The organism is Bacillus sp. B1(2022), assembly GCF_040259625.1.
In the GTDB taxonomy this organism is placed as follows: Bacteria; Bacillota; Bacilli; order Bacillales; family Bacillaceae; genus Bacillus; species Bacillus velezensis.
The window spans coordinates 1-56813 of the sequence record NZ_JANIFO010000014.1 but is presented as its reverse complement, the minus strand read 5'-3'; the positions used below and the strand labels follow the sequence as shown (position 1 = coordinate 56813).

The 56813-nt window shown below is 47.4% G+C and carries 57 protein-coding genes, 4 riboswitches and 1 other annotated feature (1 of these 62 running past the window's edge); of the genes, 39 read left to right on the top strand and 18 right to left on the bottom strand.

What is annotated here, in order from left to right:
- A protein-coding gene (locus tag NQS30_RS19320; RefSeq protein WP_007407254.1) for an APC family permease crosses the window boundary here: on the bottom strand, positions 1-1001 show its 5' portion. Its footprint begins 316 nt before the window's first position; 1001 of the gene's 1317 nt are visible here — the first part of the coding sequence; it begins with the start codon at positions 999-1001; the stop codon falls past the left edge of the window.
- A 322-nt stretch (positions 1002-1323) separates the two neighbouring features.
- Here NQS30_RS19320 and NQS30_RS19315 point away from each other — a divergent pair, with 322 nt between their 5' ends.
- The 3 genes from NQS30_RS19315 (at position 1324) to NQS30_RS19305 (ending at position 5581) form a co-directional block, all read left to right on the top strand.
- Complete coding sequence (locus tag NQS30_RS19315; RefSeq protein ID WP_218791607.1) at positions 1324-2274, top strand: ring-cleaving dioxygenase; 951 nt, start codon at positions 1324-1326, stop codon at positions 2272-2274.
- A gap of 182 nt (positions 2275-2456) precedes the next feature.
- Positions 2457-4598 carry a glycosyltransferase family 39 protein gene (locus NQS30_RS19310; protein WP_218791608.1) on the top strand — a complete coding sequence of 714 codons (2142 nt, stop codon included), beginning with the start codon at positions 2457-2459 and terminating at the stop codon, positions 4596-4598.
- Between the two features lie 11 nt (positions 4599-4609).
- Positions 4610-5581: a glycosyltransferase family 2 protein gene (locus NQS30_RS19305; RefSeq protein ID WP_007610846.1), complete on the top strand. Its 972-nt coding sequence runs from the start codon at positions 4610-4612 to the stop codon at positions 5579-5581.
- Between the two features lie 88 nt (positions 5582-5669).
- Here NQS30_RS19305 and NQS30_RS19300 read toward each other — a convergent pair whose 3' ends face one another.
- Together NQS30_RS19300 and htrA are read right to left on the bottom strand one after the other, a co-directional pair.
- Positions 5670-5846, bottom strand: coding sequence for a hypothetical protein (locus NQS30_RS19300; RefSeq protein ID WP_164463354.1), 177 nt, complete (start codon positions 5844-5846; stop codon positions 5670-5672).
- Between the two features lie 99 nt (positions 5847-5945).
- On the bottom strand, positions 5946-7295 hold the full coding sequence (gene htrA / locus NQS30_RS19295) for a serine protease HtrA (protein WP_157696431.1): 1350 nt from the start codon (positions 7293-7295) through the stop codon (positions 5946-5948).
- Between the two features lie 278 nt (positions 7296-7573).
- Here htrA and NQS30_RS19290 point away from each other — a divergent pair, with 278 nt between their 5' ends.
- From NQS30_RS19290 to NQS30_RS19245, 10 genes are all read left to right on the top strand, one after another.
- The gene (locus NQS30_RS19290) at positions 7574-9133 is read left to right on the top strand and encodes an MFS transporter (protein ID WP_218791609.1); all 1560 of its coding nucleotides are present in this window, start codon (positions 7574-7576) and stop codon (positions 9131-9133) included.
- Positions 9134-9288: 155 nt separating this feature from the next.
- A complete protein-coding gene (locus NQS30_RS19285) occupies positions 9289-10113 on the top strand; it encodes a M55 family metallopeptidase (protein WP_007407248.1) in 825 nt (274 codons plus the stop codon).
- A gap of 14 nt (positions 10114-10127) precedes the next feature.
- Positions 10128-11054 carry an ABC transporter permease gene (locus NQS30_RS19280; protein ID WP_007610853.1) on the top strand — a complete coding sequence of 309 codons (927 nt, stop codon included), beginning with the start codon at positions 10128-10130 and terminating at the stop codon, positions 11052-11054.
- A gap of 5 nt (positions 11055-11059) precedes the next feature.
- On the top strand, positions 11060-12007 hold the full coding sequence (locus NQS30_RS19275; protein ID WP_025284618.1) for an ABC transporter permease: 948 nt from the start codon (positions 11060-11062) through the stop codon (positions 12005-12007).
- Positions 12008-12012: 5 nt separating this feature from the next.
- Positions 12013-13041 (top strand): ABC transporter ATP-binding protein, encoded by a 1029-nt coding sequence (locus NQS30_RS19270; RefSeq protein WP_101669638.1) that lies wholly within the window; start codon positions 12013-12015, stop codon positions 13039-13041.
- The gene (locus NQS30_RS19265; protein ID WP_012117375.1) at positions 13038-14657 is read left to right on the top strand and encodes a peptide ABC transporter substrate-binding protein; all 1620 of its coding nucleotides are present in this window, start codon (positions 13038-13040) and stop codon (positions 14655-14657) included. Before NQS30_RS19270 ends, NQS30_RS19265 begins: the two co-directional genes overlap by 4 nt.
- 87 nt (positions 14658-14744) lie before the next feature.
- Positions 14745-15680, top strand: coding sequence for a S66 peptidase family protein (locus NQS30_RS19260; protein WP_301294486.1), 936 nt, complete (start codon positions 14745-14747; stop codon positions 15678-15680).
- Between the two features lie 36 nt (positions 15681-15716).
- On the top strand, positions 15717-16784 hold the full coding sequence (locus NQS30_RS19255) for a dipeptide epimerase (protein WP_369878817.1): 1068 nt from the start codon (positions 15717-15719) through the stop codon (positions 16782-16784).
- Positions 16781-17680, top strand: a complete 900-nt coding sequence (locus tag NQS30_RS19250; RefSeq protein ID WP_015239704.1) for a C40 family peptidase — start codon at positions 16781-16783, stop codon at positions 17678-17680. Before NQS30_RS19255 ends, NQS30_RS19250 begins: the two co-directional genes overlap by 4 nt.
- A gap of 3 nt (positions 17681-17683) precedes the next feature.
- On the top strand, positions 17684-18655 hold the full coding sequence (locus NQS30_RS19245) for an ABC transporter ATP-binding protein (protein ID WP_007610864.1): 972 nt from the start codon (positions 17684-17686) through the stop codon (positions 18653-18655).
- 27 nt (positions 18656-18682) lie between these two features.
- Here the strand turns inward: NQS30_RS19245 and NQS30_RS19240 are convergent, their stop codons facing one another.
- Together NQS30_RS19240 and NQS30_RS19235 are read right to left on the bottom strand one after the other, a co-directional pair.
- On the bottom strand, positions 18683-19732 hold the full coding sequence (locus tag NQS30_RS19240; RefSeq protein WP_025284622.1) for a lactonase family protein: 1050 nt from the start codon (positions 19730-19732) through the stop codon (positions 18683-18685).
- Positions 19733-19802: 70 nt separating this feature from the next.
- Positions 19803-20663 (bottom strand): dimethylarginine dimethylaminohydrolase family protein, encoded by an 861-nt coding sequence (locus NQS30_RS19235; protein WP_124693079.1) that lies wholly within the window; start codon positions 20661-20663, stop codon positions 19803-19805.
- Between the two features lie 189 nt (positions 20664-20852).
- Between NQS30_RS19235 and NQS30_RS19230 the strand changes: the two genes are divergently transcribed.
- The 8 genes from NQS30_RS19230 to NQS30_RS19195 all read left to right on the top strand — a co-directional run bounded on the left by NQS30_RS19230 (position 20853) and on the right by NQS30_RS19195 (position 27098).
- Positions 20853-21371 carry an acyl-CoA thioesterase gene (locus NQS30_RS19230; RefSeq protein WP_003154772.1) on the top strand — a complete coding sequence of 173 codons (519 nt, stop codon included), beginning with the start codon at positions 20853-20855 and terminating at the stop codon, positions 21369-21371.
- A gap of 99 nt (positions 21372-21470) precedes the next feature.
- Entirely contained in the window at positions 21471-22016 is a 546-nt protein-coding gene (locus NQS30_RS19225) for a GNAT family N-acetyltransferase (RefSeq protein ID WP_122503854.1), read from the top strand.
- 12 nt (positions 22017-22028) lie between these two features.
- Positions 22029-22137, top strand: a riboswitch (guanidine-I (ykkC/yxkD leader).
- A gap of 66 nt (positions 22138-22203) precedes the next feature.
- Entirely contained in the window at positions 22204-22542 is a 339-nt protein-coding gene (locus NQS30_RS19220) for a DMT family transporter (RefSeq protein WP_007407236.1), read from the top strand.
- Entirely contained in the window at positions 22542-22856 is a 315-nt protein-coding gene (locus NQS30_RS19215; protein ID WP_007407235.1) for a DMT family transporter, read from the top strand. Before NQS30_RS19220 ends, NQS30_RS19215 begins: the two co-directional genes overlap by 1 nt.
- A gap of 74 nt (positions 22857-22930) precedes the next feature.
- The gene (gene purU / locus NQS30_RS19210) at positions 22931-23833 is read left to right on the top strand and encodes a formyltetrahydrofolate deformylase (RefSeq protein ID WP_007407234.1); all 903 of its coding nucleotides are present in this window, start codon (positions 22931-22933) and stop codon (positions 23831-23833) included.
- Between the two features lie 86 nt (positions 23834-23919).
- Positions 23920-24133: a binding site (T-box leader), on the top strand.
- 69 nt (positions 24134-24202) lie between these two features.
- Complete coding sequence (gene proB, locus NQS30_RS19205; RefSeq protein ID WP_218791610.1) at positions 24203-25315, top strand: glutamate 5-kinase; 1113 nt, start codon at positions 24203-24205, stop codon at positions 25313-25315.
- On the top strand, positions 25312-26559 hold the full coding sequence (gene proA, locus NQS30_RS19200; protein ID WP_015239711.1) for a glutamate-5-semialdehyde dehydrogenase: 1248 nt from the start codon (positions 25312-25314) through the stop codon (positions 26557-26559). Before proB ends, proA begins: the two co-directional genes overlap by 4 nt.
- Positions 26560-26672: 113 nt before the next feature.
- Positions 26673-27098, top strand: coding sequence for an organic hydroperoxide resistance protein (locus NQS30_RS19195; protein WP_007407231.1), 426 nt, complete (start codon positions 26673-26675; stop codon positions 27096-27098).
- A gap of 27 nt (positions 27099-27125) precedes the next feature.
- On the opposite strand, the gene NQS30_RS19190 is transcribed toward NQS30_RS19195, so the two are convergent.
- The gene (locus NQS30_RS19190) at positions 27126-27635 is read right to left on the bottom strand and encodes a MarR family winged helix-turn-helix transcriptional regulator (RefSeq protein ID WP_012117386.1); all 510 of its coding nucleotides are present in this window, start codon (positions 27633-27635) and stop codon (positions 27126-27128) included.
- 73 nt (positions 27636-27708) lie between these two features.
- On the opposite strand from NQS30_RS19190, the gene ohrB reads away from it, so the two are divergent.
- From ohrB to NQS30_RS19170, 4 genes are all read left to right on the top strand, one after another.
- Positions 27709-28119 (top strand): organic hydroperoxide resistance protein OhrB, encoded by a 411-nt coding sequence (gene ohrB, locus NQS30_RS19185; RefSeq protein WP_003154758.1) that lies wholly within the window; start codon positions 27709-27711, stop codon positions 28117-28119.
- A gap of 140 nt (positions 28120-28259) precedes the next feature.
- Positions 28260-28844 carry an alpha-helical endospore appendage domain-containing protein gene (locus tag NQS30_RS19180; protein WP_043021252.1) on the top strand — a complete coding sequence of 195 codons (585 nt, stop codon included), beginning with the start codon at positions 28260-28262 and terminating at the stop codon, positions 28842-28844.
- A 21-nt stretch (positions 28845-28865) separates the two neighbouring features.
- A complete protein-coding gene (locus NQS30_RS19175; RefSeq protein ID WP_059367131.1) occupies positions 28866-29327 on the top strand; it encodes a hypothetical protein in 462 nt (153 codons plus the stop codon).
- 4 nt (positions 29328-29331) lie between these two features.
- Positions 29332-30459 carry a glycosyltransferase gene (locus NQS30_RS19170; protein ID WP_025284627.1) on the top strand — a complete coding sequence of 376 codons (1128 nt, stop codon included), beginning with the start codon at positions 29332-29334 and terminating at the stop codon, positions 30457-30459.
- 20 nt (positions 30460-30479) lie between these two features.
- On the opposite strand, the gene NQS30_RS19165 is transcribed toward NQS30_RS19170, so the two are convergent.
- Together NQS30_RS19165 and NQS30_RS19160 are read right to left on the bottom strand one after the other, a co-directional pair.
- Positions 30480-31505: a BclA C-terminal domain-containing protein gene (locus tag NQS30_RS19165; RefSeq protein ID WP_069007506.1), complete on the bottom strand. Its 1026-nt coding sequence runs from the start codon at positions 31503-31505 to the stop codon at positions 30480-30482.
- A 271-nt stretch (positions 31506-31776) separates the two neighbouring features.
- Positions 31777-32961, bottom strand: a complete 1185-nt coding sequence (locus tag NQS30_RS19160) for an MFS transporter (protein WP_012117391.1) — start codon at positions 32959-32961, stop codon at positions 31777-31779.
- An 81-nt stretch (positions 32962-33042) separates the two neighbouring features.
- Between NQS30_RS19160 and yeiL the strand changes: the two genes are divergently transcribed.
- A complete protein-coding gene (gene yeiL, locus NQS30_RS19155) occupies positions 33043-33714 on the top strand; it encodes a transcriptional regulator YeiL (RefSeq protein ID WP_076423997.1) in 672 nt (223 codons plus the stop codon).
- 47 nt (positions 33715-33761) lie between these two features.
- Here yeiL and metE read toward each other — a convergent pair whose 3' ends face one another.
- Both metE and NQS30_RS19145 read right to left on the bottom strand, forming a co-directional pair.
- A complete protein-coding gene (gene metE, locus NQS30_RS19150; protein ID WP_218791611.1) occupies positions 33762-36050 on the bottom strand; it encodes a 5-methyltetrahydropteroyltriglutamate--homocysteine S-methyltransferase in 2289 nt (762 codons plus the stop codon).
- An 83-nt stretch (positions 36051-36133) separates the two neighbouring features.
- A riboswitch (SAM riboswitch) is annotated at positions 36134-36288 on the bottom strand.
- A 139-nt stretch (positions 36289-36427) separates the two neighbouring features.
- Positions 36428-37387 (bottom strand): S8 family peptidase, encoded by a 960-nt coding sequence (locus NQS30_RS19145; protein ID WP_069007509.1) that lies wholly within the window; start codon positions 37385-37387, stop codon positions 36428-36430.
- A gap of 219 nt (positions 37388-37606) precedes the next feature.
- On the opposite strand from NQS30_RS19145, the gene NQS30_RS19140 reads away from it, so the two are divergent.
- Complete coding sequence (locus NQS30_RS19140) at positions 37607-38440, top strand: STAS domain-containing protein (protein WP_059367122.1); 834 nt, start codon at positions 37607-37609, stop codon at positions 38438-38440.
- A gap of 45 nt (positions 38441-38485) precedes the next feature.
- On the opposite strand, the gene NQS30_RS19135 is transcribed toward NQS30_RS19140, so the two are convergent.
- Genes NQS30_RS19135 through NQS30_RS19125 form a run of 3 tightly spaced genes read right to left on the bottom strand, consistent with a single transcriptional unit; the run spans position 38486 to position 41445 of the window.
- A complete protein-coding gene (locus NQS30_RS19135; protein ID WP_012117396.1) occupies positions 38486-39247 on the bottom strand; it encodes an energy-coupling factor transporter transmembrane component T family protein in 762 nt (253 codons plus the stop codon).
- A complete protein-coding gene (locus NQS30_RS19130) occupies positions 39222-40859 on the bottom strand; it encodes an ABC transporter ATP-binding protein (RefSeq protein ID WP_122503860.1) in 1638 nt (545 codons plus the stop codon). Before NQS30_RS19130 ends, NQS30_RS19135 begins: the two co-directional genes overlap by 26 nt.
- Positions 40846-41445 (bottom strand): ECF transporter S component, encoded by a 600-nt coding sequence (locus NQS30_RS19125; RefSeq protein WP_007407218.1) that lies wholly within the window; start codon positions 41443-41445, stop codon positions 40846-40848. The genes NQS30_RS19130 and NQS30_RS19125 overlap by 14 nt, the downstream gene beginning before the upstream one ends.
- Before the next feature lie 179 nt (positions 41446-41624).
- Positions 41625-41738, bottom strand: a riboswitch (TPP riboswitch).
- A gap of 148 nt (positions 41739-41886) precedes the next feature.
- Here NQS30_RS19125 and NQS30_RS19120 point away from each other — a divergent pair.
- The 3 genes from NQS30_RS19120 to mgtE all read left to right on the top strand — a co-directional run bounded on the left by NQS30_RS19120 (position 41887) and on the right by mgtE (position 45239).
- Positions 41887-43149, top strand: a complete 1263-nt coding sequence (locus tag NQS30_RS19120; RefSeq protein WP_015417327.1) for a glycoside hydrolase family 18 protein — start codon at positions 41887-41889, stop codon at positions 43147-43149.
- 90 nt (positions 43150-43239) lie between these two features.
- Positions 43240-43377, top strand: a complete 138-nt coding sequence (locus NQS30_RS19115) for a transcriptional regulator SplA domain-containing protein (RefSeq protein ID WP_003154740.1) — start codon at positions 43240-43242, stop codon at positions 43375-43377.
- 106 nt (positions 43378-43483) lie between these two features.
- A riboswitch (M-box (ykoK) riboswitch) is annotated at positions 43484-43649 on the top strand.
- 234 nt (positions 43650-43883) lie between these two features.
- Positions 43884-45239: a magnesium transporter gene (mgtE, locus tag NQS30_RS19110; protein WP_012117400.1), complete on the top strand. Its 1356-nt coding sequence runs from the start codon at positions 43884-43886 to the stop codon at positions 45237-45239.
- A gap of 35 nt (positions 45240-45274) precedes the next feature.
- On the opposite strand, the gene NQS30_RS19105 is transcribed toward mgtE, so the two are convergent.
- A complete protein-coding gene (locus NQS30_RS19105) occupies positions 45275-45607 on the bottom strand; it encodes a MerR family transcriptional regulator (protein WP_003154734.1) in 333 nt (110 codons plus the stop codon).
- A gap of 194 nt (positions 45608-45801) precedes the next feature.
- On the opposite strand from NQS30_RS19105, the gene NQS30_RS19100 reads away from it, so the two are divergent.
- The 4 genes from NQS30_RS19100 (at position 45802) to NQS30_RS19085 (ending at position 47571) form a co-directional block, all read left to right on the top strand.
- A complete protein-coding gene (locus NQS30_RS19100; RefSeq protein ID WP_003154733.1) occupies positions 45802-45957 on the top strand; it encodes a hypothetical protein in 156 nt (51 codons plus the stop codon).
- An 88-nt stretch (positions 45958-46045) separates the two neighbouring features.
- Complete coding sequence (fbpA, locus tag NQS30_RS19095; protein WP_003154731.1) at positions 46046-46228, top strand: Fur-regulated basic protein FbpA; 183 nt, start codon at positions 46046-46048, stop codon at positions 46226-46228.
- Positions 46229-46370: 142 nt separating this feature from the next.
- On the top strand, positions 46371-46835 hold the full coding sequence (locus NQS30_RS19090; protein ID WP_007610911.1) for a MarR family winged helix-turn-helix transcriptional regulator: 465 nt from the start codon (positions 46371-46373) through the stop codon (positions 46833-46835).
- Between the two features lie 181 nt (positions 46836-47016).
- Positions 47017-47571, top strand: a complete 555-nt coding sequence (locus NQS30_RS19085) for a YkoP family protein (protein WP_015417328.1) — start codon at positions 47017-47019, stop codon at positions 47569-47571.
- A gap of 9 nt (positions 47572-47580) precedes the next feature.
- Here NQS30_RS19085 and NQS30_RS19080 read toward each other — a convergent pair whose 3' ends face one another.
- Both NQS30_RS19080 and ku read right to left on the bottom strand, forming a co-directional pair.
- Positions 47581-49416 carry a DNA ligase D gene (locus NQS30_RS19080; RefSeq protein WP_122503861.1) on the bottom strand — a complete coding sequence of 612 codons (1836 nt, stop codon included), beginning with the start codon at positions 49414-49416 and terminating at the stop codon, positions 47581-47583.
- 2 nt (positions 49417-49418) lie between these two features.
- Complete coding sequence (gene ku / locus NQS30_RS19075) at positions 49419-50300, bottom strand: non-homologous end joining protein Ku (RefSeq protein WP_060561780.1); 882 nt, start codon at positions 50298-50300, stop codon at positions 49419-49421.
- Between the two features lie 548 nt (positions 50301-50848).
- Here ku and NQS30_RS19070 point away from each other — a divergent pair.
- From NQS30_RS19070 to NQS30_RS19055, 4 genes are all read left to right on the top strand, one after another.
- Complete coding sequence (locus NQS30_RS19070; protein ID WP_369878818.1) at positions 50849-51484, top strand: DedA family protein; 636 nt, start codon at positions 50849-50851, stop codon at positions 51482-51484.
- Between the two features lie 245 nt (positions 51485-51729).
- Entirely contained in the window at positions 51730-52512 is a 783-nt protein-coding gene (locus tag NQS30_RS19065; RefSeq protein ID WP_015239726.1) for a TerC family protein, read from the top strand.
- A 276-nt stretch (positions 52513-52788) separates the two neighbouring features.
- Complete coding sequence (gene sigI / locus NQS30_RS19060) at positions 52789-53544, top strand: RNA polymerase sigma factor SigI (RefSeq protein WP_003154719.1); 756 nt, start codon at positions 52789-52791, stop codon at positions 53542-53544.
- Entirely contained in the window at positions 53541-54710 is a 1170-nt protein-coding gene (locus tag NQS30_RS19055) for an anti-sigma factor domain-containing protein (RefSeq protein WP_007407209.1), read from the top strand. Before sigI ends, NQS30_RS19055 begins: the two co-directional genes overlap by 4 nt.
- Before the next feature lie 6 nt (positions 54711-54716).
- Here the strand turns inward: NQS30_RS19055 and NQS30_RS19050 are convergent, their stop codons facing one another.
- A complete protein-coding gene (locus NQS30_RS19050) occupies positions 54717-54911 on the bottom strand; it encodes an alpha/beta-type small acid-soluble spore protein (protein WP_003154717.1) in 195 nt (64 codons plus the stop codon).
- Positions 54912-55046: 135 nt separating this feature from the next.
- The gene (locus NQS30_RS19045) at positions 55047-55748 is read right to left on the bottom strand and encodes a DUF1836 domain-containing protein (RefSeq protein WP_007407208.1); all 702 of its coding nucleotides are present in this window, start codon (positions 55746-55748) and stop codon (positions 55047-55049) included.
- A gap of 148 nt (positions 55749-55896) precedes the next feature.
- On the opposite strand from NQS30_RS19045, the gene htpX reads away from it, so the two are divergent.
- A complete protein-coding gene (gene htpX, locus NQS30_RS19040; RefSeq protein WP_020955720.1) occupies positions 55897-56790 on the top strand; it encodes a protease HtpX in 894 nt (297 codons plus the stop codon).
- Positions 56791-56813 lie beyond the last annotated feature (23 nt).

Below are 56813 nucleotides of genomic sequence, written 5' to 3'. Positions count from 1 at the left end.
AATGACACGGCAATCCACGGGGTGCGGAACGTCGGATGCACCCGCGAAATCTGTCCGGCAAACGGCAGCTGTTTCCGTTCCGCCATCGCAAATGAGACACGCGGAAAAGCGAGAATCTTTCCGTTTAAACAGCCGAAGATGCTGACGATGATTCCGACGCTGATCAATTTTCCTCCGATGTCGCCAAACAGCATTCCGGCAGCGGTGCCGGTCGCATTTTCACCGAGTTTGACGATGTCGGTCGCAGGAAGAATGTGCAGCAGCGCAAAGTTAATGAAAAGATAAATGGCGGTGACGACCAGCAGTCCGCCCGTCATCGCTCTCGGGAGCAGCTTTTCCGGATTTTTCATTTCGCCGCCGAGTGCCGCAAGCAGAATCCAGCCGTCATAAGCAAACAAGGTGGCCAGTATGGCAGCGCCGAAATTCATGTCCGACATGCTGCTTGTAACGGCTGTGAAAATATGCTGATCGCCTTTCCAAAGGCCGAACACGATCATGCAGATAATCGGAATCAATTTGCCGACAGTCGTAATTCCCTGGACGATGCCGCCATATTTCGTTCCGATAATGTTAATGATGCTTAAAAACAAAACGGCTGAAATCCCGATCAATTTAGACCAGCCGGAATCCCAATTGAACAAGTGCGCCATCAAAGAGCCGAAATACAAGCCGATTGCTCCGATAATGGCGGGGCCGTAAATGATAATTTGAACCCATCCGCACAAAAAGCCCCAAAATTCGCCGTACACTTCTTCTAGATATGTATAAAGTCCGCCCGTTTTCGGAATCTGAGTGCCGATTTCCGCAACGGTCAAGCCGCCGGCAAGCGTCAAAATGCCTCCTAACAGCCACGCGATAAGCGCAGTTTTCGCATCACCGGAGTAGGCAAGCACGGCGCCTGGTTTCATAAATACGCCGGAACCGATGATGGTGCCGATAACAAGTGAGAGGGCGATGGTAAGGCCGATCTCTTTTTTAAGTCCGTTCTCTTCAATCTGCATATCCTATCCCTCCAGATGTAAAATCGTCATGCTGATAAAACTATTTTCCATATTGTAAACCCTAATTGCTGAAACACGAATAAAATAAATTTTCTGATTTTGTTGTTTTCCCTAAAAGATAAAGGTTTCTGCTTTTGAGAAGGAAAAAATACTGTTTTAAAAGCGAACATTAATGGTTTTTTAATATCGAAGGTTCGTTATTTGGAGAGCGACAGTCTGCAGACCGTCTGTGAAGCAGATGGGTTGACTTTGCGTTCCGGATAACATAAATTGTATATATAAAATATCTCGAAATCGAGATAATTGACTGGAGGATAACATAATGAAAGTTAAAGGAATACACCATGTATCAGCATTGACGGCTGATGCGCAGAAAAATTTAGATTTTTATCGGAACATCCTGGGATTGAAGCTTGTGAAAAAGTCCGTAAACCAGGATGAACCGACGATGTATCATTTGTTTTACGGTGATGAAACAGCCAATCCGGGATCGGAATTGACGTTTTTCGAAATTCCGCGGATTGCGCCGTTTCATGCGGGAACAAACAGTATTTCTTCAATCGGCCTGCGTGTCCCGGATGCACAAGCGCTTCAATATTGGAAAAAACGATTTGAAGAGCATCAGGTCGCTCATGGCGACATCATGACAATAGCGGGCAGAGAGACACTCGCTTTTTGGGATCATGAAGGACAGCGGCTTGTGCTGACAGCTGACGAAAAAGGAAAAGACATCGGTGAAGCGTTGAAGCAAAGCGGCATACCGGAAGAATATTCTTTCCGCGGTCTTGGTCCCGTTGAATTGACCGTCCCGTATGCAGAACCGACGCTGCGTGTGTTAACCGATGTGCTGGGCTTCACTGAAATCGGGAAAGAAACGCATGAAGACCGGGGCACGGTTACGGTGCTCGAATCCGGAAACGGAGGCGCGCGCACAGAAGTCCATCTCATTGAAAGAAACGATCTTCCGCGCGAGCGTCCGGGGAAAGGCAGCGTCCACCATGTGGCCTTCCGCGTTCAGAATGAAGAGGAGCTTGCTTTATGGCACCGCATCATTACAAAAGAAGGTTTCAGCAACTCAGGCATTGTAGAGCGTTATTATTTCAAAGCGCTGTACTTCCGGGAGCCGAACGGAATTCTGTTTGAATTGTCAACGGACGGTCCGGGATTTATGGTTGATGAAAAACCTGAAGAGCTAGGCAAAACGGTTGCGCTCCCGCCTTATCTCGAACACCGCCGTTCTGAAATAGAAGCACGGCTGAAACCGATACAGTAAATCAGAAATCATGACAGATGCCTCCCGGCTTGACGGGGGCATCTTTTTTTGCTTTTTTACCCGTTTTGTCATTCTTTTTACCTATTTGTAAACGGCAAAATAATTGTCTTTGTTTATTAATAAATTTTTCACATTTGGTTGTTACACTTGTTCAAAGTTAAACAAAAGGAGTGAAAACACAGGTGAAAATGAAAAAACGCGAGATAGACGCAGTCTTAATTGTCATTTTACTCGCTTCCGCATTCTTGAATATGTACAACATCTGGAATGACGATACGGTGAATCCTTATTACACCGCAGCGGTAACGAGTATGCTTCAAAGCTTTCATAATTTCTTTTACGCTTCATTTGACGCAGCCGGGTTTATCACGGTAGATAAACCGCCTGTTACATACCAGGTTCAAACGATCAGCGCGCTGATATTCGGTATGCACGGGTGGAGCGTCATCCTGCCTCAGGCATTGGCGGGTGTAGGTTCAGTTCTATTCATGTACTTATTAATAAAGCCGACGTTCGGAAAAACGGCGGCGCGCATCGCCTCATTTGTCATGGCGTGTACACCGATCGCAGTAGCGGTCGCGCGGACGAATAATGTCGATGCTTTACTGGTCTTTTTCCTCTTGTTCGCCACATGGCTTCTCTTTAAAGCGGTCAGAAAAGGCAGACTGATCTGGCTTTTGGCGGCATTTTTTGTCGTCGGAGCAGGCTTTAACACAAAAATGCTTCAGGCTTATATGATTTTGCCGGCCTTCTTGCTGTTCTATATGATTGCGGCAAACACAACCATTAAGAAAAAAATCATTTCATTGGTAAGCGCGTTAGCCGTTTTAGCAGCCGTTTCATTGTCATGGCCGCTCATTGTTGACAATATTCCTGCCAGCAAAAGGCCATATGTCGGAAGCAGCCAGACAAACTCCGTATTGGAATTGGCTTTCGGATATAACGGGATTCAGCGGCTGACAGGGCAAAGTTCCGGCGGCGGCCAGGGCGGGCCGGACGGAAACGCATCGAAAGAGATGTCTTCTTCCGGCGGTTCTTCACAAATGCAAGCGCCGCCCGGCCAGTCTTCAAGCAGCAGTTCAGCAAGCGGAGATAAACCACAAAACGGCAGTATGACGGCACCTCCATCTAACGGGAAAATGCCAAGCGGCGGTCAAGGAGGTCCTCCAAGCGGCGGAGATGGCGGCGGAGGAAAAAGCGGTGCAGGCACCGGCTCGAAAATGCAATCAGGTTCAGGAATGTTCGGAACGGGAACCCCTGGTCCGCTGCGCCTTTTCCAAACGGAATTATCTGATCAGATCAGCTGGCTCCTGCCGTTTGCGATTTTTGGAATGGCCGGTTTATTGATCGCCGGGGCGAGAGAAAGAAGACGATTATCAGCAGAACAGAAGGAAACGATCTTTTGGGCAGCGTGGCTTGTGCCGATTGCCGGATTCTTCAGTGTGGCGGAATTTTTCCACCATTATTATCTCATTATGCTGGCGCCTCCGATCGCGGCACTTGTCGGTGCGGGATGGGTCGCCCTCGTTCATCTGTACCGCAAGCAGGCGGGATGGAAAACTTGGCTATTGCCGGCCGCTATTCTTGTGACAACCGGATTTGAGCTGTTTATCCTCAGAAACTACAATGATCAAATCGGAGCAGGCTGGAGCATCGGAGCAGGCGTTCTCGGCGCAGTGGCAGCAATCGTCCTGTTCGTATTCAAACAGCGCCAAAAACCGCTAAGTTATTATGTTTCACTTGCAGCCCTTCTCGTCTTGATGGTCATGCCGATTTATTGGGCGAGCACACCGCTTCTGTACGGAGGCAACAGCTCATTGCCTGAAACAGGCCCTCAGCTCGCTTCAACAAGCGGAAAAGGCATGGGAATGGATAACGCATCTGTCAATACAAAACTGATCAACTATTTAGAGAAACATAACGCCGGAGCGGACTATCTATTTGCAACAACCGATTCCAACACAGCGGCGCCTTACATTATAAAAACGAAAAAAGCGGTCATGGCGATCGGCGGTTTCAGCGGGTCTGACCCGGCCATTACGCTGACTCAATTTAAAAAGCTCGTAAAAGAAGGGAAAGTAAAATACTTCTTAACATCCGGAATGGGCAAAGGCGGAAATAACGATATTGTGCAGTGGGTTGAGAAAAACGGAAAGAAAGTATCTTCAGATAAATGGAAATCAAGCACAGATCAGAAAACGAAAAATAGTGATCCAGCTGATACAAAAAGCAGCAAGGCTGCGGGTAAAAACAGACGAATGAGCGGCGGGCCGGGCGGAATGAATCAGTCAGCTTCACTATACGAACTTCAATCTGATGAATAGGAGGAAAAAACATGAGCAGACATATTCAATATTCAATAGTCGTCCCGGTTTATAACGAGGAACTCGTCATTCAGACAACCTATCAGCGCCTGAAAGAAGTCATGGATCAAACAAAAGAGCATTATGAATTGATCTTTGTCAATGATGGAAGCAAAGACCGCAGTATTGAGATTTTAAGAGAGCAAAGTCTGATTGATCCGAGAGTGAAAATTATTGATTTTTCCAGAAACTTCGGACATCAGATCGCGATCACAGCGGGTATGGATTATGCAGAGGGGAATGCAATCGCCGTCATTGACGCCGATTTGCAGGATCCTCCTGAATTAATCCTTGATATGATTGAGCAGTGGAAAGAAGGCTACGATGTAGTGTACGCCGTCAGAACGAAACGAAAGGGAGAAACCTTTTTCAAGAAACAGACGGCCTCTATGTTTTACCGGCTGCTGCGGAGCGTGACTGATATTGATATTCCGCTCGACACCGGAGATTTCCGCCTGCTGGACAGAAAAGTCTGTGATGAGATGAAAAGATTAAAAGAAAAAAATCCTTTTGTCAGAGGACTCGTCAGCTGGGTCGGCTTTAAGCAGACTGCTGTAGAATATGAACGTGATGAGCGGCTTGCGGGGGAAACGAAATACCCGCTTAAAAAAATGCTGAAGCTTTCCATGGACGGGATCACAACGTTCTCTCATAAACCGCTCAAGGCGGCAAGCTATGCGGGAATGATCATGTCCGGAGCGGGTTTTCTCTATATGTTTATCGTTTTATACATGAAGCTGTTTACGAACAGCACCATTACGGGCTGGTCCTCTCTGATTGTGATACAGCTGTTATTCAGCGGCATCGTTCTATTAATGCTTGGAATGATCGGCGAATATATCGGAAGGATTTATGACGAAGCAAAAGACCGTCCGCTCTATATCGTGCAAAAAGCGTACGGCATGAAAAACGAAAAGATTTATCGGGACCAGCATATGTCTTAACCGAAACACCCTGTCCGGCCAGCGGACAGGGTGCTTTTATGTGAAATAAAAGCCGCGGGATGACAGAATGTCCCGCGGCTTTTTTCATTCATCTGCGGCCGGTCTGCGTGTGCAGAGAGCGCATGATCAGTCCGGTTCCCGAAAGGTTCAGTAAAATGCTTGCGCCAAGCGTCATACCCCAAGCAGCGTTTTGCTGAGGAAACTGAATGCTCAGCTGCAGCAAGATCAGGCCTGTAACGACCAGCAAAAGTCCGGTTTGTTTCATGTGTAAGTATCCTCCTTTGTACACTAAGTCATACGGCTGATCCAGGCCTAAAGTTTCCGCTATACATAAAAAATCCAAGGCGGCTGCCTTGGATTTTTGTTAAGAAGATGTTTCTTCTTTTTGAGTCAGTTTCATTTTTTTCGTCATTTCCTTGCCGTTTCTGATAATCTTCACGTCAACGGTGCTGCCGACTTTCGTATTCTTGTAGAGAATATTGCGAAGTTCGCTGCCCGTGCCGGTTTCTTTCCCTTTTAAGCTGATAATGATGTCTTCTGCTTTTAATCCGGCTTTGGCAGCAGGTGAGCCCTGCGCCACTTCGCGAATATAAACGCCTTTATTCAGCTGTTTGCCGAAAAGCCCGAGTGTGCCTTCCTGATAGTTTTGCGGCACTTGTTCCAAGTCGATCATGCTCACGCCGATATAAGGGCGCTCCACCTGTCCTTTCGTGAGAAGCTCTTCGGCGATCGGTTTTACATCGTTGCTCGGGATGGCAAAGCCGATGCCTTCTACATCACTTTCGCTGATTTTCATGCTGTTGATGCCGATGATTTTGCCGTCTGTATTCAAGAGCGGTCCGCCGCTGTTTCCGGGATTGATGGCGGCATCGGTTTGGATGACGTTGATGCTCGACTCGCCGGCTGACGTAGAGATCGAGACGGTTCTGTTTAAGCCGCTCACGATGCCTTGTGTGACGGTGCGGGAAAGGTCTTTTCCGAGCGGATCACCGATGGCGATGACGGATTCACCCGTTCTGAGAGCGGATGAGCTGCCGAAGCTTGCCGTTTTTGTCACGTGTTTATCACTGATTTCTAAAACGGCCAAGTCTGTCAGAGAGTCGCTGCCGACGAGTTTAGCTGTTACATCGGTGCCGTCAAATAATGACACTTTAAGGGAAGAGGCGCCTTCGACCACGTGGTTATTCGTAATGATATACGCTTTGCCGTTTGCTTTCTTAAAAATAACGCCTGAACCCGATCCCGTTTCCGCATCATCACCCGACGAATTAGAGTTTGAATCTGAGCTTGATCCGAATCCGAATAAATCGGAACTGCTTTGCTGCTTCTGCAGATTGGTGATCCCGACGATCGCCGGTGAAATGTCTTCCACCATATTCGAAATGCTGCTTGAATTTGCCGATGAGCTGTTTGCCGATTTGCCGCTGTCTGATTCAGAAGATGTCTGCTTGGCGGTTACCGATGACGTTTCCTGAGCGGGAGCCGGATTGGAAGTATCTTGAGTCTGATGGTCTCCAAGCGGCGTAAATGTATAGATGCCGAGGGCGAGCCCTCCGCCGATCACTCCGCCGAGAAGCGGTCTGAACCAGCCGAAGCTTCGTTTTTTCTTGTCCTCGTCCGGCGCGGAATATCTGGCCGTCTGCGGGTTTTCTTTTACTAAAAGGACTTCCTGTTCTTTTTGGTCTGTCCGATTTTCATCACGATAGTTATCCATCATGTTCACTCCGTTTCTCTATTTCATCATAGCATGATTTGCCTATTATTACTGACTCCATCTTAAACAAAAAGTGTGGGATAATAATGAAAAGATTGTGGGAAATTGTGAAAAAGACGAAATCGGACGCGCGGCGCTTTATATTGACAATTTCCATCGGATTTGAAATAATAAATGAGATATTATGTTCAATCCTTCACATGAAAAATTCTGTCAAGCTAATGGGGGAGATCTGTTAGCTTTTTCACTTTGTCAAATAGTCAGAAAGGAGCTGTCACATGAAAGAAAAACATCACTGGATTATTTCTCTGCTCGCTGTATTGGCGGTCGGGCCGGGGCTGATGTCGAATACCGCTCTTTCGGCTGTCCAAAGCCTTGTCCGGCAGACGGTCGGCGGGGAAAACTTTGACTCTTTTCATCCGATTATTATCGGTAATATGGCATTTGCCTTATTCGTGCCGGCGGGGCCGTATTTAAGAAAAAGATTCGGCTCCCGGCCTGTCTATATGATTTCGATGGCCGCGGGTGTCATCGGAGCGCTCCTTGCTGCTGTGACAAATGATATTTATCCGCTCGCCGCGGGCCGTTTTTTACAGGGAGCTGCGGCGGGCACTATGCTGATGATTATGATCCCGATGCTGGTGCTTTCGTTTCCGATTGAGCGCCGGAATTACGCATTATTTGTGTTAATCGGCGGATTTTACGGGTCCGTCATTATGGGAACCGTTTTAGGCACGGCGGCGGCAAGCGCCGGCCATTGGCATTGGCTGTTCGGCATTTTTGGCCTGCTGTCTTTTTTCGGCCTCATTTTCAGTTATATGTGGCTGCGGGATGACGCTCATAAAAATGCTGAAAAATCTCCATTTGACGGTATCGGTTTTCTGTTAGCGGGTGTATCAGCCGTGCTGACTGCCTATACATTTATTCATCTGCCGAAATGGGGCTTTTCATCATGGCAGACATTGGGGGGATTTGGAGGAAGCATCGTCATTCTTCTGATCTTGCTGATCATGCAGTACAGAAACGAACATGCGCTGATTTCGATTAAACTTATGCTGATTCCAAAGCCGATTCTGGGTGTTTTCATGATCGCTGCGGGCAGTATTTCCATAGCGGTCAGTCTTTCTGCATTTCACGGGGAGCTTCAGACCGCATATCATATGTCACAAACTCAACTGATATTCCTTTATGCGAGCCTTTTGGGAGGCGTGGCCATCGCCGCTGTCATCAGTGCATTAGCATATGATAAAGTCGGTCCGGGCATGCTCGGCATAACAGGCTCTGTTATACTGGTGTTCGTGAATTTCCAATGGATGACGGCAGATCATCATATACCGCTTATTCTATTTGCGGGGCTTTTCGTGATGCTGGCGGCCGGGACAGGGCTTATTGTGGCAGCCGGACTGATGGGAGCCGCGTTGGGCGGGCCGCTTCCGGAACTGGTGAAACGCATGACGGCAGTTCAGTTTTTGAGGCTTTTCATTTATATGGGCGCACCTGTTTTAATAGGGTATTTTACGAAAAGAGATGCTTCCGGCACGCTTGGGGGCGCGCGCGGCACACAATCGCCGCATGACCTGCTGATGGGGACATACAGCGATTTGTTTCTTATTGCTTTCATCTTAAGCTTGCTTTTAGTGTGTTTATCATTTGTCATGAATGCGACCGGCATGGGACATAAGCTGGCGCATAAACCGCATGCCGTCCGTAAGCAGGCGGCTGAACAGCCTTCGCCGCAGGCTCCTGAACCGATCAGGCATCAGGTCATTCCCGATCATGAATACAGAAGTACGGTCAGACAGTTTCAGCGTCATCATATAAGCAAAAACAGTATGTAACTTTTTCTATCAGCAAACCCTTTTCCCGGTGAAAAGGGTTTGTTTTTTCCCATAATGGCAGAATGGTATATTGCATGTTTCATCCTTTTTTAATATAATTTGTTAGAATATTCATAATTCAATATCGAAATTTTAAGTAAAAAAGGAGGCATTACATGAAACTGTATCTATCTGTGGATATGGAAGGGATTTCCGGACTGCCTGATGAAACATTTGTCAATTCCCGCATGCACAATTATGAGCGCGGCAGGGTTCTGATGACCGAAGAAGCAAACTGGTGCATCGCAGAAGCGTTTAATAACGGATGCACGGAAGTGACCGTGAATGACAGCCACTCAAAGATGAATAATCTGCTCGCGGAAAAACTTCACCCTGAGGCAGAGCTGATTACGGGGGATGTCAAGCCGTTTTCCATGATGCAGGGGCTTGATGAATCGTATTCAGGTGTGATGTTTATCGGCTATCATGCGAGAGCGTCGATGCCGGGCGTCATGTCGCACAGCATGATATTCGGCGTCCGCCACTTTTACATAAATGATAAGCCGGTCGGTGAACTGGGGTTAAATGCCTATCTCGCCGGATTTTACGATGTCCCGGTCATCATGGCTGCAGGAGATGATTGCGCCGCAAAAGAAGCGGAGGAGCTGATCCCGAATGTGACGACTGCCGCCGTCAAACAAACCATTTCAAGAACCGCGGTCAAATGCCTGTCCCCTCAAAAAGCCGGACGGCTCCTGACGGAAAAAACAGCCTATGCGCTCAAAAATAAAGATAAGGTCAAACCGCTGACTCCGCCTGAAAGACCTGTATTAGGCATTGAATTTGCCAACTACGGACAGGCTGAATGGGCCCATTTAATGCCGGGCACAGAAATCATCCCGGGAACGACAATCGTTCAATTTCAGGCAAAAGACATGCCGGAAGCCTATCAGGCCATGCTCGTCATGACAGAACTCGCCATGAGAACAACATTCTGTTAAAGGGGTGAACGGCATTGCTGCGGTATTTTATCAAACGTTTTATCGCCATGATTATGACCGTCCTCGTCATCACCACTCTGACATTTGTCATGATGAAAGTGATACCCGGCTCGCCTTTTAACGAAGAGCGGGGCACAAACGAAGCGGTCCAGCGAAATCTCGAATCCTACTACCATCTGAACGAACCTCTTATCACTCAATACGCCATCTATCTAAAATCCATTCTTACCTTTGATTTCGGTCCTTCAATTAAAAAACCGTCAGACAGTGTAAACGCCATGCTTGAACGCGGGTTTCCGGTCTCATTTGAGCTTGGGATAACGGCGATCATCATCGCGGTTATTTCCGGGCTCGCGCTCGGCATAATGGCCGCTCTCAGGCGCGGCGGATTTCTCGATTACGCGGCCATGAGCCTTGCGGTGCTCGGGATTTCCATTCCGAATTTTATTATGGCTACGCTGCTGATTCAGCAATTTGCGGTTCATCTGAAATGGTTTCCGGCAGCTACCTGGACGAGTCCCGTTCACATGGTCCTGCCGACTGTTGCGCTTGCCGTCGGTCCCATGGCCATTATCGCGAGGCTGACAAGATCAAGCATGGCCGAAGTGCTGACTCAGGATTACATCCGCACGGCAAAAGCAAAGGGGCTTTCTCCCGTCAAAATTGTGATCAAACACGCATTGAAAAATGCTCTTATGCCTGTTGTGACAGTACTCGGGACGCTTGCCGCAAGTATTTTAACAGGCAGTTTCGTCATCGAGAAAATTTTTGCCATACCGGGAATGGGCAAATATTTCGTAGAAAGCATCAATCAGCGTGATTACCCGGTCATCATGGGAACGACCGTATTTTACAGTGTGATTCTGATCGTCCTGCTGTTTCTGGTTGATTTGGCATACGGCCTGTTAGACCCGCGCATAAAACTTCATAAGAAAGGGTGATCCTGATGAATCTCCCGCAAGAAACGGTAAAACACACAGAAGTGCCTGATGACTGGTTTCAGCCGGGCGCGGAAAGAAAGGGTGAAACCGAGTCGGTCAAGCGTCCGAGCCTGTCTTACAGTCAGGATGCGTGGCGGCGGCTTAAAAAGAACAAATTGGCGATGGCCGGGCTTGTGATATTATGCTGCCTGTTTCTATCGGCTGCTTTCGGTCCGCTGATATCACCGCACAGCGTGACAAGGCAGACGCTCGCCGAGCAGAATCTTCCGCCGTCTTTTTCACACTGGTTCGGAACCGATGAACTTGGCCGGGACGTGTTTACAAGAACATGGTACGGAGCGAGGATCTCTTTATTTGTCGGTGTGATGGCGGCGCTGATCGACTTTTTGATCGGCGTCATCTACGGAGGCGTCGCCGGCTACAAAGGGGGCCGGACAGACAGCGCCATGATGAGAATCATCGAGGTTCTCTACGGATTGCCGTATCTGCTCGTTGTCATTTTGTTAATGGTGCTGATGGGGCCGGGGCTCAGTTCCATTATCGTCGCTCTGACCGTGACGGGATGGGTCGGCATGGCGCGGATTGTCAGAGGGCAGGTGCTGAGGATGAAGCATGATGAACACGTATTGGCTTCGAAAACGTTTGGAGCGAAAACATTTCGGATCATTAAGAAAAATCTGCTGCCGAATACGATGGGAGCCATTATTGTCCAAATGACGCTTACGGTGCCGGCGGCGATTTTTGCGGAATCATTTTTAAGTTTTCTCGGACTCGGCATTCAGGCGCCGTTTGCAAGCTGGGGAGTCATGGCAAACGACGGGCTGCCGGCGATTTTATCAGGCCATTGGTGGCGGCTGTTTTTCCCCGCTTTTTTCATTTCCTTGACGATGTACGCGTTTAACGTACTTGGAGACGGCTTGCAGGACGCGTTAGACCCGAAACTGAGGAGGTAGGAAAAATGGCGCAGCAAGTTCTTTCCGTTCAAAATCTGCATGTTACTTTTTCAACATACGGAGGCACTGTAAAAGCCGTCAGAGGCGTCAGCTTCGATTTATATAAAGGTGAAACGTTTGCGATCGTCGGTGAATCGGGCTGCGGAAAAAGCGTGACGTCACAAGCCGTGATGGGTCTTCTTCCGAAACATTCGGCAAAGATTGAATCCGGAAGCATACAATTTAAACAGAAAGACCTTTGCCAAATGTCGGATCGGGAAATGCGGGCAATCCGGGGGCGCGATATTTCTATGATCTTTCAGGACCCGATGACGGCGCTCAATCCGACTTTGACCATAGGGAATCAGCTCTCAGAAGCGCTGTTGGAACACCGCGCCATGACAAGAAAACAAGCTGAATCCGAAGTTCTCGCCATGCTGGATCTGGTCGGTATCCCGGACTCGAAATCCCGCCTGAAGCAGTACCCCCACCAATTAAGCGGGGGCATGCGGCAGCGGATCGTGATCGCGATGGCTCTGATCTGCGAGCCGGAAATTATGATCGCCGATGAACCGACAACGGCTCTTGATGTGACGATTCAAGCACAAATCCTTGAATTATTTAAGAAGATTCAAAGAAAAACAGGCGTGTCTATTATTCTGATCACACACGATCTCGGCGTCGTCGCTCAGACCGCCGACAGAGTCGCCGTCATGTATGCGGGGAAAATCGCCGAAATCGGCACGAGGCATGATATTTTTTACCGTCCGGCTCATCCGTACACAAAGGGGCTGCTTCGTTCAGTGCCGCGGCTGGATATGGAGGATAGTGAGCTGTCGCCGATTGACGGGACGCCGCCTGATTTATTCGATCCGCCGCCGGGCTGCCCGTTTGCCGCCCGCTGCCCGGACAGGATGATCGTCTGTGAAAAGGTATACCCGGCAACAACCGTGAAATCCAAAAGCCATATCGTCAACTGCTGGCTTCAGGATCACCGTGCAGAGCGGCTGAAGCAGCAGCTGACGGCAGCAGAGGAAAAAGGGGGATTGAAATGAAAAAGAGATGGGCGATCGGTGTGATTGCTGTTGTTTCGTTTGCTCTGATGGGCTGTACAGCCAATGAACAGGCGGGGACAGAACCCGGAAAAGCAAAAGAACAGGGGGGTGAAACGGTGCTGCGGCTCAATAACGAAAATGAGCCGACCTCACTTGATCCGCCGATCGGATTTAATAATGTTTCCTGGCAGCCGCTGAATAACATCATGGAAGGATTGACGAGGCTCGGAAAAGATAATAAGCCCGAACCGGCCATGGCGGAAAGCTGGAAGGTGTCCGCTGATAAGCTGACATATACCTTCAATATCCGGGATAACGCCGAATGGACAAATGGCGATCCCGTTACGGCGGAAGACTTCGTGTACGCCTGGAAACGGATGCTCGATCCGAAAACGGGCGCATCTTCCGCTTTTCTCGGCTATATGATCAAAGGCGGGGAAGAATTTAACAGCGGAAAAGGCAAACAAGAAGACGTGAAAGTCACGGCAAAAGATAAAAAAACGCTTGTCGTCACACTGGCGGCACCGCAGGATTATTTTCTGAGCGTCGTGTCCAATCCGGCGTATTTCCCGATTAATGAGAAGGTCGCCAAGGCTGATCCGAAATGGTTCACTGAAGCAAAAACCTTTGTCGGCAACGGGCCGTTCAAACTGACGGAATGGAAGCATGACGACAGCATGACGATGGTCAAAAACGAGACGTATTGGGATAAAAAGACAGTGAAACTGGATAAAGTCACATGGGCGATGGTCAGTGACCGGAATACCGATTATCAGATGTTCCAGTCGGGGGATTTGGATACCGCCTTTGTGCCGGCAGAGCTGAGCGAGCAGCTGATGGGAGGGAAAAATGTCCGCACGTGGGATCAGGCCGGACTCTATTTCTATCGTTTTAACGTAAAAATGGAGCCGTTTCAAAATGAAAAGATCAGAAAAGCGTTCGCGGCAGCGATTGATCAGAAAGAAATCACGGATTATGTGACCAAAAACAGTGAAAAGCCGGCACATGCCTTTGTGTCCCCGGGATTTACTCAGCCTGACGGGAAAGATTTCCGCGAAGCGGGCGGCAGTTTATTAAATCCGGATGAATCAGAAGCCAAAAAACTGCTGGAAAAAGGCATGGCAGAAGAGCATTATGACAAGCTGCCCGCCGTTACATTGACATACAGCACAAAACCGGAGCATAAGAAAATAGCGGAAGCGATTCAGCAGAAGCTCAAAAGTGTGCTCGGTATAGACGTTAAGCTCGCCAATATGGAATGGAACGTCTTTTTAGAAGAGCAGAAAGGACTGAAGTTCCAGTTCTCTCAAAGCTCATTTTTACCGGATTACGCAGATCCGATCAGTTTTCTAGAGGCTTTCCAGACGGATAATTCCATGAACCGCACCGGCTGGGGCAGCGCGGCATACGACGGCTACATCAAGCAGGCAAAACAGGAAGCCGATGCCAAAAAACGTTTTGCGCTCATGCATAAAGCGGAAAAACTGCTCATGAACGAGGCTCCGATCATTCCGATTTACTTTTACAATCAGGTGCATCTGCAGAACAGCGGCGTGAAGGGCATTGTCCGGCACCCCGTCGGTTACATTGATCTGAAGTGGGCGGAAAAGTCCTGATCTTACAGCGGAAACATACGCCGCTCTTTTGCCGATAAAGGAGCGGCGTGTTTCACTTTTCAATCCGGAAAGGAGATTGAAAAAGTCATGAACCATAAACCGAAAGCACTGCAAAAAGGCGACACGGTCGGTGTGATTGCGCCCGCAAGCCCGCCTGAGAGCGGGACGCTGCAAACCGCGCTGCTGTTTTTAGAGAACGAGCTTGGCCTTCAAGTGAAACTCGGCCGGGCGCTGAAGACCCGTCACGGCTATTTGGCGGGAGAGGACCGGGCGCGCCTCGATGATCTCCATGACATGTTTAGTGATCAGAGTGTCAAAGCGGTGATATGCGCGTGCGGAGGATTCGGCACGGGCCGCATTGCCGCCGACATCGATTTCGGCTTAATCCGCCGCAATCCGAAAATTTTCTGGGGATACAGTGATATTACGTTTTTACATACCGCCATTCATCAAAATACGGGGCTCGTCACATTTCACGGCCCGATGCTGAGCACGGATGTCGGGCTTGAAGATGCTGATCCCCTGACAAAAGCGTCGTATCATCAGCTTTTTACAGAAACGGAATTCACCTATACGGAGGACATTTCTCCCTTAGAGGTGCTGACAGGCGGAAGGGCCGAGGGAGAGCTTGCGGGAGGCAACTTGTCGCTCATTACGTCCACACTCGGCACGCCGTTTGAAATTGATACAAAAGACAAATTGCTGTTTATCGAGGATATTGATGAGGAGCCGTATCAAATCGACAGAATGCTGAATCAATTAAAGATGGCCGGAAAACTGTCAGACGCAGCCGGAATCCTGGTCTGTGATTTTCACCAATGCGAACCGAAGCATAAAGAAAAGTCGCTTACTTTAGAGCAAGTGCTGAACGATTACATTGTCAAATCAGGGAAGCCCGCGCTCAAAGGCTTTAAAATCGGCCATTGTTCACCGAGCTTCGCCGTTCCGATCGGAGCCCGCGCGGTTATGGATACGGCGGCCAAAGCGGTAACGATTGAATCGGGGGTTTCCGGAAGGGAGTGATCAGGCGTGAGGATTACAGATATTCAAACGGGACGGATGTCCGTGCCGCTGAAAAAGCCGTTTAAGACCGCTTTACGCACGGTTTACAATGCTGAATCGGTCATTGTGAAGCTCACTTTTGACAACGGTCTGACCGGCTGGGGGGAGGCGCCGCCGACGGTTGTCATTACAGGCGACAGCGCGGACGGTATTGAAAGCGCCGTCCACGATGTGCTGAAGCCCGCTCTCTTGGGGCGGGGCATTTCCGGCATGGAAGCCGTTTTGTTTGATATCAGCCGGCTGTTGGAAAGAAATCAAAGCGCAAAAGCCGCGGTGGATATGGCTGTATATGACGGATGGGCGCAAATGCACGGACAGCCGCTTTACCGGCTTCTCGGCGGCTATCGGAATACACTGGAAACAGATTTTACCGTCAGCGTTAACTCTCCTGAGGAGATGGCGGGGGATGCAGACCGTTATGTGAACAAAGGATTTCATATTTTAAAAATAAAAGTCGGCATAGGTGACATATCAGACGATGTTGCCCGGATTCAGGCGATCAGATCACGTGTCGGCGCAAACGTCAAACTGAGATTGGACGCCAACCAAGGCTGGACGCCGAAAGAAGCCGTGACTGCGATCCGAAAGATGGAAGACGCCGGACTGGGCATTGAGCTGGTCGAGCAGCCTGTTCACAAAGACGATATCGCCGGGCTGAAGCAGGTCACAGATGCCGTAGACACGCCGATTATGGCGGATGAGAGCGTCTTTACCCCCCGTCAGGCCTTTCACGTGCTGCAGACGAGAAGCGCCGATTTAATTAATATTAAGCTGATGAAAGCGGGCGGCATAAAGCAGGCGGAAACAATCAATGCGATGGCGGAAACGTGCGGCGTGGAATGCATGGTCGGCAGCATGATTGAGACCAAACTCGGCATCACCGCCGCGGCCCATTTTGCCGCGGGCAAACGGAATGTGACAAGGTTTGATTTTGATGCGCCGCTTATGCTGAAAGATGATTTGATTCAAGGCGGCATCACATACAGCGGCAGTCAGATTGCGATTCCCGACGAACCGGGTCTCGGCATTACCGGTGTGTCGATACAAGAGGGGGCGAAAAGATGAGAGCAGCCGTTACAGCGGCGGCAGCCAACGTATGGACGCTGCCGTCATCTCCCCGTTCGTATGATGCGCCGATGCTTGAAAACCCGCCGCAGATCAGAAAATGGTTAGCGTCTATGGGATATGAAGAGCGGCTGCAATTATGCACAGACAACCTTGTCCAAACGCAAGCGCTTTTCGGGGAAGAAGTGATCATTCTCAAAGAGGAAGGGGAATGGACTTTTGTCGCCGTTCCCGGCCAGCCTTCAAACAAGGATGTGCGCGGATATCCGGGGTGGATGAAAAAAAGCCAGCTTTCAAAAGACGGCTTTCATACATCTTCCCCCGCCGTATGGATTACCAAACCGACAGCTTTTTTATATCACACAAATGGCGAACCGGACTTGGAAGTAAGTTTCCTAACGCGTCTTCCGGCATCAGGACGTGAGAAAGGCTTTTTCCGGGTGGTGACGCCGCTCGGAGAAAGGTTCGTAAATGAAGCTGACGCAGACGAGTGCCGGCATACGGAAGGACGGGCGGCCGATGTCATCGAAACGGGCATGATGTTTCTCGGGCTTCCGTATTTATGGGGAGGACTGAGCGGTTTCGGGTTTGACTGTTCCGGGTTTATGTATTCGATATTTAAAGCAAACGGCTATACCCTTCCCCGTGATGCAACGGACCAAGCAAAAGCCGGATGCGGCGCGGCGGTAAACGATATCCTGCCGGCTGACCTTTTGTTTTTCGCCTATGAAGAAGGAAAAGGCGCGATCCACCATGTCGGTTTGGCGCTGGGAGACGGCCGAATGCTGCACTCCCCGAAAACGGGAAAAACAATCGAAGTGCTGTCTTTGGAAGGAACCGTCTATGAAAAAGAATTATGCACCGTACGCCGCTGTATAAGCGAAAAGGGGGAATAGAAAATGACGGCATCTCCGCTCCTTGAAGTCAGCGGGCTGAAAATGCATTTTGACGCAGGAAGAAAGAAAGCCGTAAAAGCAGTCGACGGTGTCAGCTTTCACATTAAAAGAGGGGAAACATTCGGACTTGTCGGAGAATCGGGATGCGGTAAATCGACGCTCGGAAGGGTTATTCTCCGTCTGTATGACCCGACGGCCGGTTCGGTATCATATGAAGGGACGGATATACACCGTGCCGCGGCAGAACAGCGGTCGGTCTTCTTCCGCAAGCTGCAGATGATTTTCCAGGATCCTTACGCCTCGTTAAATCCGCGCCTGACCGTAAGGGAAATTATTATGGAGCCGATGGAAATCCACAATCTTTACAATACAAGGAAAGCCCGTCTGATGATGGCGGATGAACTGCTTGAAGCTGTCGGGCTCCATCCGGATTTCGGCAGCCGGTATCCCCACGAATTCAGCGGCGGACAGAGGCAGAGAATCGGGATTGCCAGAGCGCTCTCTCTGCATCCCGAATTTATCGTGGCGGATGAGCCGATTTCCGCGCTGGATGTGTCGGTACAGGCTCAGGTCGTCAACCTTTTAAAAAGGCTTCAGAAAGAGAAAGGGCTGACATTTTTATTTATCGCCCACGATTTATCAATGGTCAAGCATATCAGCGACCGGATCGGCGTGATGTATTTGGGCCGCATGATGGAAATTACAGAAAGCGCTGCGCTTTACCGGGAACCGCTTCACCCTTATACGAAGGCGCTTTTATCCTCAATCCCGATTCCTGATCCGCTTCTTGAGGACAAGCGTGAACGGATTATTCTGAAAGGGGAGCTGCCGAGCCCCCTTAACCCGCCGAGCGGCTGTGTATTCAGGACGCGGTGTCCTGAAGCGATGGAGCTCTGCGGTAAGATAACGCCAGAGCTTGAAGAAGTGAAGGCGGGGCGTTTTGTCGCCTGCCATTTATACAAAAAAGAAAGCTGACAATATAAAGTCAGCTTTCTTTTTTGATTAAACCTGATGCAGAAATGACACGCAGACCGGATACGGAACCGGAATGTCAGATTGAAGCAGAGTCAATTTGCCCGTTTCCGGATCACGTTCAAACAAAACCAGATTTCCCGTTTCTTCGTTTGACGCGACAAGGAATGTCTCGGAAGGGTCAAACGCGAAATCACGCGGCCAGTTTCCTTCTGTCGGCACCCATTCAATAAGAGACAATTCGCCGGAATATTGGTTGATCTTAAAGATGGCGATGCTGTCATGTCCGCGGTTGGCGGCATAAAGAAATCTGCCGTCTTTAGATATGCGGATCGCGCTGCCTTGCGATTTGTCCGTAAAGCCTTCAGGCAAAGCGGAAATGACCTGCAGCTCTCTGAATTCACCTAAGGTCGGGTTGTATTCAAGCGCGATGACTTCATTACTGATTTCCGTCATGACATAGGCGTATTTTTCCGCCGGATGGAAAACGATGTGGCGCGGCCCTGAACCCGGTGCGAAAGAGTGAGTTTTCACCTCTGTGAGCGAACCGTTTTTCATTTGGTAAGTATAAAGCGTATCCGTCCCTAAATCGACGGCTGCAATGTAGTTATGCTCAGGTGTATAGCCTGCGAAATGGGTATGCGGTTTCTCTTGTCTTTCATGAGGACCTGTTCCCGTATGAGCGGCTTCGGCAGCCGGCTCCCGCAGACTTCCGTCTTCATTGACGGGAAAGGCGTGCACTTTTCCGCTGTGGTAATTAGCGGTTAACACATATTCATGTTTATCATCAATGCTGACGTGGCATGGAGACGGGCCTTCAATCAGCTGGTGGTTCACAAAAGTTAATTCCCCGCTGTTCTGATGAATCTGATAGGCTGCGACGCCGCCTTTTCCGTCTGCCTTTTCAATGGAATACAGCATGCTGTTATCAGAATTCGGAGTGACGTATGTCGGGTTGCCGAGCTTTGCTGCCAGCTTCGGACGGCTGAGCCGTTTCGCTTCTGTATCAAGTTCAAAACAATAAATGCCTTCGCTTCCGCCTTTTGTATATGTTCCCGCGTATCCTATGTACTTAGCCATTCGGTTTCCCCCTTTAGAGTCTTGTCTTCTCTATATTAACGTATCTTGAAGGAAACTGCCTTGTAAATGTTTAAGATGTTCTGACAAGCGGCAAGGTGCAGCAGCGGAAGGAACCGCCTGATTTAATAATTTCGGAAAACTCGGTTTCAATGACTGTATAACCTCTTTTTCTGAGCTCGCGGTTCGTATGACGGTGCTGCGGCAGGCTGATAATTGTCTGAGTGCCGATTGACAAGATATTCGGACCGAGCGTGAATTGCTCTTCTTCAGGCACTTCTATCATCTCAAAACGTTCGGCGAGAAGATCAATTTCTTTCTGCCGCAAGCCATTTTTGCAGTATAGCGCCTCCGTTTCCGAGATCATATTAAATACACAGTCCAAATGTAAGAAATCCTCCTTGAGAGGGATCGGCACAACCGTCATCTCCGGCAGCGCCTCCTGCAGCTCCCGGACAGCCGCTTTATCCGTGCGCTCGCTCAGCCCGGCGTAAACGGTGCCGTCTGCGATCAAGATGTCGCCGCCTTCAATGTTCGCTTTTTTCAGTCGCGTATAGGGGATTTTCTTATTGTCAAGCAGGTTTTGAAACACTTTTTCTTCTCCCTGCCGGACTGAAGCCGCCATGTTTGAAATAAACGCCGTCTCCCCTAAGACAAATCCGATATCCCGGGTGAATACCTGCTCAGGCAATGCGGGATCGGCAGGCAGCAGGACGACTTCAATCTGATGAGATCTTAAAATGTCAATAAACTCACTATGCTGTTTGAGGGCAACGGGTATGTTAATATTTTCTTGTTTGAAATGTTTCTGCGTTCCGTTAATAATATCCTTGATGGCCATGTGTTCCGGCCGGCATAAGATGACTGTCTGCAAAGCATCAAACTCACTGCGGCAAGCCGGTTTCCGCGTGGATTTGGGAATGGATACGTCCATGTGATATCCTCCTATCGGTATTCAATGTGCGTTTATTATTCCCGGATGTGATGAATAATGAAACATTTATGAGAGAATATCTAACCAACTTAATATTTAAAATTTTAGACAAAACGATCAAAGTATTGTTTAATAGGGTACAGATGAATGAGTCAAAACGACCAGACACCAAAGGGGAGTTTAAATAATATGAAGTTGCCAGAATCAAGATTTTGCAAAGAAACAAGGGTTGTTAAAACAAGCAGGGTTTTTCCGCTTGATACGAATAATCACAATACGCTGTTTGGCGGAAAGCTGATGAGCTACATTGATGATATCGCTTCAATTTCCGCGGCCCGCCACTGCCGGTGTGAAACAGTCACGGCCTCAATGGATTCTGTGGATTTTTTGCGCCCCATCGGCCAACAGGATTCCGTATGCCTTGAATCTTACGTCACATGGGTCGGCACATCGTCTATGGAGGTGTTTGTTAAAGTCATTAAAGAACATCTGATGACGGGCGAACGCGAGCTTGCGGCAACGTCGTTTCTGACCTTTGTCGCGCTTGATTCAAACGGGAAATCGGTACCCGTTCCGCGGATCGTGCCGGAAACCGAGGAAGAAATCATGCTTCACAATACGGCCGTTCAGCGCGCCGGAGAACGAAAAAACCGCTTAAAACACAGCAAGGCCCTGGCCGAGGCGCTCGGAACAGATAAACCTTGGTAATCGTCAAACCGCTTTTTTAAAAAGCGGTTTTTTTATGCTGAGAAAGGACTTTTCCTGCCGGATCCATAATCTATTACAGGGAAAGGAGACGTGGCGTGCATGATGAAACATAAGTCTTCCGGCACCATCCTGACAACCGGGCGTATCCGTCTGCGGACTATGCGGGATGACGATGAAGAAAATTTGTACGGGCTGTTTACCGACAGAGAGGTCATGAAATATTATCCTTCTCTTAAAAGCAGACGGGAAACGAAGGAATGGATTGCCTGGAACAAACGATTGGCCGCAGGATACGGCGTCAGTCTTTGGATCGCAGAGGATAAAGAGACGGGCGCATTTCTCGGTCAATGCGGAATCGTTCCGCAGACGGTAAACGGAAACACTTTGATGGAAATCGGCTATATGTTTGCCAGCCGCCGCTGGGGCTGCGGCTATGCGACAGAGGCGGCGAACGCCTGTCTGGACTACGGTTTTCATACGCAGCAATATGGACGCATAGCGGCGCTGATTGATCCGGAAAACGCTGCCTCCGTCCGTGTCGCGGAAAAAATCGGTATGGTGCCCGGTGAGACCGTTACCAAATGGGAGAGGCAGCTGACGGTTTTTGACATCACATCTGACGTTGAACGTTTCGGCGAAATGTAGTATGATACGAACAGACATGTTTTCTAGGGTTCCGCATGTTCATACATGGCCTGGTCCGAGAGAAAACACATATGCGGACATATCCCGCATATGCACACGGAGGGAAAAAAGCCCGGGAGAGTCAATCTCATGTGAGACGACTATCCGGGCTTTTTTGTATTGTCCGGATACAGAAAGGGTGAAGAACATGAAATGGGGTTTAGTGGTCATAGCGGCCGTATTTGAAGTGGTATGGGTCACCGGCCTGAAACATGCTGATTCGGCACTGGCGTGGAGCGGCACGATTACGGGAATCATCATCAGTTTTTATCTATTAATCAAGGCGACAGACAGCCTGCCCGTAGGAACGGTATATGCGGTCTTTACCGGACTCGGGACAGCGGGCACCGTGCTCAGTGAAATCCTGCTTTTCAAAGAGCAGGCCGATCCGGTGAAAATCGTGCTGATCGGCGTTTTGCTGATCGGTGTCATCGGATTAAAGCTGGTCACACAGGATAAGCCTGAGACGAAGGAGGAGAAGGCGTAATGCATTGGATCAGCCTGATAGCCGCGGGTCTTTGTGAAATGCTCGGGGTCATTTTAATGAATCAATTTCAAAAAGAAAAGAAAGTCAAATGGATTCTTTTCATTATCGCCGGATTTGCGGCTTCTTTTTCCCTGCTTTCTTATGCGATGGAGACGATCGCGATGGGCACGGCCTATGCGATCTGGACCGGTATCGGCACGGCGGGCGGCGCATTAGCCGGCATTCTTTTCTACGGCGAGCAGAAGGATGCGAAGCGCATCTTTTTCATTGCGCTTATTTTATGCGCTGCCGTAGGGCTGAAAATTCTTTCGTAAATTGATTTTTATCAAATCTTCAGTATAATCTATTAGTAAGTTACGAATTATGAAGATACGAGGGATTAAAACAGATGAATTCATATATGACACAGCGGCTGAAAGAATACCGCCGCGGGAATGAGGAAAAAGGGCGCCTGCTTGTCAGCTGCCCCGACCAGCCGGGAATTGTATCGGCCGTGTCGGCGTTTTTGTTTGAACATGGCGCAAACATTATTGAATCAAATCAATACACGACTGACCCTGAAGGCGGACGGTTTTTTCTTAGGATCGAATTCGACTGCAAGGGCATTCGTGAGAAAAAAGAGGACTTACAGCAGGCGTTCGCCTCAATCGCCCAGACATTCGGCATGACATGGAGCCTGTCTCTGGCAAGTGAGCTGAAGCGGGTGGCGATCTTTGTATCGAAGGAGCTGCACTGCCTTCATGAACTGATTTGGGAATGGCAAAGCGGCAATATGATGGCCGAAATTGCGGTCGTCATCAGCAACCACGAAGAGGCCAAAGAAGTGGTCGAACCGCTGAATATTCCGTTCCATTACATGAAAGCTAACAAAGACATCCGCGCCGAAGTGGAGCGGCGCCAGCTTGAGCTGCTGGAGCGGTATAAGATTGATGTGATCGTTCTTGCCCGCTACATGCAGATTTTGACGTCTGATTTTGTATCTGCCCATCCGAATCGGATTATTAACATCCACCATTCATTTCTGCCGGCCTTTATCGGCGCTAACCCGTATAAACGGGCTTATGAGCGCGGAGTGAAATTAATCGGCGCGACCTCTCACTATGTGACGGACGATCTTGATGAAGGGCCTATTATTGAACAGGATATTGAACGCGTCGATCACAGAGATCACGCAGAGGATCTGAAGAATATCGGCAGAACGATTGAGCGGAGCGTGTTGGCAAGAGCCGTAAAATGGCATCTGGAAGACCGCGTCATCGTTCACGGAAACAAAACGATCGTATTTAATTAATGGCGGTCCGCCGGGGAGGCGGACTGTTTTTTATGGATGAAAATGTCTTGACAAGAACCTGTTTTCTTTGCATAATATAAAAAAATCATTGAGCGTTGAAGAGGATCAGTACGCAGAACTTTCTGTGACAGAGAGCAAAATGGCCCGCTGAAACATTTTGCCGCATGAAACCTGCCGAACCTGCCTTGGAGTCCTGAGGGGAAAACTCAGGCGCGATAACCTGGCGTTACAGGAAAGCGGGACGCGTGAAAAACGCGTTCAAACAAGGTGGTACCACGGAAAGCCCATTTCGTCCTTATTTTTCAGGACGGAATGGGCTTTTTTTATTGAAGAGAGCCGGTTTGGATTGATTGCCACGGAGGAGAAACGATGAAAAAACAAAGAATTGTTGTGAAAATCGGGAGCAGCTCGCTCATCAACAGTAACGGAAGTATTGATGAAGCAAAAATCAAGGAACATACGGAAGCCATTTCTTTATTAAAAGAAAACGGGCATGAAGTGATCCTCATTACCTCAGGCGCGGTGGCAGCGGGTTTTTCCGCTCTCGGCTATCCGTCGCGACCCGTTACGATAAAAGGAAAGCAGGCAGCTGCCGCAGTCGGCCAGACACTTTTAATGCAGCAATATATGGACCATTTAAAAAGATACGGTCTGACGCCGGCACAAATTTTATTAACAAGAAATGATTTCTCAAAAAGAGAGCGGTACAGAAATGCCTATGCCACTGTAATGGAACTGTTGGAGCGGGGCGTCGTGCCGATTATTAATGAAAATGATTCCACATCAGTCGAAGAGCTGACGTTCGGTGATAACGACATGCTGTCGGCGCTTGTAAGCGGTTTGATTCATGCAGACCAATTAATGATTCTCACAGACATTAACGGGCTGTACGATGCCAATCCGAATGAAAACCCGGACGCAAAGCGGTTCGACTATCTGAATGACATCACACCTGAATTGCTCGGATATGCCGGATCAGCAGGCTCAAAGGTCGGCACCGGAGGCATGAAGTCAAAACTTCTCGCCGCCCAGACCGCATTGTCGCTCGGGGTGAAGGTATTTATCGGAACCGGCTCCGGACGGGAAAAACTGATGGGAATTTTAGACGGAAAAGGCGACGGCACTTATATCGGCGATAAAGACCTGTCCTCAGTAAATAATACACGGCAATGGATCATGTTTCATTCTCCGATATCAGGGGAAATCATCATTGATGGGGGAGCGGAGCAGGCGATGATTCATAACGGGTCAAGTCTCCTCCCGGCCGGCGTCGCCGATGTCTGCGGCAGTTTTCCGAAAGGGGCCGTAGTGGAAGTCAAAGGGCCCGGCGGCATTATCGGCAAAGGGCAGACGCAGTACTCATCCGATGAAATTTTAGAAGCCAAAGGGAAGCGGAGCGACCAGCTTTCAGGAACGAAGCAGGTGGAAGTGATTCACAGAGATGATTGGGTGAATTTATTAGACGAGGGGGAACACAAATGAGTGAAGTATTGCAAAAAGCAGCCTTGGCAAAAGAAGCGGCTGCCGAAATGGTCATGAAAACGACGGCTGAAAAAAACGAAGCGCTCCAATGTATCGCAGACGGACTCAGAAACGAACGCCGGCTGATTTTAACAGAGAATCAGAAAGATATTGAAGCGGGACGGAACAGAGGACTGACACCTGACATTATTGACAGGCTGACTCTTGATGAAAAACGCCTGCTCGATATCGCGGACGCCGTGGAACTATTAATCGGTCTTGAAGATCCCGTCGGTGAATCGCTGGAGACCATTCAAAAAGAGAATGGATTATCCATTGAAAAAATCCGCGTGCCCCTTGGAGTAGTGGGCATGATCTATGAGGCCAGACCGAACGTTACCGTAGACGCGGCCACACTCTGTCTGAAAACCGGAAACGCGGTTGTGCTCAGAGGAAGTTCTTCCGCCATCCACAGCAACATAGCGCTTGTCAGTGTGATGAAACGCGCACTGGGGCTGTCAAAGCTTCCGATTGATGCCGTTCAGCTCATAGAAGATACAAGCAAAGAAACCGCCAAACAGCTCTTTACATTAAATGACGGGCTGGATGTATTGATCCCGCGCGGCGGTAAAAAATTAATTGATCTAGTGGTCAGGGAATCAACCGTACCCGTTTTAGAAACCGGAGCGGGCAATTGCCACGTGTACATAGATGAGTCAGCAGATCCTCAAATGGCAAGCGAGGTCGTCATCAATGCCAAAACACAGCGTCCTTCGGTCTGCAACGCGATTGAATCTCTTTTGATTCATGAAAAATGGGCCGAAGAACACGGACGAAAGCTGCTGAATCAGCTGACAGAAAAAGGGGTGGAGCTCCGAGGAGACCAGGTAATTTGCGGACTGGAGCCTCAAGCGAAACAAGCAGAAGAAGCCGATTGGGGAGCGGAGTACCTGGCGCCGATTCTCAGTGTGAAAACGGTGCAGGACGTACAGGAGGCGGTCCGCCACATTCAGCAGTACGGCACAAACCATTCAGAAGCCATTCTGACGGAGAACGCCGAGCATGCGGCTTACTTCCAGACCGCCGTTGACGCCGCCGCCGTGTATCATAATGCTTCAACCCGGTTTACGGACGGTTTTGAATTCGGATACGGAGCCGAAATCGGCATCAGCACGCAAAAGCTTCACGCGAGAGGGCCGATGGGGCTTCCGGCGTTAACATCTACAAAAATCATCATCAAAGGAAACGGACAAATCCGTGTATAATCTTTTAAGCTTATCCTTCAAAAAGGGTAGGCTTTTTTTATGCGGAAAGATTGACGCCCTCTATTGAATTGTGTAAAATTAAATTGTACACAATATAATAGAGGTGAATTCACATGACAAAACCATTATTTACTGCAACCGTATCAGCCGCCGGCGGACGTGAAGGGAAAGTCACGTCTTCTGACGGAGTGCTGAATCTTGATGTTGCCATGCCGGGAACGCCAAGAGCAAAACGGCTCGAACATGCCACAAACCCTGAACAGCTGTTTGCCGCAGGATATTCAGCATGCTTTGACAGCGCTCTTCAGCTCGTAGCGAGAAAAGAGCGTCTGAGTATTGAAACAGAGGTCACTGCGCATGTCAGTCTGCTGAAAGATGAAGCAGACCAAGGATATAAACTAGGCGTTACGCTTGAGGTCAAAGCATCCGGCATTGATAAACAGGAGCTTGAAGCCCTTATCCAAAAAGCGCACGGTGTCTGCCCGTATTCAAAAGCGACAGCGGGAAATATTGAAGTGAAGCTTCTGGCAGCAGAATAAAAATAAGGATGCCCATTCGGGGCATCCTTATTTTTTGCCGTGCAGCGTATTCAAAACCTCATAAAGCGACTGTTTTAACTGCTTTAATTCCTCTTTTGACCGTCCCGTCTGTTCCAGCATGGCAATGGGGATATCCGCCGCTGTCTTCTGCAAGGCCCGTCCTTCATCTGTGAGCCTGATCGTCACGGATCGCTCGTCTTCAGCCGACCGCTTTCTCATGATGATTCCGTGCTGCTCCATCCGTTTCAGCATCGGTGTCAGCGTTCCGGAATCCAGGTACAAAAGCTCACCCATCCGTTTCACATTCAGTTCTTCGTGCTCCCATAATAAAAGCAGCGCCAAATACTGGGGATAAGTTACGTTGAGCTTATCAAGCAGCGGTTTGTACCGTTTCGTCATTTCCCTTGAGCTTGCGTACAGCAAAAAACAAAGCTGATTCTCCAGTTTCATATGTTCAAAATCTTTTTCTGCCATTACTTCTTTCACCAACTCTTTGTTTGTTAACGTTACCCCTATTGTAGCCGAAAAACAGTCCATTTCCTATTCCTCATGTTTAAAAATATGAGCAGGGGCAATATATACAGTAAGTACAATGAGGAGGCTGATAATAATGGCATTATTTACTTCAAAAGCGACCGCAGTCGGCGGACGAGCAGGACATATTAAATCCGAAGACGGGGTGCTGGATTTTGACATCATCATGCCGAATGCAAAAAAAGACGGAGAAACCGGCACAAACCCTGAACAGCTCTTTGCGGCAGGATATGCTGCCTGCTTCGGGGGAGCGCTTGAGCTCGCCGCCCAAAAACAAAAAATCGACATGACCTCTGAAATTGAAGGACAGGTCAGCCTTTTAAAAGATGAGAGTGACGGAGGTTACAAAATCGGCGTAACGCTCGTCATTGATACAAAAGATCTTGACAAAGAAACGGCGGAGAAGCTTGTGCATGCCGCTCACGAGTTCTGTCCGTATTCAAAAGCAACAAGAGGAAATGTAGACGTCAAACTTGAATTAAAATAAATAACCGAACGAATATCCCGGATTTTATATCCGGGATATTTTATTAACGAAAACATCAGTAATGATCTCTTCTCTCCCGGAATAAGAATACGATATAGCACTTTTGCATAATAACACCAAGAGAAAAGAGGGAGAAATCGATGTCTCTTCCAAACATACCGAACATCACCCCCGACATTACACTCTCCAGATGTGAGACCCTGAACCTCCTTCTTTCATCCGTGGCTATGGAAGAAATCGGACTATCCCATATTCTGCAGGCGGAAGCGGAAAGGATTCAAATGTTTCTCGGCGCTTCCGGCGATCCCTCCTTGGAGGAATTGTCATCAATCAATAGAAGCACTGAACGGCTCCTGCGCACCGTCATGAAATCACAACTCCTTTTGCAGACGAAGCTTGAGGACATTATCTTCTTACAGGATTCTGAAGCCTGTATGGACCAGGACGACCCAAGCAATCCGAGTAATCCGGGCGATCCTGATGACCCGTGGAATACGGATGATCCAAGTAATCCGAGTGATCCGGGCGATCCTGATGACCCGTGGAATCCGGACGACCCGAGCAATCCGAGTGATCCGGGCGATCCTGATGACCCGTGGAATCCAGACGATCCCAGTGATCCGGAAGATCCGTGTGACGGCCTGTTTTACGGCCGCATTGGCTGCTGTGAGTGCGGGGATTGTGAGGACTGCGGTTGGAAGAAAAAAGGCGGGGAGCGTTCATAAAAAAAGAGACGGGTGAAGCATATGCCGTATCCAAGCATCTCAAAAGCGAAACAGGCATCTTTTGAAGCCATGCATTGTCTCACGATTGCGCTGTTACATATATTATCTGTGACCGTGGATAAAAGAAGGGGTTCAAATTACAAAGAAGAAATCAGGCTGTTCTCCGCATTGTGCCGCTGGCAGATGGAAACAGGCGGCCGTCTGTTTTTAATGATCAGCTTGGAAGAAGAGCAGAAGCAGATGTATGAGCGGCACTTTCTTGAAATGAAGACAGTTACGGAACGAACGAAAAAATTCATTTCTGAAAGCCCGCGCGAATTCCGGGCGCATCCGATTACGAAGCGGGCTGTCAGGCAGCTTCAGGAATGGAATACGGAAACTGCCGAACCTGCCGTCAGATGGGTGCGTCCTGTCATCATCACGATGAACGGCACTCCTGAACGGCCTTGGTTCAATCAACAACTCCAAAATCGGGAAAGGTGAGAAAATGAGCGGAAATGCTGAATGTAAACTGACTCTTTGCATGATTGTGAAAAACGAGGAGAGATACATCTCCCGTTGTTTATCAAGTGTACAAGACATCGCTGATGAGATCGTCATCGCAGACACCGGATCACAAGATAATACAAAAGATATATGCAAAAGCTTTCAGGCAAGAGTGTTTGATTTCGAATGGGAGAATGATTTCGCAAAGGCCAGAAATTACGCCCTGCAGCATGCCGAAGGAGATTGGATTTTAGTGCTTGACGCGGATGAAGAGCTCGATCAGGAGACGGGCCGTTTTTTAACTTCGCTGCTTCATGACGGATTACCGAGCCGGGGTCTTATGAAAATCATCAATTATACGGGGAAGCAGCTCGATGAAAACGAAGCGTTTGAAAGCATGCAGCCGAGACTGTTCCGCAATCATAAAGGCCTTCTGTATCAAGGCAGAATTCACGAGAATATCTCGGCTTCCAATGAGGAAGAAAACAATGCTTTTTTCACGCTCCCATGTGTGATTCATCACTACGGCTACTTGGAGCAGGAAGAAAAGATCAAGCAAAAACATAAACGGAATATCAGCATTTTAAATGAAGAGCTTTCAGAGGAAAATCCTGATCCGTGGCTTGTCTATCATTTGGCAAGTGAATGCTACAGAATCAAAGACTATGAAAAAGCATTACATCTTGTCAACGGCTCAATTTTTCAATTTTTAAGCGAAAAACGAATGCCTCCGTCTCTCCTGTATTATTTGAAATATACAATATTGCTTGAGCTCAAACGGTATGAAGAAGCCGAACAAGGGATTGAAAAAGTGCTCAAGCTATATCCTGATTACAGCAATCTTCATTATTATAAAGGCCTTGTATTATATCATTTGGAAAAGTACAGAGCGGCAATCAAAGCATTTGAAAACGGAACGCAGGTTGAAGGAGAAAACGCTGATCACTTCATTTTAAAAGGTGCCGCCGATTTCAGAGCCTTTTATTATATGGCGAAATGCCATGCTGCATTAAACCATGATATGACAGCCATCGCTTACGCCAAAAAATCCGTGAAGTTCAATCCTCAATTTAAACCCGCGAAAGAACTTCTGTCTCAATTAAAAAAGGATCAGCGGACAAACGCCTGATCCTTTTTTTGCATGTTCCATTAAGATAATCGAATAATGTTTAAAGCTGCACCGACGCTTCCTCCAAGCAATGTGGCCGCACCCAATAATCCGAACAGCTGAAGCTGGATGGTGCTGCCTGCTGGCAAAGTCACAATAAAGGAGTTATTAAAGTTTGCCAAAGACGCGACCGGGGCGATAATCGAACTTGCAGGAGGAGTGCCGTTGATTAAAATACGCGAACTTACAAGCAAGCCGGCCGTTAAATTAATATGGTAGGAAATATAGTACCGTCCCGCCGGAGCAACGGTAAATATGGTATTTGCGGCATTAGCCGTAATATCTGCCGAAAGGTTTTGTTCATTCGGTAAGGAAATGGTCGTGCCGCCGACAATAACTGCGACAACACCGCCGCCCGTATTGCTCGCATAGCCGGAAGTTGCTGTCAGACTTGTTCCGGTGCTTCCGGTCGGTCCGGTGCCGCCAGTAGCGCCAGTGATTCCCGCCGCAGCTAAAAGTGTATAGTCAGCTGAGGCTCCGGGGGTTCCCGCCGGGCTGTTTACGTTCACGACATAGGAGCTGCCGTTATACAATACAACCTGTCCGGGTGTATAAGTGGGAGCAATCAGCGGATTAAAAGCAACAATCCCTTGAAGACCCGCACCGGTGACCCCCGTAGGTCCGATCGCTCCGGTTGGCCCCGTCGCTCCGGCCGGTCCGACTGCTCCCGTAGGTCCCGTCGGCCCCGTAGCACCAGTCGGTCCCGCCAGTGTAGGGATATTTGAGATACTGTCCAATTTTGAACCGAGAAGAAGCTCCTGTTTCATTAAGCTGTCAAGCGTATCACGGACGCTCTCATTCAGGTTAAGAATATCCGCAAGACTTGACGGGGGCCCTGTTAATCCGGGAATCGTTCCGAGCGCGTATTGGATTTTTTCCCCTTCCGCATTCAGAATATGTGCCATTCCCAGCTCTTCCATAGCAATTGACGAAAGAAGAAGGTTAATGGTATCGTCTCTGGAAAGTGTAACGACAGGGGTGATATTGGGCAAATTAGGCTGTGACACAATGTCCCTCCTTATGAGTTGGCTGAAAATCATTTTATTACGAACAAAGTTCCCCGAAATGAGCGTAAGCAGTACTGTATCAGTATATTCACTGATTCTGTCCAAGTTTCTGAATGGATTCCCTTTATAAACCAATTGAGCGGGTTATACCACTGTTTTTGATTTCATCATATATGAAGGAAATACTTTAAATATAGAGAAAATACATCGCACAGCATTCGCAAATCGGTCAAAATGACAGCGGGACATGTGATCGTCTATAAAGCGATGGCTATATATCTTGTGCGTTTCCTGCAAAAACTCTCTTTTTCATTTCAAGTTTTCTGTATAAAAGGGCGAGTAGCATGGATGGGATCGTACAAACAATCATTCCGATAAAGGCATACCGGGGTTCAATTTCATATAAAAAACCTCCGAAAATAGTAAATACCGCAGTGCTCCAGCTGAGAGCAAGCGCTGAATATATGCCTTGGGCTTTCGGGATTTGCGCGGGTGAAATATTTTTAATTAAGTATTTCATAAATGCATAGTGTCCCATCGCGAATGAACAGGCATGCAGCGTCTGCGCAATACAGAAAATGATGACATGAGGAAAGGCAAATACGAGTATCCAGCGTACGGTAGCACCAAGCGCCGCCAAGGCGAGCAAAGAGCCTGCTGTAAATTGATGAAAGTATCGGTCAGCGATTGCAAAGAAGATAATCTCCGCGATAACGGCGATGTTGATAATGATTCCGATGGCATATGCGGGGGCATCGATTTCCTGCAAAAAGAGATAACCGTAATTGTAGTAAGATGCATGTGCCGCCTGCAGTAAGATAACGATTGCGAGCACCAGACCGAAATATTTGATGCGGAATAAGGCAAACATGCCCTCTTTTCTTGCGCGGTCTGTTTCCGGCCGTTTTGAAAGAACAGCAGGCGCATGCATAAAGCTGAGGCATGCGAATATCAGGGTGCCCAAAAGCAGTGCCCATAAAATCGCTTGATCTCCGAATATACCTGTAAAGACGGACAAGATGACGCCGGCTGAAACAAAACCCGCGGACCCCCACTGTCGGCTTGTCCCATAGGCCTTTAATTCGTTATGCTGTACAAGGACGCCGCAAGCGCTGTCTAAAGCAGGCATTAAAGCAGGGTAAAACACATGCAGCACTAATGTGACAAGAAGCAGGCTCTGAAAAGAATCAGCGGGAATATAACATAAAAGTGCGAGAAGCGTCCCGATTCTGGCGCCGTTTAATAAGGCTTTGCTGCTGAATTTTCCTGATAAATAAGGGAAGAATAATAATGTGGAAATCCCTCTTGCCGCCAAGCCCAGGCTCATAATGAAACTGGCTTCGGATACGGAAACCCCTTTTATATGCACCATCCATCCCGTCCAATAGGGCAGAAAAACACCCCATGTCATAAAAAAACTAAAAAAATGCAGACTCATCCAGCGATATGCTTTCATTCCCGTTCCTCCTTTAATTGGCATGTTATCATGTAAAGACATAAAGACAATATGAGATATCTCATATTTTTGGGGTGGACGATGGAAGTTTATAAAGGCGAGAAAAAGCGGCATCAGTTAGAAAAACACTCAATCGCGCATTTATTCTCTTTCCCCGCTGAAGAGTTTATGGAAGTGCGCGAATATGAGCGGGACGAATGGATTATTCAAGAGGGCAGGAGGCCTGACTTCCTGTTTTACGTGATTGAAGGAAAAGCGAAAATATATGTAACCCACCAAAACGGGAAAGTTTCTTTAATTAATTTTATCAACAAAGATGATTACATCGGAGAGATGGAACTATTACATGAAGTGTATTACACAAAAGGAATTCAAGCCTCAGCGAAGACTGTTTGTTTTGCTCTGCCTATTTACCGCTGCCGCGCGCAATTGCTGCAGGATGCGAAATTCCTGCGTGAATTGGCTAAGTTTTTAAGTGCTAAGGCAACGCTTATGGCTTCGAAATATTCACAAAGTCTGGCGTTCCCGCTTGAAAACCGGCTGGCTGATTTTATTTTGCAGACAGCTTATGAAGGGGTTTATAAAGAGAAGCACGTAACGGTCTGTGATTATTTGGGTGTATCTTACCGTCATCTCTTGCATGTGCTGACGCAATTCTGCCAAAAAGGGTATTTGCAAAAAGAAGGGCGGGGCTATCAAATTAAGCAGCATGATTCACTAAGTGAACTTGCGAAGGCGCTGAAGAATAAGTAGCACGCCCAGAAAAAACAGCCACCCGCGATTTGCGGATGGCTGTTTTTTTATACAAGCTGAGCTTGTTTTTTTCGTGCCTGTTTCGCGGCGTCGACCATATTTTTTAATGCCGCAACGGTTTCTTCCTGCTGTCTTGTTTTCAGTCCGCAGTCCGGGTTTACCCAGAAGCGGTCAGTCGGACACACTTCAAGCGCGTCATCAATAATTTGATAGATTTCTTCAGTTCCCGGCACACGCGGGCTGTGAATGTCGTATACACCGAGTCCGAGGCCTTTCACGTAAGGATGTTCTTTCAAATATTCTAAAAATCCTCCGTGGCTTCTGCTGTGTTCGATTGTAATGACATCCGCGTCAAGATCATTGATCGTATCTACGATATCTTCAAAGTTGCTGTAACACATATGCGTATGAATCTGCGTCTCATTTTGCACAGAAGACGTCGTTAACCGGAATGCTTCTGCGGCCCAAGTTAAATATTCATCCCAATCCTGCGTTTTTAACGGCAGTCCTTCGCGGAGCGCGGGTTCATCCACTTGGATAATCTGAATACCGGCATCTTCAAGCGCTTTTACTTCTTTTCTGAGGGCAAGCCCGATCTGGAAGGCGATTTCTTTTCTTGAAATATCCACACGCGGGAATGACCAGTTTAAGATGGTGACAGGTCCCGTCAGCATGCCTTTCATGTGTTTTTCCGTCAGCGATTGGGCGTAGACCGTATCTTTTACCGTCATCGGTTCGATAAATTCGACATCTCCGAAAATGACAGGCGGACGTACGCAGCGTGAACCGTAAGACTGCACCCATGCATATTTCGTAAAGGCGAATCCGGCCAGTTTTTCACCGAAGTATTCGACCATGTCCGTCCGCTCGAATTCTCCGTGAACGAGCACGTCTAAGCCGATTTCTTCCTGAATGTCAACCCAGCGCTTCGTTTCCGCATTAATAAAGGCTTGGTACTGTTCATCCGTCCAATCTTTTTTCCGCCATTTTTGCCGTGCGCTCCGCACCTCTGCAGATTGAGGGAAGCTTCCGATTGTCGTCGTCGGCAGAAGGGGAAGACCGAGTGATTCATTCTGCAGCGCCAATCGTTCTTCAAAGCTTGCCTGACGGGAGAAATCTTTTTCCGTCAGCTGATTCAGCTCTTCTTTTTGAGCTGAGTTCGCTCCTGTTGCGAATGCTTTTAAAGCCTTAAGTGCCGCTTTTGATTCTTCGATCTGCTCACTGACGGCCGCTTTGCCGGACAGAAGCCCTTCTTTTAAGACGCCGAGTTCCGCCAGTTTTTCTTTAGCGTATGACAGGCCGTTCAGCAAATCCTTTTCAAGATGCTCGTCAGGGTGTTTCGCCACCGGCACGTGCAGAAGGCTGCTTGAAGGCTGAATCCATAACTCCTCAACATCAGCGTGGCTGAGGATATCCAGAGCTGCATCAAGGCGTTCTTCAACATCGATTTTCCAAATGTTGCGGCCGTCGACCACACCGGCTGCCAGCACTTTATCTTTCGGGAAGCCGTGCTTTTTCAGCTGATCAAGGTTTCTGCCTTTATCATGCACGAAGTCAAGCCCGATTCCCTGTACGGGATAAGAAACGAGTTCTTCATATGCATCAACCGAATCGAAGTATGTCTGCAGGAGGACATTCAGCCCTGAAAGCTCTTTTGTAATAGATTCATAGAGTTCTTTTGCGGCACGGACGTCTTCAGAAGAAGCTGTCACAAGGGCCGGCTCATCGATCTGAACCCATTTTACGCCTTCAGCTTCAAGTTCTTTCAGCAGCTGAACATAAAGAGGAACAAGGCGTTTTTGAATCGCTTTCGCTTCTGATTCTTCGTATCCTTTCGCAAGTGTGACGAATGTGTACGGACCGACGATGACAGGTTTTGTTTCCGCTCCGAATTCTTCTTTGATCCGGCGGTAGTCGTCAAGCTGTTTGTTTCTCGTCAGACGGAATTCAATGCTTTCGTCATATTCAGGAACGATGTAATGGTAGTTGGTATTAAACCATTTCGTCATTTCACTGGAAACGGCGTCTTTTACACCGCGGGCAATCGCAAAGTATGTATCAACGGGATCCGTGATGCTGCGGAATCTTTTCGGAATCCAGTTAAAGCTGACGGCTGTATCAAGCACATGGTCATAATGGGTGAAATCAGAGACCGGCACGATATCGATATGTTGGTCAAGCTGTGTTTTGACAGCTGATAAGAATAAACCGTCAAGCTCTTTAAGAAACGTTTCTTTGTCAGTGTTTCCTTTCCAATAAGCCTCAAGCGCTTTTTTCCATTCTCTGTTCAAGCCGATTCTCGGAAAACCGAGGTTCGAAGTTTTGATTGTTGTCATTAAGTTTCCTCCTTTAAGTGAGATGTAACAAAAAAGCCTCTTTCTCATGAGAGAAAGAGGCTTTAACTTCAAAATGCAAGCCTCTCTTATCTCTCAGATCACGTCTGATGGAATTAGCACCGTGCCTTATGAGACAGTCGTCTCGGCGCAAAAATCACGCGCCCCATTTCACAATGGAATTACGGTCGGTTGCTGTTGGGGTCAAAAGGCCAATCCCTCGCCCAACTCTCGATAAGAGAAAATATTTCAATTTTTTTGAAAAGTTACATCATTTGTTGGTTATCTTATCAGCTTATTCAGATCACTGTCAATAGAAAATCTCACATTTTAAAAATTGGTGATATGACAAGCTGATCAATCATTATATGAGAAAAATATCAGAAAGACAGCAGCTGTGCCTGTTCGGCTCTTTCCATCAGTACTTCAGGCGCGTCTAAATACAGAAATCCGTTCCCGGCCAATGTTTTGGCGATGTCCAAAGGAAGGGTCCGCCGCACGAGCTGGGCGTAGACTTCAGCCTCAGAAAGCGTCCGCTGAAACGCGTCCTGTTCAAGCCCTTTTATTAAGGCAAGCGCTCCGCTCACATGCGGGGCGGCCATTGAAGTGCCCGTCAGTTTCCCGTATTTATGGTTGGGAAGGGTGGAGAGAATATTTTCTCCCGGAGCCACCAGGTCAATCTCTTTATTGGCGTTTGAAAATTCAGACGATTTACGGGCGATTGAGACTGATCCGACTGCGATCACTTCGTTGTAAGCGGCCGGATACGACAGTTCCTCTGTACGCTCGTCTCCGTCGCCTTCGTTTCCTGCCGCGCAAACGACCAGAACACCGCTTTTTACCGCATTTGTGACGGCTTCTTTCAATTCAGGCACATCGCTTGGCCCGCCGAGTGACATGGAAATGATATCTGCCTTTTGTTCAACGGCGTAGTTGATGCCGTTAATGATCCATTCGTATTTGCCGCTGCCGTTTTGACCGCCGAGAACTTTAACGATTAAAAGGCTTGCTTCCGGCGCAACACCCGAAATTCCGCCGTTTGAATCATTGGCGGCAATCGTTCCGGAAACGTGTGTCCCGTGTCCGTTATAATCGGAAATCACGTCTTCTTTGCCTCCGTCATCATCGGTGAAGTTTTTCCCGCCGACAATCCGGTCTTTCAAATCAGGATGATTGATGTCGCAGCCTGTGTCAAGCACCGCGATTTTAATATCCTTGCCTTTAAACCCTTTTGCCCACAACTCTGGCGCCTTAATCACTTTAATCCCCTCAGGAAGCTCGTTCACATCCATGATCTGTTCATCCGTGACATAAGGAATCAAATGCATTTCACCATTCATAAAAAAGCCCTCCTTTTTTATGCTTGCGAGTGGATACAAGGGTGTTGCTACTATTTTATGGCAGAGCATGCCGGCCGGAAAGAGTCATTTGAAGCATTTTCATAAAAAAGGCGTAATCTATCGCACTAAAAAATTTCAAATAAATGGATAGTTTAACAGCTTTTATTTTCATTCATGATCCGCTGACGGTATAATTGGAATTGGGAAAGGAGAAGAGATATGAAGATAAGTGAAGCATTATACAACTATTTTTCAGAACAAGTGGATCAAATTGCGAAAGAGTGGATCGAAACGATGGAAGATTCGGATCCGAATTCGATTTATTCTTTGACAAATCCCGTCATCACAGAAGAACTAACGGAGCAGGATAAAGAATTTTACCGGCATATTAATAAAATGTATATCATGCCGAAAAAAGAATTTTTAGAAGAGTTCGAGCGGTGGGTGATTGAGCTTGCGAAAGACCAGAAGCATCTGGATACTCCCGTTCAGTATGTGGTCCGTGAATTCATGAGAAACCGGAGACTATATGTCAGTTATTATGATGCGTTTGCCGATAAACATGAATCTTCGTTTGCACAGGGAGAAAGGAAGAAATGGGAGAATTTAATTGTACAAGTATTTGATTTTACGATTTATACGTTTGTCGATCATGCCGAGCATAACTCAAAAATGCAGCTGAATGCGCAAAGAGAAATGATTTTGGAGTTAAGCTCGCCGGTTATCACACTGAGCAAACGGACGGCGCTGCTGCCGCTTGTCGGCGATATTGACACGGAGCGCGCCAAATTCATTCTTGAAAATACGCTGAGCACATGTGCAAAACGGCTGATTGAACATCTGTTAATTGACCTGTCGGGTGTAGTGGTTGTCGATACGATGGTGGCGCATCAGATTTTTAAATTAGTTGAAGCGCTGAAATTGATCGGCGTCACGTCCACTTTATCCGGAATCAGGCCGGAAATCGCTCAAACCGCCGTACAGCTCGGCATTAATTTCTCAGATATTACGATCAAGTCCAATCTCGCTCAGGCTCTCAATTATCATCAATAACATACATAACAAAACAGGCTGCCGAATCACTCCGGCGGCCTGTTTTTATACAAACAACAATGAAATGAGCCAGCTTGCGCCGAATAACAGAAGCACGAGCAGGAAAAAGCACCAGTCGGCGCGGCGCACGGTAACAGTTCTGTAAAACGTGCGGTTTCGGCTCCCCGTAAAGCCTTTAGATTCCATCGCGATCGCCGTGCGTTCCGCCTTTCTGATTGCGCCTGCCAATAGCGGAATGGTGAAGCGCCTGAAGGCGGAGAGCTTTCCTTTCAGCCCGGAATCAGACGCCGCGCCCCTGATTCTGTGCGCCTGCCGGATGATCAGGATTTCATCTTTCAGAAGAGGGAGAAACCGGAACCCCGCGATAACGCCGTATGCAAGCTTGGGCGGCAGCTTACACTGCTGAATCAGACTGAGCATGAACAGAATCGGATCGGTTGTGAAAAGAAACATCATCGACAAAGCGGAAAAACATAAAATACGAAACGCGATAGAAATCCCGAGCGCCGCGTTATCACTGTTGACGGCAATCGGCCCGAGCTTAAACAGCAGGTTGCTTCCGGTTGTCGGGATGTTTCCGAATACGGCGGCTGTCCATAAAGAACCGAAGGCCAGAATGACAAACGGAATCGTGAACAGCAGCCATTTTTTCAGCGGCACACGCCCCGCCGAGAGGACGCCTCCCGCAATGATGATATAAAACAAAGCAGGGGTGTACGGATTATAAATAAACGACAGCATAATGACGCATAACAATACAGCCGCCGCCTTTATTGACGGGTTAACAGCCTCCAGCCGCAAGTTCATTTCTCCGCCTCCTGTCGTGTCTCATCCATTCATACCGCAGCGGCAAAGCCAAATGCGCCTGCTCGGCGATCCCGGTGTTATCAGAAAACAAAGCGTCGGGAGTTCCCCGGAATACCAGTTTCGTGCCGCAGAGCACAAGGATCGTGTCGGCATAATCTGAGACGAGTTCCATATCGTGTGTCACCATCAAAACAGCCGTTCCTTCCTTTTGAATCTCACGGAGCATTTGCATACACTCCCGCGCCGTTTTGGCATCCTGTCCGAAAGTCGGTTCATCAAGCATCAAAACGTTCACATTGTGCATAAGCATCGTTGCGACGCTGAGCCGGCGTTTTTGTCCTTGGCTTAAAGAAAACGGATGCTGTGAGGCATGGCGTCTCAGGCCGAATCGGGTTAACAGCTGAAGAGCTTTCTCCTTTGCGGCTCTGCTGCTTTCAAAACCGAACATCAGCTCTTGAATGACGGAATCTGTGACAAACTGGTGTTCAGGATTTTGGAAAACATATCCGATCAGCCGCCGCAGCTCTTTTTCAGAATAGGAATCAATCGGTCTGCCGCCTATTTTGATGCCTCCTCCCAGCGGACGGATGAGCTTGGCCGCGGCAGACAGGAGCGTGGATTTTCCTGTTCCGTTAGGGCCGGCAATCGCGGTGATTGAACCTTTTTTTACGGAAAAGCTCACATCCTGAAAAATGACGTCTGCCCCTCTTGAGAATGACAGCTCGTGAACGCTCAGCGCGTCTTCTGCCGAAAGCGCGGCGGGCCGGGGTTCGGGCAGAGACGGTACAGATTCTTGAAACAGCTTTTCTTTACACAATGTAAAAGGAATGCTGACGTGCTCCTGCAATGAGATCACACGCGGAATCGGAATGCCGAGCTGCATCAGCTCTTCAATCTTTGTTTCAAAGATAACGTCCGTCTCTCCGTCCATCACCTTCTGACCCGTTTCGTCAAGGACAATCGTCCTGTCCACCCACGGCGCCCAATGATCAAGCTGATGTTCGATAACGAGAAGGCCGAAGCCTTTTTTTGCTTGAAGATCTTTGATCAGCCGCACTAATTCACGTGCGGAATATGGATCGAGCTGTGCCGTCGGTTCGTCCAAAATAATGAGTTCCGGTTCCATCGCAATGATACAGGCAAGCGCCACTTTTTGTTTTGAACCGCCTGACAGCGAAGCGATCGTTCGCGTTTTCAGATGAGTGATCTCTAATTTTTCCAAAACGTCATCGATGATTGCGTCCATATCTTCTTTTGTATATTGCAAATTTTCCAGGCCGAAGGCGATTTCATCTTCAACCGTCAGCATGCAAAACTGCTGGTCCGGATCTTGAAACACGACGCCGATGGATCTGGCGGCGGGCTCTGTCAGATGTGAAAGAGGTGTTCCGTATAAAGAAACGGTTCCCGATTGAACCCCATCGCATGCTTCCGGGTACAGACCGTTTAAACAGAGAGCGAGCGAGCTTTTGCCGCATCCGCTCGGTCCGAGCAATAAAGCCCGCTCTCCTTTCCGGAGCTGAAAGGACACGTTTTGAAGAATCGGCTTTTCATCCTGATCATAAGAAAAGGTAAGACGGCCGGCCGATAGAAGGGGCTCAGATGCCTGCATCTTGGTTCACCTGTTTCTTTTTCTTCTTGAATTGTTTTCCGAGCGCCATGCCGTTCAGCACTCCTGTGTAAGCCAGCGCATCACTGATTGCTTTGCCGAGAAGGCCGGCAAGAAGCGCACCTGAGATCAGACGGATGAGAAGCATGACGGCTAATAAACCCGGATTCAAAACAGAGTATCCGGAAACGAACAAGTCATAAATGAAGCTCGTCACAGAAGACCCCATACCGGATAAAAGAAGCACGGGCAGGGTATACACCCGCCAGCGTGTCGCAAAAAAGACCGCTTCCGCACCGATTCCCTGTGCGATCCCGATCAGAATCACCATCGGTCCTGACGGATTTCCGAGTAAGCACTCCACAAACGCGGCGATGATTTCAGAAACGAGAGCCGCTCCCGGTTTTTGAATAATGTACGCGGCAATTACCGAGACGATAAACCAGATACCGTAAATCGGTTCGTAGCTCATCCGGCCGAAAAATCCTGCCGCTATATTGCTTGCATGAGTTGATACTAAATAAATGACAGCAAATACAACACTGATGACGGACATGACGACAATTTCTCTCATTTTCCAATTTTTCATTGTGATCTCCTGCTTTCTTATCGGATAGTCGTATGTATGAAAGAGTTGATTTTACAGGCGGTTTATATTCAGTTTCATATTGCGGTGTCCTCCCCCGTTTTTTAATGAAAAATAAAAAACTGCATATCCGAGGGAATATGCAGCAGCAGAACGAAAACGCATGGGGAAAAACCCTGCGCTCCGGTCAATCTGCACTTCCCCACGCTGGTATTATCCAGATCGGGTTATAAGGGATCAAAACACGCCTGCCGCATGTTTTATCTCAGCCGATAACAGCACCCCTAGTGCGTTTCCTATACAGTTTTTTATGATGACATCATCATAGTTGATCATGTCTGATTTGTAAACAGCCTTTCTCCGAACAGAGTTTGGAATCGGAGCGGAAGATCATTCATAAAGATAAGAAGAGCCCTTTTGATCAAAAGGAAACGGAGGACATCTATGTTTGTTCATACAGTGCAGTCTGGCGACTCGTTATTTTCCATCAGCAGAAAGTACGGATACCCTGTTGACAGCATCAGAAGCGTCAACGGGCTTGAGGAAACGAATATCGTTCCGGGGCAGGCGCTTTTAATCCCTCTTAATGAATATACGGTTCAGCCGAATGATACGTATGCCGTTATCGCAGGTAAGGCTTATGTGCCGCAGATGCAGCTGATGCAGGCAAACCCGGATATTCCGCCGAACCGGCTGCGGGCGGGTATGAAAGTGAAGATCCCTGATATCTCTAACTATCTTGCGGGAACCCTGCAATTTTATGTCATTCGGACGCCTGAAGCGGATAGAGAGCTAATTAATGATTTTGCGCCGTATTCTTCGGCGATTTCTTTGTTTGAATATCATTTTGGCCCGAATGGAGATATCATTAACGATTTAAACGACAGAACCGCAATAGAAACCACATGGCAGAACAGAGTGCGCCCGCTTGCCGTCATTACGAATCTGACAGAAGGGGGATTCAGTCCGGAATTAGCCCATCAAGTGCTGCAAAATCCGACGGCAAGAACGAATCTCGTCAACAATATCGTCTCCTTAACCGTAAGAAAGGGATACGGCGGTGTAAATATCGATTTTGAACGGATCAGAGAAGCTGACAGGGACCTCTTCACAGGATTTCTCCGGCAGTTAAAAACCCGGCTTTCAGAGCATCAGCTCGCGTTAACGATATCGGTTCCGGCGAAAACAAGTGATGCAGTGCCGTGGCTGAGGGGATATGATTACGGCGGAATCGGAGCCGTCGTCGATTATATGTTCATTATGGCGTACGACTGGCACCATGCCGGCAGTGAGCCGGGACCCGTGGCGCCTTTGACAGAGGTCAGGCAAACGATCAATTTTGCCATCAGCAGGGTGCCGAGAAGAAAAGTGATTCTCGGTGTTCCGCTGTACGGGTATGATTGGGTGATTCCGTACCGTCCCGGAACGATCGGATCCGCCATCTCCAATCAGCGCGCCATGGAAACGGCCATGAAGCATCAATCAGTGATCCGTTATTCCCAGCAGGAGCGTTCCCCTTACTTCCGGTATACTGATGAAAATGGAAGAACGCATGAAGTGTGGTTTGAGGATGTGCGAAGCATGAGTGAAAAAATGGTTCTCGTTCGGGAGTTCGGACTGCAGGCGATCGGCGCGTGGCAATTAACGCTCGGTTTCAAACCGGGCCCGTGGCTGCTTAGGAACTTTTTCACGATCCGAAAAATATAGCTGCATGTCCTGCTCTGCAAGTGATTTTTTCTTTTCTATGATAACGGGTCTTCTTTTGGACAATCTAAAATTGAACAGGAGGTCTGTCATATGAAGAAAAGGGAAGAGCAGTATATCAACGAGGCTGAGTATGTACCGCATCCGACAAAAGAAGGGGAGTACGCGCTCATGCTGCATGAATCCTATCATTTCCTTTCAGAAGAGGATGAAAGCGATTTGCCGGAATAAGGGCTTTATGCCTTTATTCCGTTTATTTTATAGGCATGTGCTGAAATCACAAATTTAAGGTTGACACATTCCTTTTTTTTCTGTAATCTCAGTGTGTCAATTCAAATAAGAACTTCGTTAGGTGAGGCTCCTGTATGGAGATACGCTGCTGCCCAAAAATGTCCAAAGACGCCAATGGGTCAACAGGAATCATCGACATAAGGTGATTCTTAACGCAGCTGGATGGCTGTCCTATGCCATACAGTGCTAAAGCTCTACGATTGGAGGCCCCGCACGTTTATTTGCCGTGCTTGTTTTCGCCTTCATATCAGAAGGTTTTTTTTATGCCTCAAAACGTACACGACTGAGCATGATAAGGAGGTGCGGAGTATGGATTCTCCCCATTCGAGTATGTCAGAAGAAGTACCCATATACAGCCAGATAACCAGTGACGACATGATGAGGAGACAAACCGCCGCACTTCCCTTGACGGACGGCGCGTCTCCGTAAAGGAGGTACGAGTCCCGATGGTCCAAAACATGACCTATGACGAACTCATATTACGCATTATCATTTTATTGCGGGACGGAAAAATAAAAGAATTCCGAAACATGATAGATGAGCTTCAGCCCTATGACATGGCATTTTTGTTTAAAGAAATGCCGGAAAAGCACCGGGCCCGCTATCTGTCATATATGACGGTTGATGACATCACCGACATGATCGGAGAGCTGGAGCGGGAATTTCAGCTTGCCGTTTTGCATAAAGTCGGTAAAACGAAAGCCACTCTCGCAATGAATAAAATGGATAACGACGATCTCGCCGCATTGCTGGAAGAGATGGATGAAGAACTGAAAGAACAGCTTTTATCCAGCATGGAGGCTGAGGAATCAAAGGCCGTGCAGCTTTTGATGAACTATCCGCAAGAATCGGCGGGACGGATGATGACGAACCGCTTCGTCTGGATTCCGCAGCATTATACAGTAAAAGATGCGGTTGTGAAGCTGAAAAGCTTTGCAGAAATCGCAGAATCAATAAATTATTTGTACGTAATTAATGACAGCAAGCAGCTTGTCGGAGTGCTCTCTTACAGAGATTTAATTCTCGGCGAGCCTGAGGATAAAGTGCAGGATCTCATGTTTACGCGTGTCATCTCGGCCGGGGTGCTCCAAGACCAGGAAGAAGTCGCCCGGCTGATCCAGCGGTATGACTTTTTAGCCATTCCGATCGTGGAAGAAAATCATGTGCTTGTCGGTATTGTCACTGTCGATGATATTATTGACGTCGTGATTAAAGAAGCCGATGAAGATTACGAAAAATTCGCAGCCTCCGGTAAGGCGATTACATTTGATACGAAAGCGTACGTTGCGGCGTACCGCCGTTTGCCGTGGCTCATTCTGCTTTTGTTTATCGGATTGATTTCCGGAAGCATTCTGAATTATTTTGAAGATACATTGCAAAAAGTCGTCGCCCTCGCGTTTTTCATGCCGATGATCGCAGGAACGACGGGTAATACAGGCACACAGTCACTCGCCGTCGTCATCAGAGGACTGGCTAAAGAAGAAATGAATAAAAAAACCATCTTTAAACTGATTTTCCGTGAATTAAGAACCGGTATCTATATCGGCATCGTCTGTGCGATCGCGATTACGATTGTCGCAACCGTCTGGCAGAAAGACTTAACGCTCGGTTTTGTCGTCGGTTCATCGCTGCTTGCAACGTTGATTATCGGTACGATGGCCGGAACGATCGTCCCTATTATTCTTCATAAACTGAACATTGACCCGGCGATTGCATCAGGACCGCTGATTACGACGCTGAACGATATTTTGTCCTTATTAATTTATTTCGGCATAGCAACTGCATTTCTTCATGCTTTATAAAAAAAGTCCGTCTCACAGGAGGCGGACTTTTTTGATCAGCGGTTTTTATACTTAAAATGAGCATTAAGCTGTCCTTCCAGCATTTTTTTGCGGAGCTGCGGGTCGTTTTTGAGAGCCTGTTCTTTTTTTCGCATGTCTTTTAAAATCTCAGCCGTCTGCACGCCGTCTTCCCGCTTGTTGGCAATATCCATCAGCCGCTCAACGTCCGCGAAGGAATACTTTCTCGTTCCCCGTGATGAACGCTGCGGATAGATTAATTTCCGTTCTTCATAGTATCTGATCTGTCTGACTGACAATCCGGTTAATTCGCTTACAATGCCGATCGAGATTACTTTTTTATCTTTGTAAGATTGTTCGTCTGTCGTCATTTTCCCACCCCTGGATGTCTTTTACTCATATTATATAAGAAAAAAAGAGAAAAAACCTGACGCTTGTCAGGTTTTCTGACGCTGAATAGAAAATTTTAGAAAAAAAGCGGCAGAAAAATTGACAAGGTTAATGCATGGTCCTGTGCCCCGTTTTATGCTGTACTATACAGACACAATGAGGAGGAAGGATAGGAATGGAGAAAGAAAAAGCGGTTTCGCTGGCAAAAGAAATCATTGAATTAGATATGAAACGCGACGAAATGCTGGAGGCGTTCATGCAGCTTGCCGGAGAACATGCTTTTCCGCTGCTCAGAGCCGTCCAGAACGGACTTTACCGAAAAACATCATAATCTACAGAAGTTTTACAATGGCTTTATACGTCTTTGATATAAAAGCGTTATTCTGATCATAGAATAACGGAAAACAAAGGAGGCTGCCATGAGTCGTTTGCTTCAAAATGCATTGGACAAAGAGAGAAACCATTATTCCAAAAAGCTTCTGCAGATCGGAGTCTATACGAAAGAAATACTCAATTCCATGACAATTACGGAGCTGAGAAAGGAATACGCGTATTTTTTTCGGAACATTCCCTATAAAGAACGGAACCCTTATACAAATTAAATGATGTATAAGGGTATTTTTTTATATAAAAAAGAAGGAATTCTGAAAAACGGCACGAATAGAATATAAAACAAAGATCGACTCTTATGAATTGTAAGGGTTTACATTATTTTTTTATAAAAATCTTAAATACGGGGTAGATATGATGAGATTATCATTTAACGAAGAAGAAGTGATGCGTTCGATGAATTTGTACAAAGTTTTTGCAAGGGCTTTCAAGAGTGTGTCTGAACACAGCATCCGCGACAGTAAAGAACACGGTTTTAATCCGACTGAATTTGCCGTTTTGGAGCTGCTCTATACGAGAGGACCGCAAAAGCTTCAGCAAATCGGGTCGCGTCTTTTGCTTGTCAGCGGGAATGTCACCTATGTCATCGACAAGCTTGAAAGAAACGGGTTTTTGGTCAGAGAACAAGATCCGAAGGACAAACGGTCTGTTTACGCCCATTTAACTGATAAAGGAAACGAGTATTTGGATAAAATTTATCCGATTCATTCATTGAGAATTGCGAGAGCGTTTTCAGGACTTATGCCTGAGGAACAGGAACAGCTGATAGCCCTACTGAAAAAAGCGGGAATTCACAGCCAGCATTTGCTTTTCCGTTAAAAGAAAGCGGATACAGACACTCTTCTTCACGAAGAGTGTTTTTTTTTTCTGTTCCGGACAGTAGAGCCTGAAGCGGTTTTTGCATAAGCTGATACAGGTCGGCATCATTATTTACCAATCATAATGTGACATGCCCCATGCCAAAATATGAGGGTGCTTTGATTATAAAGAAGGTGAACATGTGAGAAGCTGTCTGCTGTCTATATGGTACTTACTTGATCCGCTTTATTTCTTCTTTACCCGGCTGACGCTGATTGATAAACGGCAATCGAATGTATTCCGCGTCCGTTTGACTAGATATAAAGGAAAAGATGTCATCCTGAGCGACGGAACCAGAATTAAAAAAAACGACGTGTTAGTTAAGATTCATCTTCATAATGTCAAACTCCTGAAAGAGCTGCAGCCTATTGAAAGCGCGGTCAGAAGGGGGATTATGCTATATCAGAAGGTATATCAATCCATGCCTCATTTAGCGGATTATATTAACCAGCATAAACGGAAAGACGAGATTAAGGGAGTCGTCGGCATTACAATGCTTCATAAAGGAGCGGCGAGACTCGGTTTTGATGTGATAAAACCGTCCAGCGGCTGCTACAGGCTGTTTAAGAAAGCGGCCCATATTCCCATTTTATACTTTACTGCAAAACAGCTCACCCTCAAAAACATTCCTTACTCCTGCTATTTATTTATTTCCAAAGAAAAATTGATGTGCACGTATCAGACTGAAAAGAGCTGACAAAAAGCGTCAGCTCTTTCTCTTGATTTGCTCAAGCACGATTGAAAGCGGGCCGTCCTGCGGATTCCGGTAAAAATCATAAAACGGATCTCCCTCTGTCCTGACGCGGTTCACTACTGTATCGATCGTATAATCATCAGGTGTTAAAGAGGAGTTGACTTCGCTCCAATAAAGGGGAGCCGCAACCGTTCCCAATTCGTTGCCCCGGGTCGAATAGGGGGCGATAATGGTTTTCCCTTCGGCATGCTGCAAGTAATCTAGGTAGAGCCTGCCGTTTCGGTTTTTGATAAACCGCTCTGTCGTAAAAAGATCCGGCCGCGTCCTGACGCAATAATCGGCGATGAGCATTGTGAACGCACGGGTTTCTTCATAGGTGAATGCTTCCGGTGAAAGCGGGATGTAGAGCTGAATGCCTTTATTTCCGGAGAGCTTCGGGAATGACGTAATGCTGAATGAGTCAAACAGCTGTTTCAGCACATGCGCAGCCTCCACTGCCATAGGAAAATCATTCCTTGACGGAGGATCAAGATCAATGACAATCTCTGCGGGCCTTTCAGAATGCACTGTCTGAAACGGAACGTGAAATTCAAGCGCCAGCTGATTAGCCAGCCATAAAAGTGACGGTATGCTGCTGCATACGATGTGCTCGTGGCTCCCGTCAAACACGCTTGAGACAAAGTCCGGCGTGTAGTCCGGTTTGTTTTTTTGAAAAAAAGATTCGCCAGGCGCGCCGTGCGGATAACGGATCACCGTGACGGCCCGATCTTTAAGAAAGGGCATAAGAAAATCGCTCATTTTCACCATATAACTAAGGAAATCTGCTTTCGTTTTTTCACGTTTTTTAAAAACAATCTTATCCAGGCTTGTGAACTGCAGCTTCGGCGGCAGCGTTTTAGAGTGAAGGATAAGCTGCTGATACGTGCATTCCGTCCAATCCATTTCAAACTGAAAAGACACAAAAGATACTTCACGCAGCGTGTCCTGCAATATGGTTAAATACTGCACGGTCATGCAGATAGAAGGCTCAAGTGTATACTCGCCGCTTTTTTGTTTTTTTCCGTGGGTCTCCATAATGGTTCTGACGGCGTTTTTTTCTTCCGCCTGCATGCCGTGGGAAACGGACGCGATCGGGACGGCGGTGCCGTCTTTTAAAACAGAGGCCGTTACATACCCGTTCTTCGGATTAAACCCGGTTAATAGCACATTTGCCGTTTTCATATGTTTATACTTTTGCCAGTCGGGAGACCGTTTATTTTCCGCCCAGCCGCTGGAAGCCCTTTTTGCTACGATACCTTCTCCGTCATGGCGGACGACCTTCTCCCAAAGCGCATCAAATTCAGTGTGTTCCGGAATGTATTGAATCGCTTCTTCCGCTAAGTGATGAGGGCAGGCGGGAAGATTTGCTTCTTTAAGCAGTTTGGAAAGGGCGCGTTTCCGTTTCACATACGGTAATGAGACGGTGCCGGCGCCTTCCAGAACAAGGAGATCAAATGCCAGAAAGCGGCACGGCCGTCTATCAGCGGTGCTTTCAATTGCTTCCGTCCGTTTTAAACGTCCGCGGATTTGAAGATGCTCAAAGTCCGCTCTGTACGGATTGATTAAATAGACAAGCTCTCCGTCAAGCGTAATGGGGAACCTGTCTTTCATGTGCTGAAAACACCGGGCCGCAAAAGCTGTGATTTCCGGAAATTGATTCGTCAGCGTCTGTCCGTTTCTGCTGGTTAATGTAACGCCGCTTTCGTCTATGCGGAGAAGACAGCGGAATCCGTCATACTTTACCTCATAGCGCCACTCACTGCCTTCAGGCGGTACAGAGGTCAAAATCGGCTGCATCGTCAGCACCATGATTAAGACGTTCCGGCTTTTTGTCTGGTCGTCTTCTGCTTTTTGCCTCCGCCGCCTGCTGACGCGGCGTCTTTTGTCCGCGCCGGTGCAGTCTGTTCTCGATCCGGCCGCTTCGTCCGGTCAATGCTTGCCTGAAGCGCGCTGACAAGATCGATGACATCTTCGCGCGGGCCGGCAGCAGCCGGTGTCACGCCCGCTTCTTCATGTTCGAGCTTATCGTTAATTTTAGCGAGAAGGGCTTTCCGGTACGTATCTTCGTATTGTTCCGGGTCAAACTCGGTTGTCAGCTCATTAATTAACGTAATCGCAGTCTGCAGCTCTTTTTCATTAACGGCTGTCTGCTCGGGAACGCCCGGCACATGTCCGGCATTTCTGACTTCATCCGGATAATGAATGGATTCCATCACGATGCAGTTGTCATACACGCGAAGAATCGCAAGCTGCTGTTTAGAGCGGATCGTAATGGAGGCAATCCCGATTTTACCCGTCGTCCTCAGCGCTTCCCGCAGAAGTGTATAGGCTTTTGTGCCGTTATCTCCCGGCCCGACATAATACGACCGGTTAAAATAAATCGGATCAATTTCCTGCAGCTGGACAAAGTCAACAATCTCAACCGCTTTTTCTTCATGTTCCTGTTTTACGTCTTTCAAGTCTTCGTCTGTCATAATGACGTATTTCCCTTTTACATACTCATAGCCTTTCACGATTTCATCAGGTTCCAGACTCTTTTCACATCCGGTGCAGATTTTTTCGTATTTAATCGGCGCATGGTCTTCTTTATGAAGACTGCGGAATTTTATATCTTTATCTTCAGTGGCCGCGAAGAGCTTGACCGGGATATTGACGAGGCCGAAACTGATCGAACCCTTCCACATCGTGTGCATGAATAAAAACTCCTTTTTGTCTTTATTGTGGATAAACGGGTCCGTTCCATGTGTAGCAACTTATGGGTGATGCGGCGCTTCATGGAGCGTATGCTGTTCCATTTCCTCAGGCGGAAATGGTCGGCTGAAAAGGAAATGAATTCTTTATTTACAATCAGTGAATCGGTAAGTTCTTTAAAGCGCTGAAGTCCCTGAAAACCATCAGCGGTAATCAAAAAGATTATACAAAATCATTCCCCGGGAAATGCCCCGCATTCCCATGTAGTGACTGAGAAAATTTCCCGCTCCCATATGAACTGAATCCGCGGTCAGCCGCCGCTTACCGCGAAGGGTAATTTTTCCGGAGAACTTAAGTGATATAACCGCCGCCAGACAAGCAATCAGGAGACAGGCGGGACGTTGTATTGCGCATGTCATTCCCTCCCGCTATACCGATCTGAAACGACTCACATTTATAACGGGCATGTCTAAAAGATATTTCAGACTCAAGGTTTTGTGTTAAAATCATTCTTAAGTTTCGGAATATAGACGTAAGCCGGGAGTGATAGATCATCGAAGATTTCATCATATCAATAATTGAAGCGTTTAAAAGCTTATCTTACGCCGGAATTTTTTTGGCGCTCAGTATAGAATTCATCCCGGCGGAAATTGTTCTTCCGCTTGCGGGCTATTGGGTCTCAAAAGGGGATATGACGCTTGCCGGGACCGTGTTTGCCGGTTCGCTCGGCGGTGTTTCAGGTCCGCTTGTCTTATATGGAATCGGCAGGCTGGGCGGTCGGCCGTTTTTGCTGAAATATGGAAAGTATATATGGATAAAACCTGAATCCCTGCAGAAATCAGATGATTTCTTTCAGAAGCACGGAGGTTTGGTCGCGTTCAGCGGCCGTTTTATACCGGGGGTCAGGACGCTGATTTCTTTACCGTGCGGCATTGCGAAGATGAATGTCTGGGTGTTCTCTCTATATACATATGCAGCGATGCTGCCGATTACATTTGCTTACGTATACCTCGGAATGAAACTCGGGGAAAATTGGAAAAGCGTCGGTTCCATTCTCGATCAATATATGCTGCCGCTCGGTATATTCATTGTGTTGCTTCTCATTCTTTGGATGTTTTTAAAGAGAAGAAAACAGCGGGCCAAAACAGAAAAAATTTCTCAATTTGTTAAAAAAGTTAAGCGTTGACAAATGATGAAACAGGCTTTATCATGAGCGTATAAACAAATATTTCTTGAAATCCCAAAGGGGAGTAGCGTCCGGATATTCCGGAAACAAAGTCGTCAATTCATGGATCATATCCATCGGCTTTGTTGGCATGCCAATCATTCATGTCTAGCAAGACCTTTGCCTTATATCGGCAAAGGTCTTTTTTGCGTAAAAAACCGCCGGTATAAGCTCGGATGATAGAAAAAAGAAACGGAGGGAATGGATTGGACTTTGCATTATTATTGGAGTATGGATGGGTTCTTCTCGTTTTAATCGGGCTGGAAGGGATTTTGGCGGCGGATAACGCGCTGGTGATGGCTGTGATGGTGAAGCATCTTCCTGAAAAACAAAGGAAGAAGGCTTTATTTTACGGATTGGCGGGCGCATTTATTTTGCGTTTCGGGTCGCTGTTCGCCATTTCTTTTCTGGTGAATGTTTGGCAGGTCCAGGCCGTCGGCGCTTTATATCTGTTTTACATTGCGGTCAGCCATTTGCTGAAGCGGTATGTATTTAAAGATAACGCCGGTCAAAAAATGCAGAAAGAAAGCGGGTTTTGGCAGACAGTCTTGAAAGTGGAGCTCGCGGACATCGCTTTTGCCGTTGACTCCATTTTAGCGGCGGTCGCGCTTGCCGTAACGCTCCCGGGAACTCAGCTTCCTGCCATCGGCGGCTTGGACGGCGGTCAGTTTCTCGTTATTTTAGCCGGCGGCGTAATCGGTTTAATCATTATGCGTTTTGCTGCATCAATGTTCGTATCCTTACTGAAAACCAGGCCGGGCCTTGAAACGGCTGCATTTGTGATTGTCGGATGGGTAGGCGTGAAGCTCGCTCTTTATACATTGGCCCATGAGGAACTCGGTATAATTCCGGCAGATGTCATCCATTCGGCGGCCTGGAAAATCATTTTCTGGGCGGTTCTGGCTGCCATTGCGGTTTGCGGATGGTTTATGTCAGGAGCAAAACAAATAGAGTCTGGCGCGGAATCGGAAAAAAGAGAACACGCGTAAAATGATCAAAAAGGGAGTCTGGCTTTTTAAAAAGCAGGTTCCCTTTTTTGTTTGAAACGCTTACATTTAAGACATATGATAACAATTTTATAACAGCATTGTTACAAAAAACACAGAGAAAACCCCCTTAATTCTGCATGGGGGCACGAAATCATGTATAGTACGTCTTATTGGCTTGTCATAATTGAGACAAATGAAATCGATTTCTCTTTTTCTTCCTTTGCGAATCCCTACTAAATTAGCTATGATTATGAGTAGTTATAGGGAGGAACTGAGGTGAAACCAGTGCTTAGCCTTTTGTTTAAATTGGGAAAAAAGAAGCAAACGCTTGAAACATCTGTTGAAAAAATACAAAAAGGCGACAAAGATCTGCAGAACGATTTAATACAGCAATATAAGCCTTTTATCGCGAAGACGGTTTCATCCGTTTGTAAACGATATATAGATGAAAAAGACGACGAATTCAGCATCGGGCTGATCGCGTTTAACGAAGCCATTGAAAAATATTCGGCTGAAAAAGGTAATTCGCTGCTTGCATTTGCAGAGCTGATTATAAAAAGAAAAGTGATAGATTATATCAGAAAAGAAGCAAGAACCGCTCAGCATATCAATATGGATGTGCAGGAAGGCGACGACCAGGAATCTTCGCAGAGCCTTATCGAAGCGGAGCTTTCCATTGATGAATACCGCAAACAGATAGAACAGGAACAGCGCCGGGAAGAAATTCTTTTTTTTCAGAAGCAGCTGAAAGAATACGGCCTGTCTTTTAAAGAGCTGCTGGAACAATCGCCGAAGCATACAGATGCGAGGCAGAATGCGATTAAGGTAGCCTACACGCTTGTTGAAAATGAAGAGCTGGCGTCCATTTTGCACCAGAAAAAACAGCTTCCTGTCAAGCAGCTGGAGCAGCTCGTGTCGGTCAGCAGAAAAACGATCGAACGGAACCGAAAATATATCATCGCCATGAGTATTATTATTACCGGTGATTATATTTATTTAAAAGATTATCTTAAAGGGGTGTTGCACTCATGAGAAGAGGGATCATAGTAGAGAAAAATAAAAAATTCGTCACGTTGCTAACCCCTGACGGACAATTTTTAAAAACAAAAAATGATCACCGTACTTGTGAAATCGGAGAGGAAATTACGTTCGAAGGCGAAACGCGTATGGGAAGAAGGGCCAGCTTTTTTGATTTTCTGAAACTGCGCCCTTTTAAATTGGGAGTGTTTACGATGACTGCTATTATTTTGTTTATTTTAATTTTGCTCCCGGTTTTTTCTGATAACAAAGCTTACGCGTATATGACGCTTGACATTAATCCCAGCATTGAAATGGCTTTAAACAGCAAATATGAAGTCATTGAACTGACACCGCTGAACCATGACGCCAAACAGGTCATCAGTGACATCGGAGATTGGAAAAGCAGCGATTTTAAGGAAGTCATCAGTAATATTATTACCGATTGCAGCAAGCATGGATATGTAAAGGAATCAAAAGAGATTTTAATTTCCACGGTTTATGAAAATACAGATGACAATACATATAAAAAAGGCGTTAAAAAACAGCTGGCTGACATGACTGAAAAATATAAGGGCACCTACCAGGTCCAATCGCTTGAATCTGATATGGAAACAAGAGAAAAAGCAAAACAGGAAGGGATGTCAACAGGCAGCTACATAAGAAGAAACGAAAAGAAAACAGAAGAAAAACAGCCTGAAAAGCAAACCGACGGCAATGAAACAGATCAAAAAGATACCGAAACAGACGCTGATCAAAGCGAGCAGCCGGACACAGAAAAGCCGGCGGCTGATGAAAAGACAGCTCCTGATGAAGAAAAGGCAGCAGAGAAGCCGGGAAACAATGAAACAACGCCCGGTACGGAAGAAGCGAAGCCGGACAGTCAGGACGGCAATCAGCAAACCGAAAAAAATGCAGCTTCCGGATCAGAGGAAAACACACAGAAGGAACAAGATGGGGAAACAGAGCAGCCCCCAACACAAAATCCTCAGGAAAACGGAAATGACAAAGAGCCTAAGCAAAAGTATTACAATCATTACTGGAATCATGATCGCAATGAACATTGGGAATCCTATCGGCATCATGAAGATTCGTCAGACCGAAGGAATCCGAACGGCTACCGGCACGGAAAGGAGAATGCCGATAAATATCAAAATTCGCCGAGAAGTCCCGGCGAATAAGCTGCATTATTGATTTTTCCCGTTTAATTGTGATTGAGCCTGCTGTACAAGACGTTTTGTCATTTCCCCGCCTACAGAGCCGTTTGCGCGTGCTGCTGTATCAGAGCTAAGGTTCACGCCGAATTCTTGAGCCACTTCGTATTTAAATTGATCAAGTGCCTGCTCAGCCCCTGGAACTAAGAGTTTATTTCTGCTCGCCATCTTTTTCATCTCCTTTTCTCTGGCAAGATGTGTTTTCGCGTTTTAGTTTCAAACGGAACGGTATTGATTATGCTGGCAATTGTTGTACAGCAAAAAAACCCCGGCGCAGACACCGGGGCGAAGAAGCGTTATGAATTATAATAAATGGCTGGTCATTTTGTAGGCTGAGGCTTGAATATGGAAAGTCAAAACGGAGAGCACCGTGACGGCGATTATGGATCTGATATTGTTCCATTGTCCGCTTCCGAGTTCTTTAAAGCAGCCTTTGAGCTTGTCCGTCTGCTCTTCGACGAGCTCCTGCAGGCTCGTTTCCTTCATCGGCGGGTTTGCCTTATGATGAAGATAATCAATCACTTGGGCGCAGCTTTCATAGTAGCTGATCGGGCTGATGACGTCGTCTGATCTGTCTGTGATCGTGTTAAAAGCGATTTTTAATATGCCGCGTATATGTTCGAAGTCATAAATTGATTTTAAATCACGTACAATGAGAAGGATGACAGCTTGTTCAATTGTATATTTTTTGCCGAGTAAGGGGTGGCCGATTAAATCTTTAATATCGCGCTTCACCCAGTTTTGGACGGCGGTTGATTTTAAAGACGTCAGCTCGCACAGATTTCCCAGCTCGACAATCTCGTTAGTTGAAAGCCCGTATTCCTTTTTCTCTTTTTTTCGTTCGAATCTCGTCAGAAATTCAGGGATATGCAGACGGCTTTCCGCCTCATCCAAGGTCATATCCGCTGATTGCAATAAGATTTGGAGAGGGGTTGCGTCTCCTTGGCCTTTTAGCGCGTAAAGAAGCCGGACCATATCAGTTCGGGTCAGTTTAAACGTGTTCATGGTTCACCTCTGATTGATTACGTGTTCACTTTTTAATATCACTGAGAATTACATTAACATCATACGTCGAAATTGTTGCATTTTCAAACAGATCATTTATAATTTAAGTAAATAAGTTCTTTTGATCTTAAAAAAGACGGAGGTAATTATGGCGAAAAGAATATTTCTGTTTATTTTAACGAACCTTTTGGTCATTACGACAATCGGAATTGTGCTTACGATTATTACAAGCGTTACCGGTGTCGGCTCGTATATACAAAATGGCCGCATTGATCTGATGGCATTGCTCGTGTTCAGTCTTGTCGTCGGTTTTGTCGGTTCTTTTATTTCTCTCGGAATGTCCAGATGGATGGCCAAAACGATGATGGGCGTCCGGGTGTTAAATCCGAAGAAACAGTCGCTCAACTATGAAGAACAGCAATTGGTTGACCGCGTGCACAGATTGTCCCGTGCCGCAGGGATGACGAAAATGCCTGAAGTCGGCATTTATCATTCCCCGGAAGTCAATGCTTTTGCGACCGGACCTTCTAAGCGCCGTTCGCTTGTCGCGGTTTCTTCAGGTTTATTGCAGCAGATGGATGATGCTGCGGTGGAAGGGGTTCTTGCCCATGAAGTCGCACACATCACAAACGGTGATATGGTCACGATGACGCTGCTGCAGGGAATCGTCAATACGTTCGTCGTATTCCTTTCCCGAATCGCGGCTTGGGTTGCAAGCCGCTTTGTCAAAGAAGACCTTGCGCCGGTCGTTCATTTTATCGCGATGATCGTGTTTCAGATTATCTTTTCCATTCTCGGCAGTCTTGTCGTCTTCGCCTACTCGCGCCACAGAGAGTTTCACGCTGACCGCGGCGGTGCAGACCTTGCCGGCAAGGATAAAATGATTCACGCCCTGCGTACGCTGAAGTCTTATACAGGACATGTGAATGAAGAGGACCAGACGGCGGTGCAGACGTTAAAAATTAACGGCAAAAAGCATTCGTCACTGTTCTCCACACACCCTGATCTCGATGAGCGCATCCGCAGGCTGGAAGCAAAATAATCAACAAAACCTCTGACAATCGT

Bases quoted from the DNA above. Each gene is read 5' to 3' on its own strand.
- NQS30_RS19315 (WP_218791607.1), top strand. From the start codon at position 1,324: ATGAAAGTTAAAGGAATACACCATGTATCAGCATTGACGGCTGATGCG.
- NQS30_RS19305 (WP_007610846.1), top strand. From the start codon at position 4,610: ATGAGCAGACATATTCAATATTCAATAGTCGTCCCGGTTTATAACGAG.
- NQS30_RS19300 (WP_164463354.1), bottom strand. From the start codon at position 5,846: ATGAAACAAACCGGACTTTTGCTGGTCGTTACAGGCCTGATCTTGCTG.
- htrA (WP_157696431.1), bottom strand. From the start codon at position 7,295: ATGGATAACTATCGTGATGAAAATCGGACAGACCAAAAAGAACAGGAA.
- NQS30_RS19290 (WP_218791609.1), top strand. From the start codon at position 7,574: ATGAAAGAAAAACATCACTGGATTATTTCTCTGCTCGCTGTATTGGCG.
- NQS30_RS19285 (WP_007407248.1), top strand. From the start codon at position 9,289: ATGAAACTGTATCTATCTGTGGATATGGAAGGGATTTCCGGACTGCCT.
- NQS30_RS19275 (WP_025284618.1), top strand. From the start codon at position 11,060: ATGAATCTCCCGCAAGAAACGGTAAAACACACAGAAGTGCCTGATGAC.
- NQS30_RS19270 (WP_101669638.1), top strand. From the start codon at position 12,013: ATGGCGCAGCAAGTTCTTTCCGTTCAAAATCTGCATGTTACTTTTTCA.
- NQS30_RS19265 (WP_012117375.1), top strand. From the start codon at position 13,038: ATGAAAAAGAGATGGGCGATCGGTGTGATTGCTGTTGTTTCGTTTGCT.
- NQS30_RS19260 (WP_301294486.1), top strand. From the start codon at position 14,745: ATGAACCATAAACCGAAAGCACTGCAAAAAGGCGACACGGTCGGTGTG.
- NQS30_RS19255 (WP_369878817.1), top strand. From the start codon at position 15,717: ATGTCCGTGCCGCTGAAAAAGCCGTTTAAGACCGCTTTACGCACGGTT.
- NQS30_RS19250 (WP_015239704.1), top strand. From the start codon at position 16,781: ATGAGAGCAGCCGTTACAGCGGCGGCAGCCAACGTATGGACGCTGCCG.
- NQS30_RS19245 (WP_007610864.1), top strand. From the start codon at position 17,684: ATGACGGCATCTCCGCTCCTTGAAGTCAGCGGGCTGAAAATGCATTTT.
- NQS30_RS19240 (WP_025284622.1), bottom strand. From the start codon at position 19,732: ATGGCTAAGTACATAGGATACGCGGGAACATATACAAAAGGCGGAAGC.
- NQS30_RS19235 (WP_124693079.1), bottom strand. From the start codon at position 20,663: ATGGACGTATCCATTCCCAAATCCACGCGGAAACCGGCTTGCCGCAGT.
- NQS30_RS19230 (WP_003154772.1), top strand. From the start codon at position 20,853: ATGAAGTTGCCAGAATCAAGATTTTGCAAAGAAACAAGGGTTGTTAAA.
- NQS30_RS19225 (WP_122503854.1), top strand. From the start codon at position 21,471: ATGATGAAACATAAGTCTTCCGGCACCATCCTGACAACCGGGCGTATC.
- NQS30_RS19220 (WP_007407236.1), top strand. From the start codon at position 22,204: ATGAAATGGGGTTTAGTGGTCATAGCGGCCGTATTTGAAGTGGTATGG.
- NQS30_RS19215 (WP_007407235.1), top strand. From the start codon at position 22,542: ATGCATTGGATCAGCCTGATAGCCGCGGGTCTTTGTGAAATGCTCGGG.
- purU (WP_007407234.1), top strand. From the start codon at position 22,931: ATGAATTCATATATGACACAGCGGCTGAAAGAATACCGCCGCGGGAAT.
- proB (WP_218791610.1), top strand. From the start codon at position 24,203: ATGAAAAAACAAAGAATTGTTGTGAAAATCGGGAGCAGCTCGCTCATC.
- proA (WP_015239711.1), top strand. From the start codon at position 25,312: ATGAGTGAAGTATTGCAAAAAGCAGCCTTGGCAAAAGAAGCGGCTGCC.
- NQS30_RS19195 (WP_007407231.1), top strand. From the start codon at position 26,673: ATGACAAAACCATTATTTACTGCAACCGTATCAGCCGCCGGCGGACGT.
- NQS30_RS19190 (WP_012117386.1), bottom strand. From the start codon at position 27,635: ATGGACTGTTTTTCGGCTACAATAGGGGTAACGTTAACAAACAAAGAG.
- ohrB (WP_003154758.1), top strand. From the start codon at position 27,709: ATGGCATTATTTACTTCAAAAGCGACCGCAGTCGGCGGACGAGCAGGA.
- NQS30_RS19180 (WP_043021252.1), top strand. From the start codon at position 28,260: ATGTCTCTTCCAAACATACCGAACATCACCCCCGACATTACACTCTCC.
- NQS30_RS19175 (WP_059367131.1), top strand. From the start codon at position 28,866: ATGCCGTATCCAAGCATCTCAAAAGCGAAACAGGCATCTTTTGAAGCC.
- NQS30_RS19170 (WP_025284627.1), top strand. From the start codon at position 29,332: ATGAGCGGAAATGCTGAATGTAAACTGACTCTTTGCATGATTGTGAAA.
- NQS30_RS19160 (WP_012117391.1), bottom strand. From the start codon at position 32,961: ATGAAAGCATATCGCTGGATGAGTCTGCATTTTTTTAGTTTTTTTATG.
- yeiL (WP_076423997.1), top strand. From the start codon at position 33,043: ATGGAAGTTTATAAAGGCGAGAAAAAGCGGCATCAGTTAGAAAAACAC.
- metE (WP_218791611.1), bottom strand. From the start codon at position 36,050: ATGACAACAATCAAAACTTCGAACCTCGGTTTTCCGAGAATCGGCTTG.
- NQS30_RS19145 (WP_069007509.1), bottom strand. From the start codon at position 37,387: ATGAATGGTGAAATGCATTTGATTCCTTATGTCACGGATGAACAGATC.
- NQS30_RS19140 (WP_059367122.1), top strand. From the start codon at position 37,607: ATGAAGATAAGTGAAGCATTATACAACTATTTTTCAGAACAAGTGGAT.
- NQS30_RS19135 (WP_012117396.1), bottom strand. From the start codon at position 39,247: ATGAACTTGCGGCTGGAGGCTGTTAACCCGTCAATAAAGGCGGCGGCT.
- NQS30_RS19130 (WP_122503860.1), bottom strand. From the start codon at position 40,859: ATGCAGGCATCTGAGCCCCTTCTATCGGCCGGCCGTCTTACCTTTTCT.
- NQS30_RS19125 (WP_007407218.1), bottom strand. From the start codon at position 41,445: ATGAAAAATTGGAAAATGAGAGAAATTGTCGTCATGTCCGTCATCAGT.
- NQS30_RS19120 (WP_015417327.1), top strand. From the start codon at position 41,887: ATGTTTGTTCATACAGTGCAGTCTGGCGACTCGTTATTTTCCATCAGC.
- NQS30_RS19115 (WP_003154740.1), top strand. From the start codon at position 43,240: ATGAAGAAAAGGGAAGAGCAGTATATCAACGAGGCTGAGTATGTACCG.
- mgtE (WP_012117400.1), top strand. From the start codon at position 43,884: ATGGTCCAAAACATGACCTATGACGAACTCATATTACGCATTATCATT.
- NQS30_RS19105 (WP_003154734.1), bottom strand. From the start codon at position 45,607: ATGACGACAGACGAACAATCTTACAAAGATAAAAAAGTAATCTCGATC.
- NQS30_RS19100 (WP_003154733.1), top strand. From the start codon at position 45,802: ATGGAGAAAGAAAAAGCGGTTTCGCTGGCAAAAGAAATCATTGAATTA.
- fbpA (WP_003154731.1), top strand. From the start codon at position 46,046: ATGAGTCGTTTGCTTCAAAATGCATTGGACAAAGAGAGAAACCATTAT.
- NQS30_RS19090 (WP_007610911.1), top strand. From the start codon at position 46,371: ATGATGAGATTATCATTTAACGAAGAAGAAGTGATGCGTTCGATGAAT.
- NQS30_RS19080 (WP_122503861.1), bottom strand. From the start codon at position 49,416: ATGGTGCTGACGATGCAGCCGATTTTGACCTCTGTACCGCCTGAAGGC.
- ku (WP_060561780.1), bottom strand. From the start codon at position 50,300: ATGCACACGATGTGGAAGGGTTCGATCAGTTTCGGCCTCGTCAATATC.
- NQS30_RS19055 (WP_007407209.1), top strand. From the start codon at position 53,541: ATGAGAAGAGGGATCATAGTAGAGAAAAATAAAAAATTCGTCACGTTG.
- NQS30_RS19050 (WP_003154717.1), bottom strand. From the start codon at position 54,911: ATGGCGAGCAGAAATAAACTCTTAGTTCCAGGGGCTGAGCAGGCACTT.
- NQS30_RS19045 (WP_007407208.1), bottom strand. From the start codon at position 55,748: ATGAACACGTTTAAACTGACCCGAACTGATATGGTCCGGCTTCTTTAC.
- htpX (WP_020955720.1), top strand. From the start codon at position 55,897: ATGGCGAAAAGAATATTTCTGTTTATTTTAACGAACCTTTTGGTCATT.